52 protein-coding genes and 6 tRNA genes are annotated in these 56339 nt (G+C 72.3%); 42 read left to right on the forward strand and 16 right to left on the reverse strand.

Going from position 1 to position 56339, the window contains the following annotated elements; genetic code table 11:
• Positions 1-26: 26 nt before the first annotated feature.
• The 4 genes from ACIOJE_RS15425 to ACIOJE_RS15440 all read right to left on the reverse strand — a co-directional run bounded on the left by ACIOJE_RS15425 (position 27) and on the right by ACIOJE_RS15440 (position 432).
• Positions 27-98, reverse strand: a tRNA-Val gene (locus ACIOJE_RS15425).
• A 41-nt stretch (positions 99-139) separates the two neighbouring features.
• A tRNA-Val gene (locus ACIOJE_RS15430) sits at positions 140-211 on the reverse strand.
• A gap of 34 nt (positions 212-245) precedes the next feature.
• A tRNA-Cys gene (locus ACIOJE_RS15435) sits at positions 246-319 on the reverse strand.
• Positions 320-359: 40 nt separating this feature from the next.
• Positions 360-432: transfer RNA gene (locus ACIOJE_RS15440), tRNA-Gly, on the reverse strand.
• Between the two features lie 307 nt (positions 433-739).
• Between ACIOJE_RS15440 and ACIOJE_RS15445 the strand changes: the two genes are divergently transcribed.
• The 3 genes from ACIOJE_RS15445 to ACIOJE_RS15455 all read left to right on the forward strand — a co-directional run bounded on the left by ACIOJE_RS15445 (position 740) and on the right by ACIOJE_RS15455 (position 3612).
• Positions 740-1801, forward strand: a complete 1062-nt coding sequence (locus ACIOJE_RS15445; RefSeq protein ID WP_280683015.1) for a chorismate-binding protein — start codon at positions 740-742, stop codon at positions 1799-1801.
• Positions 1802-1844: 43 nt separating this feature from the next.
• On the forward strand, positions 1845-2675 hold the full coding sequence (locus tag ACIOJE_RS15450) for an aminotransferase class IV (protein WP_400776553.1): 831 nt from the start codon (positions 1845-1847) through the stop codon (positions 2673-2675).
• Positions 2676-2769: 94 nt separating this feature from the next.
• Positions 2770-3612: a GNAT family N-acetyltransferase gene (locus tag ACIOJE_RS15455; protein ID WP_400776556.1), complete on the forward strand. Its 843-nt coding sequence runs from the start codon at positions 2770-2772 to the stop codon at positions 3610-3612.
• 12 nt (positions 3613-3624) lie between these two features.
• Here the strand turns inward: ACIOJE_RS15455 and ACIOJE_RS15460 are convergent, their stop codons facing one another.
• A complete protein-coding gene (locus ACIOJE_RS15460; protein ID WP_400776558.1) occupies positions 3625-4125 on the reverse strand; it encodes a DsbA family protein in 501 nt (166 codons plus the stop codon).
• Positions 4126-4235: 110 nt separating this feature from the next.
• On the opposite strand from ACIOJE_RS15460, the gene ACIOJE_RS15465 reads away from it, so the two are divergent.
• On the forward strand, positions 4236-4679 hold the full coding sequence (locus tag ACIOJE_RS15465; protein ID WP_280683008.1) for a hypothetical protein: 444 nt from the start codon (positions 4236-4238) through the stop codon (positions 4677-4679).
• Positions 4680-4705: 26 nt separating this feature from the next.
• On the opposite strand, the gene ACIOJE_RS15470 is transcribed toward ACIOJE_RS15465, so the two are convergent.
• Positions 4706-5275 (reverse strand): CGNR zinc finger domain-containing protein, encoded by a 570-nt coding sequence (locus ACIOJE_RS15470; RefSeq protein WP_280683006.1) that lies wholly within the window; start codon positions 5273-5275, stop codon positions 4706-4708.
• Between the two features lie 416 nt (positions 5276-5691).
• On the reverse strand, positions 5692-6105 hold the full coding sequence (locus tag ACIOJE_RS15475) for an SsgA family sporulation/cell division regulator (protein ID WP_030056266.1): 414 nt from the start codon (positions 6103-6105) through the stop codon (positions 5692-5694).
• 195 nt (positions 6106-6300) lie between these two features.
• Here ACIOJE_RS15475 and ACIOJE_RS15480 point away from each other — a divergent pair, with 195 nt between their 5' ends.
• The 3 genes from ACIOJE_RS15480 to ACIOJE_RS15490 all read left to right on the forward strand — a co-directional run bounded on the left by ACIOJE_RS15480 (position 6301) and on the right by ACIOJE_RS15490 (position 7204).
• Positions 6301-6771 carry a TIGR02611 family protein gene (locus ACIOJE_RS15480; protein ID WP_280683005.1) on the forward strand — a complete coding sequence of 157 codons (471 nt, stop codon included), beginning with the start codon at positions 6301-6303 and terminating at the stop codon, positions 6769-6771.
• 79 nt (positions 6772-6850) lie between these two features.
• Positions 6851-6922: transfer RNA gene (locus ACIOJE_RS15485), tRNA-Val, on the forward strand.
• 210 nt (positions 6923-7132) lie between these two features.
• Positions 7133-7204, forward strand: a tRNA-Val gene (locus tag ACIOJE_RS15490).
• A 79-nt stretch (positions 7205-7283) separates the two neighbouring features.
• Here ACIOJE_RS15490 and ACIOJE_RS15495 read toward each other — a convergent pair.
• Positions 7284-8051 carry a 3'-5' exonuclease gene (locus ACIOJE_RS15495; protein WP_280683004.1) on the reverse strand — a complete coding sequence of 256 codons (768 nt, stop codon included), beginning with the start codon at positions 8049-8051 and terminating at the stop codon, positions 7284-7286.
• A 157-nt stretch (positions 8052-8208) separates the two neighbouring features.
• Here ACIOJE_RS15495 and ACIOJE_RS15500 point away from each other — a divergent pair, with 157 nt between their 5' ends.
• The 4 genes from ACIOJE_RS15500 (at position 8209) to ACIOJE_RS15515 (ending at position 12709) form a co-directional block, all read left to right on the forward strand.
• The gene (locus ACIOJE_RS15500; protein WP_280683003.1) at positions 8209-8763 is read left to right on the forward strand and encodes a DUF4365 domain-containing protein; all 555 of its coding nucleotides are present in this window, start codon (positions 8209-8211) and stop codon (positions 8761-8763) included.
• A gap of 44 nt (positions 8764-8807) precedes the next feature.
• On the forward strand, positions 8808-9995 hold the full coding sequence (locus tag ACIOJE_RS15505) for a hypothetical protein (RefSeq protein WP_280683001.1): 1188 nt from the start codon (positions 8808-8810) through the stop codon (positions 9993-9995).
• Between the two features lie 87 nt (positions 9996-10082).
• Entirely contained in the window at positions 10083-12062 is a 1980-nt protein-coding gene (gene thrS, locus ACIOJE_RS15510; protein ID WP_280682999.1) for a threonine--tRNA ligase, read from the forward strand.
• 86 nt (positions 12063-12148) lie between these two features.
• Positions 12149-12709, forward strand: a complete 561-nt coding sequence (locus ACIOJE_RS15515) for an HIT domain-containing protein (protein ID WP_280682997.1) — start codon at positions 12149-12151, stop codon at positions 12707-12709.
• A gap of 66 nt (positions 12710-12775) precedes the next feature.
• Here ACIOJE_RS15515 and ACIOJE_RS15520 read toward each other — a convergent pair whose 3' ends face one another.
• Entirely contained in the window at positions 12776-14416 is a 1641-nt protein-coding gene (locus ACIOJE_RS15520) for a hypothetical protein (protein WP_280682994.1), read from the reverse strand.
• Positions 14417-14622: 206 nt separating this feature from the next.
• Between ACIOJE_RS15520 and ACIOJE_RS15525 the strand changes: the two genes are divergently transcribed.
• The gene (locus ACIOJE_RS15525) at positions 14623-15051 is read left to right on the forward strand and encodes a thiol-disulfide oxidoreductase DCC family protein (protein WP_400776566.1); all 429 of its coding nucleotides are present in this window, start codon (positions 14623-14625) and stop codon (positions 15049-15051) included.
• Between the two features lie 39 nt (positions 15052-15090).
• On the opposite strand, the gene ACIOJE_RS15530 is transcribed toward ACIOJE_RS15525, so the two are convergent.
• Complete coding sequence (locus ACIOJE_RS15530; protein WP_400776568.1) at positions 15091-17139, reverse strand: elongation factor G-like protein EF-G2; 2049 nt, start codon at positions 17137-17139, stop codon at positions 15091-15093.
• A gap of 256 nt (positions 17140-17395) precedes the next feature.
• Between ACIOJE_RS15530 and pgsA the strand changes: the two genes are divergently transcribed.
• The 16 genes from pgsA (at position 17396) to ACIOJE_RS15610 (ending at position 33422) form a co-directional block, all read left to right on the forward strand.
• Positions 17396-18043: a phosphatidylinositol phosphate synthase gene (gene pgsA, locus ACIOJE_RS15535; protein WP_280682988.1), complete on the forward strand. Its 648-nt coding sequence runs from the start codon at positions 17396-17398 to the stop codon at positions 18041-18043.
• Between the two features lie 16 nt (positions 18044-18059).
• On the forward strand, positions 18060-19046 hold the full coding sequence (locus ACIOJE_RS15540; protein ID WP_400776571.1) for a phosphatidylinositol mannoside acyltransferase: 987 nt from the start codon (positions 18060-18062) through the stop codon (positions 19044-19046).
• Positions 19047-19154: 108 nt separating this feature from the next.
• On the forward strand, positions 19155-20339 hold the full coding sequence (locus ACIOJE_RS15545; protein ID WP_400776573.1) for a glycosyltransferase family 4 protein: 1185 nt from the start codon (positions 19155-19157) through the stop codon (positions 20337-20339).
• Positions 20340-20420: 81 nt separating this feature from the next.
• Positions 20421-20786 carry a 5-carboxymethyl-2-hydroxymuconate Delta-isomerase gene (locus ACIOJE_RS15550; protein ID WP_400776575.1) on the forward strand — a complete coding sequence of 122 codons (366 nt, stop codon included), beginning with the start codon at positions 20421-20423 and terminating at the stop codon, positions 20784-20786.
• Positions 20787-20860: 74 nt separating this feature from the next.
• The gene (locus ACIOJE_RS15555) at positions 20861-21361 is read left to right on the forward strand and encodes a hypothetical protein (RefSeq protein WP_280683028.1); all 501 of its coding nucleotides are present in this window, start codon (positions 20861-20863) and stop codon (positions 21359-21361) included.
• A 128-nt stretch (positions 21362-21489) separates the two neighbouring features.
• Positions 21490-22401 carry a pyridoxal 5'-phosphate synthase lyase subunit PdxS gene (pdxS, locus tag ACIOJE_RS15560; RefSeq protein ID WP_063346811.1) on the forward strand — a complete coding sequence of 304 codons (912 nt, stop codon included), beginning with the start codon at positions 21490-21492 and terminating at the stop codon, positions 22399-22401.
• Positions 22402-22497: 96 nt separating this feature from the next.
• Positions 22498-23115, forward strand: coding sequence for a pyridoxal 5'-phosphate synthase glutaminase subunit PdxT (gene pdxT, locus ACIOJE_RS15565; protein ID WP_280682978.1), 618 nt, complete (start codon positions 22498-22500; stop codon positions 23113-23115).
• 89 nt (positions 23116-23204) lie between these two features.
• Positions 23205-23963 (forward strand): YebC/PmpR family DNA-binding transcriptional regulator, encoded by a 759-nt coding sequence (locus ACIOJE_RS15570; protein WP_280682976.1) that lies wholly within the window; start codon positions 23205-23207, stop codon positions 23961-23963.
• 166 nt (positions 23964-24129) lie between these two features.
• Positions 24130-24672: a crossover junction endodeoxyribonuclease RuvC gene (gene ruvC / locus ACIOJE_RS15575; protein WP_280682974.1), complete on the forward strand. Its 543-nt coding sequence runs from the start codon at positions 24130-24132 to the stop codon at positions 24670-24672.
• Positions 24669-25280 (forward strand): Holliday junction branch migration protein RuvA, encoded by a 612-nt coding sequence (ruvA, locus tag ACIOJE_RS15580; protein ID WP_400666729.1) that lies wholly within the window; start codon positions 24669-24671, stop codon positions 25278-25280. Before ruvC ends, ruvA begins: the two co-directional genes overlap by 4 nt.
• Positions 25281-25440: 160 nt before the next feature.
• Positions 25441-26517 carry a Holliday junction branch migration DNA helicase RuvB gene (ruvB, locus tag ACIOJE_RS15585; RefSeq protein ID WP_280682971.1) on the forward strand — a complete coding sequence of 359 codons (1077 nt, stop codon included), beginning with the start codon at positions 25441-25443 and terminating at the stop codon, positions 26515-26517.
• 258 nt (positions 26518-26775) lie between these two features.
• Positions 26776-27177, forward strand: coding sequence for a preprotein translocase subunit YajC (yajC, locus tag ACIOJE_RS15590; RefSeq protein WP_280682970.1), 402 nt, complete (start codon positions 26776-26778; stop codon positions 27175-27177).
• 146 nt (positions 27178-27323) lie between these two features.
• Positions 27324-29132 carry a protein translocase subunit SecD gene (secD, locus tag ACIOJE_RS15595; RefSeq protein ID WP_400776577.1) on the forward strand — a complete coding sequence of 603 codons (1809 nt, stop codon included), beginning with the start codon at positions 27324-27326 and terminating at the stop codon, positions 29130-29132.
• Positions 29133-29136: 4 nt separating this feature from the next.
• A complete protein-coding gene (secF, locus tag ACIOJE_RS15600) occupies positions 29137-30237 on the forward strand; it encodes a protein translocase subunit SecF (protein WP_280682966.1) in 1101 nt (366 codons plus the stop codon).
• Positions 30238-30262: 25 nt separating this feature from the next.
• Positions 30263-30814 (forward strand): adenine phosphoribosyltransferase, encoded by a 552-nt coding sequence (locus tag ACIOJE_RS15605; RefSeq protein ID WP_400776580.1) that lies wholly within the window; start codon positions 30263-30265, stop codon positions 30812-30814.
• 175 nt (positions 30815-30989) lie between these two features.
• Positions 30990-33422 (forward strand): RelA/SpoT family protein, encoded by a 2433-nt coding sequence (locus ACIOJE_RS15610; RefSeq protein WP_400776583.1) that lies wholly within the window; start codon positions 30990-30992, stop codon positions 33420-33422.
• 63 nt (positions 33423-33485) lie between these two features.
• On the opposite strand, the gene ACIOJE_RS15615 is transcribed toward ACIOJE_RS15610, so the two are convergent.
• Positions 33486-34715, reverse strand: coding sequence for a DUF349 domain-containing protein (locus ACIOJE_RS15615; RefSeq protein WP_280682962.1), 1230 nt, complete (start codon positions 34713-34715; stop codon positions 33486-33488).
• A gap of 263 nt (positions 34716-34978) precedes the next feature.
• Entirely contained in the window at positions 34979-35803 is an 825-nt protein-coding gene (locus ACIOJE_RS15620; protein WP_280682956.1) for a peptidylprolyl isomerase, read from the reverse strand.
• 272 nt (positions 35804-36075) lie between these two features.
• Here ACIOJE_RS15620 and ACIOJE_RS15625 point away from each other — a divergent pair, with 272 nt between their 5' ends.
• The 4 genes from ACIOJE_RS15625 to ACIOJE_RS15640 all read left to right on the forward strand — a co-directional run bounded on the left by ACIOJE_RS15625 (position 36076) and on the right by ACIOJE_RS15640 (position 40437).
• The gene (locus ACIOJE_RS15625; protein WP_280682954.1) at positions 36076-36783 is read left to right on the forward strand and encodes an MBL fold metallo-hydrolase; all 708 of its coding nucleotides are present in this window, start codon (positions 36076-36078) and stop codon (positions 36781-36783) included.
• An 11-nt stretch (positions 36784-36794) separates the two neighbouring features.
• Positions 36795-38057, forward strand: coding sequence for a histidine--tRNA ligase (gene hisS / locus ACIOJE_RS15630; RefSeq protein ID WP_400776586.1), 1263 nt, complete (start codon positions 36795-36797; stop codon positions 38055-38057).
• Entirely contained in the window at positions 38054-39835 is a 1782-nt protein-coding gene (gene aspS / locus ACIOJE_RS15635) for an aspartate--tRNA ligase (protein ID WP_280682947.1), read from the forward strand. The genes hisS and aspS overlap by 4 nt, the downstream gene beginning before the upstream one ends.
• A gap of 92 nt (positions 39836-39927) precedes the next feature.
• Positions 39928-40437, forward strand: coding sequence for an N-acetyltransferase (locus ACIOJE_RS15640; RefSeq protein ID WP_280682945.1), 510 nt, complete (start codon positions 39928-39930; stop codon positions 40435-40437).
• A 52-nt stretch (positions 40438-40489) separates the two neighbouring features.
• Here the strand turns inward: ACIOJE_RS15640 and ACIOJE_RS15645 are convergent, their stop codons facing one another.
• Positions 40490-41407, reverse strand: a complete 918-nt coding sequence (locus ACIOJE_RS15645) for a LysR family transcriptional regulator (RefSeq protein WP_280682944.1) — start codon at positions 41405-41407, stop codon at positions 40490-40492.
• 229 nt (positions 41408-41636) lie between these two features.
• On the opposite strand from ACIOJE_RS15645, the gene ppk2 reads away from it, so the two are divergent.
• The 3 genes from ppk2 (at position 41637) to rpsD (ending at position 44842) form a co-directional block, all read left to right on the forward strand.
• Entirely contained in the window at positions 41637-42455 is an 819-nt protein-coding gene (gene ppk2 / locus ACIOJE_RS15650; protein WP_280682943.1) for a polyphosphate kinase 2, read from the forward strand.
• Between the two features lie 64 nt (positions 42456-42519).
• On the forward strand, positions 42520-43917 hold the full coding sequence (locus ACIOJE_RS15655; RefSeq protein WP_400776591.1) for a replication-associated recombination protein A: 1398 nt from the start codon (positions 42520-42522) through the stop codon (positions 43915-43917).
• 310 nt (positions 43918-44227) lie between these two features.
• On the forward strand, positions 44228-44842 hold the full coding sequence (rpsD, locus tag ACIOJE_RS15660; RefSeq protein ID WP_218200264.1) for a 30S ribosomal protein S4: 615 nt from the start codon (positions 44228-44230) through the stop codon (positions 44840-44842).
• A gap of 88 nt (positions 44843-44930) precedes the next feature.
• Here rpsD and ACIOJE_RS15665 read toward each other — a convergent pair whose 3' ends face one another.
• Positions 44931-45251 carry a tetratricopeptide repeat protein gene (locus tag ACIOJE_RS15665; protein ID WP_400667079.1) on the reverse strand — a complete coding sequence of 107 codons (321 nt, stop codon included), beginning with the start codon at positions 45249-45251 and terminating at the stop codon, positions 44931-44933.
• Positions 45252-45307: 56 nt separating this feature from the next.
• Complete coding sequence (locus ACIOJE_RS15670; protein WP_400776594.1) at positions 45308-47536, reverse strand: ATP-binding protein; 2229 nt, start codon at positions 47534-47536, stop codon at positions 45308-45310.
• Positions 47537-47766: 230 nt separating this feature from the next.
• On the opposite strand from ACIOJE_RS15670, the gene ACIOJE_RS15675 reads away from it, so the two are divergent.
• The 5 genes from ACIOJE_RS15675 to mltG (ACIOJE_RS15695) all read left to right on the forward strand — a co-directional run bounded on the left by ACIOJE_RS15675 (position 47767) and on the right by mltG (ACIOJE_RS15695) (position 53253).
• On the forward strand, positions 47767-48246 hold the full coding sequence (locus ACIOJE_RS15675; protein ID WP_280682930.1) for a DUF948 domain-containing protein: 480 nt from the start codon (positions 47767-47769) through the stop codon (positions 48244-48246).
• 4 nt (positions 48247-48250) lie between these two features.
• Positions 48251-48673, forward strand: a complete 423-nt coding sequence (locus ACIOJE_RS15680; RefSeq protein ID WP_280682927.1) for a DUF6167 family protein — start codon at positions 48251-48253, stop codon at positions 48671-48673.
• Complete coding sequence (gene alaS, locus ACIOJE_RS15685; RefSeq protein ID WP_280682924.1) at positions 48673-51342, forward strand: alanine--tRNA ligase; 2670 nt, start codon at positions 48673-48675, stop codon at positions 51340-51342. The genes ACIOJE_RS15680 and alaS overlap by 1 nt, the downstream gene beginning before the upstream one ends.
• On the forward strand, positions 51342-51821 hold the full coding sequence (gene ruvX / locus ACIOJE_RS15690) for a Holliday junction resolvase RuvX (RefSeq protein ID WP_280682922.1): 480 nt from the start codon (positions 51342-51344) through the stop codon (positions 51819-51821). The genes alaS and ruvX overlap by 1 nt, the downstream gene beginning before the upstream one ends.
• A gap of 94 nt (positions 51822-51915) precedes the next feature.
• On the forward strand, positions 51916-53253 hold the full coding sequence (gene mltG, locus ACIOJE_RS15695; protein WP_400776598.1) for an endolytic transglycosylase MltG: 1338 nt from the start codon (positions 51916-51918) through the stop codon (positions 53251-53253).
• A 160-nt stretch (positions 53254-53413) separates the two neighbouring features.
• Here the strand turns inward: mltG (ACIOJE_RS15695) and ACIOJE_RS15700 are convergent, their stop codons facing one another.
• Positions 53414-53947 (reverse strand): hypothetical protein, encoded by a 534-nt coding sequence (locus ACIOJE_RS15700; RefSeq protein ID WP_400776600.1) that lies wholly within the window; start codon positions 53945-53947, stop codon positions 53414-53416.
• A gap of 63 nt (positions 53948-54010) precedes the next feature.
• On the opposite strand from ACIOJE_RS15700, the gene mltG (ACIOJE_RS15705) reads away from it, so the two are divergent.
• Both mltG (ACIOJE_RS15705) and ACIOJE_RS15710 read left to right on the forward strand, forming a co-directional pair.
• Positions 54011-55363, forward strand: coding sequence for an endolytic transglycosylase MltG (gene mltG / locus ACIOJE_RS15705; protein ID WP_280682912.1), 1353 nt, complete (start codon positions 54011-54013; stop codon positions 55361-55363).
• Positions 55364-55397: 34 nt separating this feature from the next.
• A complete protein-coding gene (locus tag ACIOJE_RS15710; protein ID WP_400776603.1) occupies positions 55398-56228 on the forward strand; it encodes a shikimate dehydrogenase in 831 nt (276 codons plus the stop codon).
• The last annotated feature ends 111 nt before the right edge of the window (positions 56229-56339 follow it).

Consider the following 56339-nt stretch of genomic DNA (forward strand, 5'->3'; position numbering starts at 1 on the left):
TGCAGCAGACCCCGAAGGATCCGACGTGCGCGATACTGGGATTGAACCAGTGACCCCTACCGTGTCAAGGTAGTGCTCTCCCGCTGAGCTAATCGCGCCTGGTGTGGCGGTCCTGCAGCAGACCCCGAAGGATCCGACGTGCGCGATACTGGGATTGAACCAGTGACCCCTACCGTGTCAAGGTAGTGCTCTCCCGCTGAGCTAATCGCGCGGGGAGGTCTTCCGGTGGAACCGGTCGAACCTCTTGGAGGTGGAGACGGGATTTGAACCCGTGTACACGGCTTTGCAGGCCGTTGCCTCGCCTCTCGGCCACTCCACCAGGCAACACACGAGGAACGATCTTACACTGTTCCTCATCGAGCGGACGACGAGATTCGAACTCGCGACCCTCACCTTGGCAAGGTGATGCTCTACCAACTGAGCCACGTCCGCCTGTCTCCCGGGATCTTCACCGCTTTTCTTCGGCTGCGCTCCCTGGCGACGTGTTGAACTCTAGCGGATTCCCGGGCCAGCTAAAAATCCGTTCCCGCAGCGTGCCGAGGGGATGCCCGTCGAGCACCTCCCCGTCGACCCCCGGAGCCGGTCACCGGCCGCCACCTGCGGCGCTTCCGGACGATCATCCGCCGGTCACCCGGCGCACACCCGTGCGACGCCCGCCGGTGCTCACGCCCCGGGCCGGGCCCGCACCTCCGACCTACACTTCAGGCACCGCCGCCCAGCACGACCGCGCAGGAGAACCGTGTCCGGCCCCATCGACCCCCGCACCCCGCTCGCCCGATTCGGCGGCCGCCTGGCCACCGGTCTGCGCGACGTCACCTCGGACCCGGCCGCCCTGGACTCCACCGGCTACTGGGCCGTCGCCTACGACTTCGAGGGCCGGCTGACCTGCGCCCGCTTCGACGACGTCCGCCCCGCCCCCGCGCCGCCCTCAGGGGCAGGCTGGCGCGGACCGGAGGCCGGCGGCTGGCACAGCTCCCTGGACCGGGCCGCCTACACCGCGGGCGTACGCCGCATCCGCGAGCACATAGCCGCCGGCGAGGTCTACCAGGCGAACCTCTGCCGCGTACTGTCCGCGCCGCTGCCCGACCCGGCCCGCAGCGACGTGGACGCCCTCACCGGCCTCCTCGCCCGCGGCAACCCCGCCCCCTACGCCGGCACCATCCGCTTGCCCGAGCACGGGGTCGAGATCGCCACCGCCTCGCCCGAGCTGTACCTGCGCCGCACCGGCCGCACCGTCTCCTCCGGCCCGATCAAGGGCACCGGCCGCACCGAGGACGACCTCCTCGACAAGGACCACGCCGAGAACGTGATGATCGTGGACCTGGTCCGCAACGACCTCGGTCAGGTCTGCGCGACCGGCAGCGTCACCGTCCCCGACCTCTGTGCCGTCGAGAAGCACCCCGGCCTGGTCCACCTGGTCTCCACCGTCGAGGGCACCCTGCGCGAGGGCGCCGGCTGGCCCGAACTGCTCGCCGCCACCTTCCCGCCCGGCTCCGTCACCGGCGCCCCCAAGTCCAGTGCGCTGCGGATCATCGACGCCCTGGAGACCGCCCCGCGCGGCCCCTACTGCGGCGCCGTCGGCTGGGTCGACGCCGACCGCGGCGAGGGCGAACTCGCCGTCGGCATCCGCACCTTCTGGCTCGACCGGGCCGACCCCGAGGTCCCCGTCCTGCGCTTCGGCACCGGCGCCGGCATCACCTGGGGCTCCGACCCCGACCGCGAGTGGGCGGAAACCGAACTGAAGGCCGCCCGCCTGGTCGCGATAGCGTCGGGCAGCGAATCCGACCCCACCGGGGCATAGGCCGCACGCACCGCCCCCACCCTCGCCCTAGGAGCAGCCCTCGATGCCGAACCCGACCACCAGCTGGGTCAACGGGACGCTCGTCGACTCCACCGACCCCGCAATCTCGGTCCTCGACCACGGACTCACCACCGGCGACGGGGTGTTCGAGACCATGAAGGCCACCGACGGCCGGGCCTTCGCGGTCACCCGCCACCTCGACCGGCTCACCCGCTCCGCCCGCGGCCTCGGCCTGCCCGACCCCGACCACGACCTGGTCCGCGAGGCCTGCGCCCAGGTGCTCGCCGCCAACCCGGCGCCGCTCGGCCGCCTGCGCGTCACGTACACCGGCGGCAACGCCCCGCTCGGCTCCGAGCGCGGCACCACCGGCCCCACCCTCGTCGTCGCCCTCGGCGCGATCAACCGCCGCCCCGACGAGACCGCCGCCGCCGTCGTCCCGTGGCGCCGCAACGAGCACAGCGCCGTCGCGGGCCTCAAGACCACCTCGTACGCCGAGAACGTCGTCGCCCTGGCCGCCGCCCACCGGGCCGGCGCCTCGGAGGCCCTGTTCGCCAACACCGCCGGCCTGCTCTGCGAGGGCACCGGCTCCAACGTCTTCGTCGTCCTCGGCGGCCGCCTGCTCACCCCCGCCCTCGCCTCCGGCTGCCTGGCCGGCATCACCCGGCAGCTCGTCATCGACTGGTGCGGCGCCGAGGAGGCTGACCTGCCGCTGAGCGCCCTCCAGGACGCCGAGGAGGTCTTCCTGACCTCCACCACCCGCGACGTCCAGGCCGTCACCCGGGTGGACGACCGCGAACTGCCCGGCGTTGGCCCCGTCACCACCAAGGCCATGGCCGTCTTCGCCGAGCGCAGCGGCGACGACCTCGACCCGTGACCCCCGCCCGGCGCCGGAAGAACCGGCCGCCGCACCGGCGGCGCGCAGCGGCGACACGGGCATAGGGCTCCGGGCGCGGGGAAGGGACCACCACATGACCACGACGCTGCGCCCCGAAGGCCCCGAGACACCCACCGCCGCCGGTGGCCGCACCAGGCGCTGGCAGATCTGCGCCAACGGCCGCCAGGTCGGCGCGCTGCGCACCACCGCTGTCCCGCACGGCAGCCAACTCTGGGGCGAGATAGCAGAGTTGGAAGTCAGAGAAGGCCGCGGCCGGGGCCGCGGCACGTTCGGCGCGCTGGCCGCGGAGGAGGTGCTGCGCGGCTGGGGCTGCACCCGGGTGGATGCCAACATCCCCGAACCGGCACGGATCGCCCGGGCGCTCGCCGCCACCCTCGGCTACACCGAGCGGATGCGGAACCTGGCCAAGCGGCTGACCGCCGCCCCCGCCCTGCCCACCGGCGTCACCGCCGACCGGATCGGGCCCGCGGAGTTCCCGGCCTGGCTCGACGGGACCGCCGAGGGCTACATCCGCTCGCTCGTCGAGTCCGGCCTCAGCGAGGAGCAGGCCCGCGCCAAGTCGCACCTCGACCACCTGCGCCAGCTCCCGCAGGGCGCCGACAGCCCCGGTGTCGTCCTGCGCCGCCTGCGCGCGGCCGGCGGGTCCGAGCCGCTCGGCTCGCTCTGGGTGGACCTCCACCTGCGCGACCTGCCGGGCGGCGAGCCGCTGGCCTGGGTGATGGTCGTCGAGGTGTCCCCGGCCCACCGGGGCCGGGGACACGGCCGGACGCTGATGCTGCTCGCCGAACGCGAGTGCCTGGCCGCCGGGGTGCACAACCTCGGGCTCAACGTCTTCTCCGACAACGAGGTCGCGATCCGGCTGTACGCCTCGCTCGGCTACCGGGTCACCAATCGCATCTACGGAAAGTCGCTGTGACCCGACATGTCGTCAGGAAGCCTTCGCCGCCTCGATGACGGCCACGATCCGGTCCCGCAGGCCGTCCTGGCTCTGCCCGCCGTCCAACCGCGTCCCGCCGATCACGTACGTCGGCGTGCCCGTGACACCGATCGCCCGGCCCTCGGCCTGGTCGGCGTCCACGGTGAGCATGTGCCGCCCGTCGATCAGCGCGGTGTCGACCTCCTCGGCGTCCACCCCGACCGCCCGGGCCACCTCCAGCAGCACCTGCTGCCCCCGTGCGTCCAGTTCCTCGACCCGGGCCAGCAGCGCCTCCACGAACGGCCAGCCCAACCCCTGCGCGAACGCCTCCTCGGCGGCCTCCGCGGCCGCGTAGGCGTGCTTGTGCTTCTCCAGGGGGAAGTGTCGGACCTCGACGGGCAGCGCGTCGCCGTACTGCACGCGCAGCGCCCGTACGTCGTCCAGCGCGGTGCGGCAGTCCGGGCACTGGAGGTCGCACCAGAACTCGAGCCGGGGGAGGGAACCATCGATCATTCCCCCAGTGTTTCACTAGTGGGCGCCCGCTCCGGCCGACGGTGCGCCCCTGCGAAGGCCGACAGGGAGGCAGTGATGACCAGGACGACCGGACACGAAGGGGTGCAGCCGTGCTGACCGCGGCGATCAGCTTCGCCCTCACGGCGGGCGGGGTGGCCGTCGCCGGTCTGCGGGCCTACCGGCGGCGCTTCCTGTCCGCGACCCGCTGGCTGGCGGTGGCCCTCATACCGGTGGGGCTCTACCTGACCGGCCTGTTCCCGGTGGCCCGGACGATCGGCAGCGAGTTCGCCGCCTGGGCCACGAAGCTGGTGTTCGACCCCCGGGTCTGGACCGGCATCGTGCTGCTCGGCGTCTCCGCGGTCCTGCTGGTCACCACCCGCTGGGTGGGCCGCCGGGGCGCCGTGGACTCCGCGCCGGAGCGCCCGGCTGCCGCGGCGCCCGAGCGCCCGGCGGTGGCCTCCGCGCCGCCGAAGAAGCCGGCGGCGGGCAAGCGGGACGACGGCCTCGGCGACTTCACCGACATCGAGGAGATCCTCCGCAAGCGCGGCATCTGAACCCCGCGGGGGAGGGCGGGGCGGCGTCAGACGGAGGGCACGGCCTCCGCCGAGCGCTGTCGCGCCCGGTAGGCGGCGACGTGCAGCCGGTTGCCGCAGGTGCGGCTGTCGCAGTAGCGCCGGGAGCGGTTGCGGGAGAGGTCCACGAAGACCCGCGCGCAGTCCGGTGCCTCGCACCGGCGCAGCCGCTCCCGCTCGCCCGCCATGAGGATGAAGGCCAGCGCCATGCCCAGCTCGGCGGCGAGGTGGTCACCCAGCGCGGCGTGCGGAGCGAAGTAGTGGATGTGCCAGTCGTGGTGGTCGTGGTTGGTCAGCCGCGGCGTCGTACCGGCGGCCGCGACGATCCCGTTGACCAGCTCGGCGGCCTCCGCGGTGGACTCGGTCCGGAACACCTCGCGCAGCCGGGTGCGCAGCTGCTGCACCTTGCGCAGGTCGTCCTCGGTCAGCGAGTCGATCTCGCTGATCTCCTGGCGGACCACGAAGGCGTCCAGCGCGGCCACGTCCGGCAGCTTCTCGGTGCCGCACACCTCGGGTGCGGTGTTGAGCAGCTCGACGAGGATGCTCAGCGCGCACTCGGTGTCATGGGTGATCAGCACGTTGGGGACTCCTCGCGCAGGGGACTCCGGTACCCCGGTCCACGGTTACCCCAGACCATACCGGGCCGTGCGGCGGAAGGGCGGTGGGTTCTTTCGAAGACCTGTACGGATTCCGTCAGGGCCTCTCCGTCGGGCCCCGCCGTCGGGCCTCGTCCGGCCGGACGGGCTCGCGCAGAAGCATCCGGAAAGGCGACGGCGCCCGGCACCGAGGCCGGCCACCCGTATGGATGGCCGGCCTCGGTGCCGGGCGCCTGCGGTGTCGCGGACCCGCACCGGTGGGAGCGGGCCGTTCACCGGCCCCGAGACCGCGTCGTGCGCGGCTGAGTCTGCTGCCGTGCCCCCGAGTAGGACGGCTGCGGTGACGGCAGGAGGTAGCGACCCCGCTGACGGCGGGGCGTGACTGCCTCCGGACGGGGTCAGCTTTCAGCGAGGATGTGGGACAGCTCCCGGTCGAGGTCGAAGTGGCGGTGTTCGGTGCCGGGGGGCACCGCGGCGTCCGTCCGCTTGAGGAACGACTCAAGCGCCCGGGCCGGGGCCTCCAGCAGGGCTTCTCCTTCCGGAGAGCTCAGCGCGATGCAGACCACCCCTTGCCCGTGGCTGCGCGACGGCCAGACCCGGACGTCGCCGGTGCCCGTGGGTCGGTGCAGCCCCTCCGCAAGGAGATCTCGGGCGAACACCCACTCCACGGTCTCGTCCGCGCCCGTGTGGAACGTGGCGTGCACGGCGTAGGGGTCGGCGGTGTCGTAGCGCAGGCCCGCGGGGACGGGCAGTGAGGACTCGCTGGACACGATGAGGCGCAGGTGCAGCTCGCAGCTGACCGTGGTGTTCATAAGCGCCATGGCCTTTCGCTCAGTGTGCGCTCGGGGAATCGCACGTCGGCGAACGGACCATCCCACCCCCAAGACCGATGTAAACCCCTCTGTCCCGATTCGGGCGCGAGTCGTACCCCTTACGGCGCATTGCGGAATCGTCCCGGAGCCGAGGGGTCGGGCATTACCGGGCCGCTTCTCGGTTAGTTTCCTGGCATGACTGTGCGAAACGACAAGACCGGCAAGAACACGGGAACGGGTGAAGCGGTCACGGCGGATGACGCAGCCGGCTCCGCGGCCGTCGACGGCGGCCGGGCGGTCGGCTCCCGCGCCCCGGCGTTCGTCCGCCGCTCACGGCCGCTGCACCTCACCTGGCAGGTGGTGATCTTCCTGGCCGGCCTCGCCGTGGTCGTGCTCGGCGTGATCATGCTGCCGCTGCCCGGCCCCGGCTGGGTGGTGATCTTCCTGGGCATGGGGATCTGGGCCACCGAGTTCGTCTGGGCCCAGCTGGCACTGCGCTGGACCCGCCGCAAGGTCGCCGAGGCTGCCCAGCGCGCCATGGACCCGCGGGTGCGCCGCCGCAACCTCACCGTCACCGCGATCGGCCTCGTCGCGCTCGTCGGGATCGGCGGCTGGTACGTCGCCCGCTACGGCCTGGTCGTCCCCTGGCAGGCGGGCGAGAGCTGAGCGACCCGGGAGCGGGGGCGGCCGCCGACCGGGGTGTTCGGACCACCCTCCGGGATGCGGTAATGTTTTCCCTGCACCCGGGCGATTAGCTCAGCGGGAGAGCACTTCGTTCACACCGAAGGGGTCACTGGTTCGATCCCAGTATCGCCCACCGGAATGCATGGTGATACGTGAGGCCCAGCCGATTATCGGCTGGGCCTCACGTGTATTTCCGGAATCCCCCGGAGAACCACCCGGAATGCGGCTGAGGCTCAGTCATCTTCCGTGCGGAGCGCGAGTTCTGCGGGTGCGCCAGCGGTACCCCGGAAGGGACGAGTTGTACGACGACCGCCAAATGGTGCTACAGTTCTTCTCGTTGCCCGGGCGATTAGCTCAGCGGGAGAGCACTTCGTTCACACCGAAGGGGTCACTGGTTCGATCCCAGTATCGCCCACCGGACAGCACGCAGGCCCTGACCAGGAAACCGGTCAGGGCCTGCGGCACGTTCGGGAGCCGGTGCCCGGCGGCCACCGCTACGCCGCCGCCTCGCAGCCGTGTTCGGGCTCCAGCCGGCGGCCGCAACCGCACCGGGCGGGCCGCAGCGGCCAGGACAGGTCCACCCGCTCCGGCGTCCCCGACCGGTCGAACCAGTTCTGCAGCCCCCGCGCCTGCGCCGCGTGCCAGACCTCCTGGCGCAGATGCAGCTCCGCCGCCGTCAGCCCGCCCAGCGCCGCCGGGTAGCGGGCGCCTATCCGCCGGGTCAGCGTCAGTGCCGCCGTCGCGTCCACCGCCGCGTCGTGCGCCCCGGCCAGCTCCACGCCGTAGTGCGCGCACAGGTCGGTCAGCGTCCGGCGGCCCTTGCGGTAGCGGTCCACGTGCTTGTCCAGCACCCGCGGATCCAGCACCACCAGCCCGTCCGGGCCCAGCCCGCCGGCCAGCGCCAGCCCGTGGTGGCGGCGCAGCTCCCGGTCGAGCAGCGTCAGGTCGTAGGGCGCGTTCATCACCACCACCGGGTGCCCGGCCCGCGCCTGGTCCGCCAGCGCGCGGGTGACCTCGGCCACCACCACGCCGATCGGGCGGCCGTGCGTCCGGGCGTGCTCGTCGGTGATGCCGTGCACCGCCCGCGCGCCGTCCGGGATCGGGACACCCGGATCGGCGAGCCAGGTGGTGGTCCGCACCGGTCCGTCCGGCGCGAGTTGGACGACCAGGGCGGCCGAGACGATCCGGTCGGTCTCGACGTCCACGCCGGTGGTCTCAGTGTCGAAGGAGGCGAGTGGGCCGGTGTACCAGTGCTGCTGCATGACTGCCCCTCAGGCGAAACGTTCCGCGCCCGATTGATACCCGGTTCTGACGCCTGTTCAACCGTTTGGCGCAGGCCCGGCCGGGGATCCTGCCTTTGGGTCCGGGACGTCCCGTTCGAACCCGGACGGGCCCGGAGCCGGGGGAGGCCACGGGGCGATGGCACTGACGCAGCCGCAGCCCGAGGAGGCGGCGGCCGTTCTTCGGGGGAACCTGGCGGTCACCGCGTGCATGGAGACGCTGCAGGTCGGCTACCTGCACGCGGTCGCCGCCGCGGCCGGCTGCTCGCTCTCCCAGCCGTTTCCGGACAACGGCATCGACTGGCAGGTCAGCCACGGCTCCCGGGCCCACGAGGTGGACGACGAGGTCACCATCAAGATCCAGCTCAAGGCCACCCAGCAGATCGCAGCCGACCCGGCCGGGCCGTTCTTCAGCTTCACCCTCGACAACGACCACCTGCGCAAGCTCGCCCGGGCGAGGGTCGCCGTGCCCCGCATCCTGGTCGTGATGCTGCTGCCGCGCCGGGTCGACCGCTGGCTGCACGCCCGCCCGGACGCGCTGGAACTGCGGCACTGCTGCTACTGGGTCAACCTGGCCGGCCACCCGGTCACCGGGCAACGGCGCACCAACGTCCGGGTGCCCACCGGCAAGGTCTTCGACGACCGCGCGCTCTGCGACATCATGGCCCGGGTCGGCGCCGGCGGCAGCCCGTGACCGCCCGGCCCGGCCCCGGCCCCCGGCAGCGAGGAGCAGCACCCATGACACCGCCGCACGCACCCGGCGAGCCGGTCCAGGCCCTGCCCGACCCCGCCGCCGTCGACCCGGCGGTGCTCGCCACCCTGCTCGCCCGGCACGGCTGGGTCCGGCGTGGCGGCCCCGCCGCCCGCTACGGCCGCTGGACGCCCCCCGACGACGAGTCCGGCACCAGCCTGCTCGTCCCCGCGGGGGACGGCTTCGACGACGCCGTCGACCTCCTCGCCGACGCCGTCACCGCGCTGTCCCGCTCGTCCACCCCCTCCGCCGGCGCCATCCTGCTCGCGCTCGCCGTCCCCGGCGACGAACTGCGCTGGCACCGGGAGCCGACCGGACCGGCCGAGGCCACCTCCTGGGACGACGCCGAGCGGCTCCAGCGGGCGGCCCGCGCGATGCTCGCCGCCGGGGCCAAGGCCGGCCGGGCCACGGCCGCCTACTTCGGGGCCCGGCTGGACGCCTACGCCGGGGACTTCCTGGACCGCGTCCTGGTCGTCGAGCAGGGCGCCGCCCTCACCGCCTACACCCCCGCCCCCGACGGCCGGGCCGCCGTCACCACCCTGGTCCGCGCCCTGGAGGCGCTGCGCGACGCCGTCGACTACCGCCGGGTCAGCGGCGGGCCCGAGGCCTTCGAGAACGCCGTCCAGGCCGGGGTCAGCCGGGAACTCGTCCAGTCCGTCGAGGACCTGGTCCGCGGCGCGACGGCGGCCCGACTGGCGGTCGCCTGGTCGGCCGCCGCCGGGACCCCGGGCGGCTTCGGGGACCGCCGGGTCGTCCTCGACTTCTCTCCCGGCGACCTGCCCGCCCTGGCCGAGGCCGCCGAACTGCTGGAACGGATCGAGCCCGCCGTCGCCGTCACCGTCGTCGGCGTGGTCGTCCGGCTCAAGCGCGCCGACCCGGCCGGACCGGGCGCGGTACGGCTGCGCGTGCTCGGCGGCGCCGAGGTCCGCGAACTCAAGCTCCGGCTGCCCGACCCCGACTACCGGCTCGCCGCCGAGGCCCACCTCGCGGGCCTGCCGGTCCGGGTCTCCGGCCGGCTGGAAAGCCGCGGCGGCTTCCGCCGGCTCACCCGCCCGCAGGGCCTGGAACTGTGCGGCTGGGAGGACGCCGAGCGCGAGCGGCTGCTGAAGTCCCTCGGTGAAGGGCTGGGCGAAGGGCTCGGGGACGGCCTTGCGGAAGGGGCAGCGGGGGCGTAGGTGCACGGCCGGGGTGACGCGCTCGGTACCATCGTCACGCGCAGCGCAGTGTTGCGTCCTCTGAATCCAGCACGTCAGGAGAGACCGGTGACGGACGTCCGGGTAATCATCAGCCGCGAACCCGATCGGGAAGAGCGCGTGGTGACGACGGGCACTACGGCCGCCGAGCTCTTCGCCGACGACCGCTCGATCATCGCCGCCCGCGTCGGCGGCCAGCTCAAGGACCTCGCCTACGTCCTCCAGGACGGCGAGGAGGTCGAGCCGGTCGCGATCGGCAGCAAGGACGGCCTGGACATCCTGCGCCACTCCACCGCGCACGTCATGGCCCAGGCCGTGCAGCAGCTCTTCCCCGAGGCCAAGCTCGGCATCGGCCCGCCGGTCAAGGACGGCTTCTACTACGACTTCGACGTCGAGAAGCCGTTCCACCCCGATGACCTCAAGGCCATCGAGAAGAAGATGCAGGAGATCATCAAGCGCGGGCAGAAGTTCTCCCGCCGCGTGGTCACCGACGAGTCCGCCCGCGAGGAGCTGGCCGCCGAGCCGTACAAGCTGGAGCTGATCGGCCTCAAGGGCTCCGCCGCCACCGCCGGCGAGGGCGCCGACGTCGAGGTCGGCGCCGGCGAGCTCACCATCTACGACAACCTGGACGCCAAGACCGGCGAGCAGTGCTGGGGCGACCTCTGCCGCGGCCCGCACCTGCCCAGCACCCGGAACATCCCGGCGTTCAAGCTGATGCGCAACGCGGCCGCCTACTGGCGCGGCAGCGAGAAGAACCCGATGCTGCAGCGGATCTACGGGACCGCCTGGCCGACCAAGGACGAGCTGAAGGCCCACCTCGACTTCCTGGTCGAGGCCGAGAAGCGCGACCACCGCAAGCTCGGCAACGAGCTCGACCTCTTCTCCATCCCCGAGGAGATCGGCTCCGGCCTCGCCGTCTTCCACCCCAGGGGCGGCATCATCCGTCGCGCCATGGAGGACTACTCGCGCAAGCGGCACGAGGAAGAGGGCTACGAGTTCGTCTACACCCCGCACGCCACCAAGGGGAAGCTCTTCGAGAAGAGCGGCCACCTCGACTGGTACGCGGACGGTATGTACCCGCCCATGCAGCTCGACGAGGGAGTGGACTACTACCTCAAGCCGATGAACTGCCCGATGCACAACCTGATCTTCGACGCGCGCGGCCGCTCGTACCGTGAACTGCCGCTGCGCCTCTTCGAGTTCGGGACGGTGTACCGCTACGAGAAGTCCGGCGTCGTGCACGGCCTGACCCGGGCCCGCGGCTTCACGCAGGACGACGCGCACATCTACTGCACCCGCGAGCAGATGGCGGACGAGCTCGACTCGACGCTCACCTTCGTGCTGAACCTGCTCCGCGACTACGGTCTGACCGACTTCTACCTGGAGCTGTCGACCAAGGACCCGGAGAAGTACGTCGGCTCGGACGAGACGTGGGAGGAGGCCACCGCCGTCCTCGCGAGCGTGGCCGAGAAGCAGGGGCTGCCGCTGGTTCCGGACCCGGGCGGCGCGGCCTTCTACGGCCCGAAGATCTCGGTGCAGGCGCGGGACGCGATCGGCCGTACCTGGCAGATGAGCACCATCCAGCTCGACTTCAACCTCCCCGAGCGTTTCGATCTCGAGTACACGGCGGCGGACGGCTCGCGTCAGCGGCCGGTCATGATCCACCGGGCGCTGTTCGGCAGCATCGAGCGGTTCTTCGCGGTGCTGCTGGAGCACTACGCCGGCGCCATGCCGCCGTGGCTGGCCCCGGTCACCGTCACCGGCATCCCGATCACCGACGAGCACGTCCCGTACCTGCTGGAGGTCGCGGCCGAGCTGAAGAAGCACGGGATCCGGGTCGAGGTGGACACCTCGGACGACCGCATGCAGAAGAAGATCAGGAACGCGCAGAAGGCCAAGACCCCCTACATGCTCATCGCCGGCAACGACGACGTCGAGGCGGGCGCGGTGTCGTTCCGCTACCGCAACGGCGAGCAGAAGAACGGCGTGCCGGTGGCGGATGCCGTCGCCGAGATCGTGGACGCCGTGAAGAACCGCGTCCAGGTGTGACACCGTTCCCCGCCTGAGCGGGGGTGCGCGGGGCGGGCTCTCGATGAGTCCGCCCCGCGCGGCTTTGCAAGCAGCGCCGGGCGAATATGCTGATCAGCATGACGACTGAGCCGGAACTGCAGCGGGGCGTCGGCGAGCCGGACGGCTTCCGCCGCCTGTGGACCCCCCATCGGATGGCGTACATCCAGGGTGAGAACAAGCCCACCGGCCCGGCTCCGGACGACGGTTGTCCGTTCTGCTCGATCCCCGCGCTGAGCGACGAGGACGGGCTGGTCGTCGCCCGCGGCGGTGCCGTGTTCGCGGTGCTGAACCTGTACCCGTACAACGGCGGCCACCTGATGGTGGTCCCGTACCGGCACGTGGCGGACTACACCGACCTGGACGAGGCGGAGACGGCCGAGCTGGCCGACTTCACCAAGCGGGCGATGACCGCGCTGCGGGCGGCCTCGGGGGCGCACGGGTTCAACATCGGGATGAACCAGGGCGCGGCGGCCGGTGCCGGGATCGCAGCGCACCTGCACCAGCACGTGGTGCCGCGCTGGGGCGGGGACACCAACTTCATGCCGGTGGTCGGCCACACCAAGGTGCTGCCGCAACTGCTGGCGGACACCCGGAAGATGCTGGCCGAGGCCTGGCCGCAGGACTGACCGGGAACGCCGAAGGGGCCCGTCACCGCTGAGTCGGTGACGGGCCCCTTCGGCATCGGTGCGGGGTTACTCGAACTGGTCGACCTTGTACGGGCGGGTGCCCTGGGCCTCGGACTTGATGATCGAGGCGCGGTTCTTGAAGCGGTCGGTGTCCAGGTCGTGCTCCTCCAGGAACTCCAGCGTGGCGGCGTGCACCGCGCCGAGGACCGGGACGGAGGCGTTGAGCGCGTTGTCCGTCATGAAGCGGCTGCCCCACGGCGGACTCGCCCAGGCGTGCCGGAAGCCGAACGGCTCGGGCAGGCCCAGGCCGCCGCCGAGCCAGGAGAGCAGCCCGGGGGCGCGGGTGAACGGGGCGCGCAGGGCCTGGCGGATCACCTCGTCGTTGTCGATCAGGGGGAGCTGGACGGTGCGCTCCTCCCAGAACTTGCCCGTCTTCTGGACGGTCTTCTCCTTGGGCGAGGGCTTGTCGCCGAAGACGCCGTTGACCGGGCCGAGCGCGTAGCCGGCGACGGTGACGGTGAGGGTGTTCGCGAGCAGGGTGACGGTGACGGTGAAGGTGATGATCAGCTTGCCGTCGAAGGTGATGAACTGGGTGGCGAGGTAGTGCCGGGGGCCGCCGCCGGCGAAGGTCTGCTTGTCGGCGATGGTCTGGAGGGCGAAGTCGCGCATCCGGTCGCCGTCCATGTCGGCGTTGCCGGGGCGGGAGATCTCGTCGGCGTTCTCGCCGATTTCGAGGACCGCCCACTGCTTGACCGTGATGTTGGTCATCCCGCTGTTGGCGACCTCGCTGACGGCGAGCCCCTTGAGGTGCGAGGAGATCTTCCGGACCAGGTCCCAGGGGTGGAAGGCGCGAAAGTCGGAGTGCCCGGCGGCCGGCCGCATCACGTCGACCAGGCGCCATTCGCCCCAGCGCTTGCCGACGCCGAGGATGCCCTTGGGGCCGGCGTAGTGCTGGACGTTGGTCTCCTGCTCGGCCTCCATGCGGGCGAGCTTGTCACGCAGGTCGACGGCCTTCTTGTCGAGGTCGTCGCGGGGGACGGCCTTGGCGACGGTGGCGGCGACGGAGTTGCCCTCGACGAGGGCCAGCCAGCGTTCGCGGAACTCCTTGGTGGAGCGCAGCACGATGCGTCGGGCCAGGATCCAGCCGATGATCGGCGGGACCATGGAGACGCGCAGGTAGACGCCGAGCGGGCCGTGGACGGGGGGCTTGACCAGGAACAGGACGGAGACCACGGCCGCGGCCAGGAGGGCGAGGCTGCCGTAGAGCTCGTCCTGGAGGGTCTTGCCCTTCATGAGGTAGATGCGCAGGTAGAACGCGCCGATCCAGATCAGGGTACCGGGCAGCGCGAGCAGGCCGAAGAGCAGGGTGACCACGGTGAGCTTGCGGTCGCGTGCGGCCCGCAACTCCTGGGCGGCGAGGCAGTGTTCGACGATCTGGCGGGTGTCGGTGCCGAACGAGGGCACGATCGGCTTGCGCCCGGCGCCGATGGTGCGGGAGATGACGGCGGCGCTGAACGCCTCACCGAGGTTGGCCTCGAAGAGTTTGAACCTGGGCTTCTTGTGGGTCGCGGCGGTGACCTTGCCGACGAAGTCCTCGATCTTGCCGTCGCGGTACGCGGCCGAGGAGAGAGCCGGGGTGACTCCGGTCTGCGGTCCGGCGTCGGTCCGGGGTATCTGCGCACCCGGGGTCATGTCCAGTGTGGTCACGGTGGCGTCCCCTCCTCCCCTTGTCAGCGGCAGGTTATCGTGCCGTGGTGCCGCCGCGCGCATGATCGTCTGAAGTGCCGTCACGATCGGGCCGCGTTCGGCTTGAGAGGCATGATGCCCAGCTTCGGGCGGGTCGATACCCGTCGGGGACGACGGGCGGGGGATGGGGCACGATGGTGACGACGGCGAGGAAGGGAGCCCAGGCGATGGACCCGGTGCTGGTGTTCGACGGGGACTGCTCGTTCTGCTCGTCCTGCGTGCGGTGGGGGGAGCGCCATCTGCGGCAGACGCTGGCCTCGGGGGGCTGGGAGGCGGTGCCGTTCCAGTTCGCGGACCTGGCGGCGCTGGACGCGCGCGCGGGCGGGCGGGGTGAGGTCACCGCGGAGCGGGCGGAGCGCGAGGTGCTGTGGGTGACGCCGGCGGGCCGGGTGTACGGGGGCGCGCAGGCGGTGGCGCGGCTGCTGATGCGCTCGGGCGGTGCGTGGGCGTACCTGGGGGCGGTGCTGGCGCTGGCGCCGGTGCGGCCGGTGGCGGGCCTGGCGTACCGCTGGGTGGCGCGCAACCGGCACCGGATGCCGGGTGGCACGGCGGCGTGCGCGCTGCCGCACCGTCCGGGCGCCGCTTCGTCGGTGTAGGGCCGGTCCGGCAGGATCGGCCGGACAGGCCCGGGGCGCTCAGTCGTCGTAGCGGTCGGCGAGGGCGGCGGGCATGGGTTCGTGACGCAGGTAGGCGCGGGAGAACTCGGCGGTGCCGTGGGTGAGAGAGCGCAGGTCGATCGGGTAGCGGACGAGTTCGAGCTCGGGGACCTCGGCGCGCAGCAGGGTCAGGCCCGGGCCGCCGGTCTCGGTGCCGAGGACGCGGCCGCGGCGCGCGGAGAGGTCGCCGAGGACGGCGCCGAGGTAGTCGTCGGGCAGCAGGACGGTGACGGCGGCGACGGGTTCGAGCAGGCGGATGACCGCGTGTTCGGCGGCGTCGCGCAGGGCCAGGGCGGCGGCGGTCTGGAAGGCCGCGTCGGAGGAGTCCACGGAGTGGGCCTTGCCGTCGGTGAGGGTGACCCGGACGTCGACGAGCGGGTGGCCGGTGACGACGCCCTTGGCGAGTTGGGCGCGCAGGCCCTTCTCGACGGAGGGGATGAAGTGCTTGGGGACGGCGCCGCCGACGACGTGTTCCTGGAACTCGAAGCCCGAGCCGGCCGGGAGGGGTTCGACCTCCAGGTCGCAGATGGCGTACTGGCCGTGGCCGCCGGACTGCTTGACGAGCCGGCCGTGGCCGGCGGCGGCGGTGCCGAAGGTCTCGCGGAGGGCGACTTTGGGTTCGACGGTGTCGACGTGGACGCCGTGCCGGGTGCGCAGGCGGTCGAGGACGACCTCGGCGTGGGCCTCGCCGGTGCACCAGAGGACGAGCTGGTGGGTGTCGGGGTTCTGTTCGAGGCGCAGTGCCGGGTCCTCGGCGGTGAGGCGTGCGAGGGCCTGGGAGAGCCGGTCGTCGTCGGCCTTGCCGTGGGCCTCGACGGCGATCGGGAGCAGGGGCTCGGGCAGGCGCCAGCCGTCGAGGACCACGGGGTGGCCGGGGTCGTGGACGGTGTCGCCGGCGCGGGCGGTGGTGAGCTTGGCGACGCAGACGAGGTCGCCGGCGACGGCGTGCGGGACGGGCCGCTGGAGCTTGCCGAACGGGCTGGTGAGGGCGGTGACGCGTTCGTCGCCGTTCTGGTCGCCGGTGTGGGCGGGGCCGGACAGGTGGATCCGGGTGTCGGGTCGCAGGGTGCCGGCGTACACGCGCAGCAGGCTGATCCGGCCGACGTAGGTGTCGCCGGTGACGCGGACGACCTGGGCGGCGAGCGGGGCGTCGGGGTCGCAGGCGGGGGCGGGGCGGGTGCGTTCGGTGGGGTCGGGGAAGGTGTGGACGACGAGGTCGAGGAGTTCCGCGGCGCCGAGGCCGTTCTCGCTGGTGGGGACGGCGGGGTGGAGGGTGCAGCTGAGGACTTCGCGGCGCAGGCCGGCTTCGAGGGCGTCGGTGTCGAGGGTGTCGCCGTCGAGGTAGCGCTCCATGAGGGTGTCGTCCTGGCCGGAGATCGCTTCGACGAGGCTGTCGTGGGCGGGGCCGGTGTCGGGCGGCGGGGTGGCCTGGCCGTAGGTGTCGCCGGTGAGCAGGTCGATGCTGCCGTCGGGGTGGCCGTCGTGCAGGACGGGCAGGAAGAGCGGGCGGAGGGTGTCGGGGCCCAGGTCGAAGGCGTCGTGGCAGGCGCTGAGGATGTCGTCGAAGCCGGTGCGGGCGAGGTCGAGCTTGGCGACGGCGACGGCGCGCGGGATGCCTTCGGCGGCGCATTCGCGCCACAGTGCGCGGGTGTGGGCGGTGACCGGGTCGGTGGCGGAGACGACGAAGACGGCGGCGTCGGCGGCGTGCAGGGCGGCGCGCAGGTCCGCGGTGAAGTCGGGGTGGCCGGGCGGGTCGATCAGGTTGATCTTGACGCCCTTCCATTCGAGTGGGAGCAGCGAGAGCTGGACGGAGCGCTGTTGCTGGTGCTCGATGTCCTCGTGGTCGGAGACGGTGGTGCCGTCGGTGACGCGCCCGGCCCGGCCGGTGGCGCCGGCGGCGAGGGCGAGGGATTCGGCGAGGGTGGTCTTGCCCACACCGCTGGAGCCGATGAGGACGACGTTGCGCAGGTCCCGGGGGCCGGTGACGGCGGGTGCCTGGGCGGCTCGTGCCGTGCTGCGGTCGGGCATCGGGGTCTCCTCCCCTCGCGCCGGGGCTGTCTTTCGAAAGTGTAGGTGCGGGTCTCGGGACGGCGCGTGTCGTGCGGCCACCCGGTGACCGTCCGTGTGTGCGGGTGCGGCTGGTGTGTCGTCGGGCGGTGCGTGCGACGGAGCGTGTCCCCGGCCTGGCTACGATGGGTGCGCCGGGCGGGCTGATCCGTCCGGCCGTCTGCCGCGCGAGTTGCGCCAGGCGGGTACCAGGAGATTCGGAGCGGTCGGGAAGGCCATGCTCAACAAATACGCGCGTGCCTTCTTCACACGTGTTCTGACCCCGTTCGCCGCGTTCCTGATCCGGCTGGGCGTGAGCCCGGACGCCGTGACGCTGATCGGTACCGCCGGTTCGGTGGCCGGTGCGCTGGTGTTCTTCCCGCGTGGGGAGTTCTTCTGGGGCACCATCACGATCACGCTGTTCATCTTCTCGGACCTGGTGGACGGGAACATGGCCCGCCAGCTGGGCCGGAGCACCAGGTGGGGGGCGTTCCTGGACTCCACGCTGGACCGGGTCGCGGATGCGGCGATCTTCGGTGGACTGGCGATGTGGTACGCGGGCAAGGGGGACGACAACCTGCTGTGCGCGGTGGCGATCTTCTGCCTGGCGAGCGGTCTGGTGGTGTCCTACACCAAGGCGCGGGCGGAGAGCCAGGGGCTGCCGTGCGACGTGTCGGGGCTGGTGGAGCGGGCCGAGCGGCTGGTGGCCAGCCTGGTGGCGGCCGGGGTCGCGGGTCTGCACAAGTTCGGGGTGCCGTACGTGGAGTGGCTGCTGCCGGTGGCGCTGTGGCTGGTGGCCGCGGGCAGCCTGGTGACGGTGTTCCAGCGGATGCTGACCGTGCGCCGGGAGGCGTTCGAGGCCGACCGAGCGGCGGCCGGGAGCTGATGGGGGGCGTCCTGCGGTGACGGACCGACTGGTGTACTGGGCGTACGCGCTGGGCTGGGCGGTGCTGAAGCACCTGCCGGAGCGGGTGGCGCGGAGCCTGTTCGACGGGCTGGCGGACTACGCCTGGCGGCGGCGCGGCAAGCGGGTGCTCCAGCTGGAGGCGAACCTGCGGCGGGTCCGTCCCGGACTGGACGAGGCGGGGATGCGGGCGCTGTCCCGGGCCGGGATGCGCTCGTACCTGCGGTACTGGATGGAGTCGTTCCGGCTGCCGGTCTGGAGCCCGGACCGGGTGGCCCGGGACGTCCAGTCGGAGGGCCTGGAGAACCTGCGGGCACCGATCGAGGCCGGGCGGGGTGCGATCATCGCGCTGCCGCACATGGGCAACTGGGACCTGGCGGGCACCTGGGTGGCGCAGCAGGGCTTCCCGTTCACCACGGTCGCGGAGCGGTTGAAGCCGGAGCGGCTGTTCGACCGGTTCGTGGAGTTCCGGGAGGGCCAGGGCATGGAGGTCCTGGCGCTGACCGGTGGTGGGGTGAACGTGATCGGCACCCTGGCGCGACGGCTGCGCGAGGGTCGGCTGGTCTGCCTGGTGGGGGACCGGGACCTCTCGGAGGCGGGCGTCGAGGTGTCGTTCTTCGGGGAGGCGACCCGGATGCCGGCCGGTCCGGCGGCGCTGTGCCAGCGGACCGGGGCGGCGCTGCTGCCGGTGACGCTCTGGTACGACGGCCCGGTGCTGCGGGCGTGGATCCACCCCGAGGTGCCGGTGCCGCAGGAGGGCGACCGCAAGGAGCGGACGCAGGCGATGACGCAGGCGCTGGCGCAGGTGTGGGAGCAGGGGATCCGCGAGCACCCCGAGGACTGGCACATGCTGCAGCGGTTCTGGCTGGCCGACCTCCCGGTCCGTGAGACGGTGGGGGAGGCGGCCGGACCGCGTCCCGAGGCGGCCCGGGCGGCCGTGCCGGAGCCGGCCGGCGAGCCGGCGGCGGAGGCCTCCGGGTCCTGAGCCCGGGCCTCGGGGCCGGGAGCTGAAGTCCGGGCGCCGAGCCCTGGCCGCCCCGCCGGTGTCTGCCGGTGTCTGCGCAGGAGCATTCCGAAGGAGCATGAGGAACCCGTGAAGATCGGCATCGTCTGCCCGTACGACTGGGACGTCCCCGGCGGGGTGCAGTTCCACATCCGGGACCTGGCCGAGCACCTGATCAGCCTGGGCCACGAGGTGTCGGTGCTGTCGCCGGCCGAGGACGAGGAGGCGCTGCCGCCGTACGTGGTCTCGGCCGGGCGGGCGGTGGCGGTGCCGTACAACGGGTCGGTGGCGCGGCTGAGCTTCGGCGTCCTGTCGGCGGCGCGGACGCGGCGGTGGCTGCACGAGGGGCGGTTCGACATCCTGCACGTGCACGAGCCGGCCGCGCCGAGCGTGTCGATGCTGGCCGCCTGGTCGGCGTCCGGGCCGATGGTAGGGACGTTCCACACCTCCAACCCGCGCTCGCGGGCGATGATCGCGGCCTCGCCGATCCTGCAGCCGGGTCTGGAGAAGATGCGGGCCCGGATCGCGGTGTCGGAGTACGCCCGGCGGACGCTGGTGGAGCACCTGGGCGGGGACGCGGTGGTGATCCCGAACGGCGTGGACGTCGGCTTCTTCGCGGAGGCCGAGCCGGACCAGCGCTGGAGCGGCGGCGCGAGGGACGGCGAGCCGGGCACGATCGGCTTCGTCGGCCGGATCAACGAGCCGCGCAAGGGCCTGCCGACGCTGCTGGCGGCGCTGCCGACGATCCTGGCGGAGCGGCCGGGCGTGCGGCTGCTGGTGGCGGGCAAGGGCGACGAGGAGGAGGCCGTCGCGGGCCTGGCGCCGGAGGTCCGCCGGCAGGTGGAGTTCCTCGGCATGGTCAGCGACCGGGACAAGGCCCGGCTGCTGCGCAGCGTGGACCTGTACGTGGCGCCGAACACCGGCGGCGAGAGCTTCGGGATCATCCTGGTCGAGGCGATGTCGGCGGGCGCCCCGGTGTTGGCCAGCGACCTCGACGCGTTCAAGCAGGTGCTGGACGGCGGGGAAGCGGGCGAGCTGTTCCCGGTGGAGGACGCGGACGCGCTGGCCCGGACGGCGCTGCGGCTGCTGGGTGACCCGGCGCGGCTGGAGGAACTGCGGAAGGCGGCCTCCCGGCACGTGCGGCGGTTCGACTGGTCGACGGTCGGCGCGGACATCCTGTCGGTGTACGAGACGGTGGTGTCGGGGGCCGCGGCGGTGGTCGAGGAGGACGTGCGCAGCGGTCGGCGCGGCCGGTTCGGGCTGGCCCGGGACTGAAACCGGTCGGCCGGGACTTTCCGGGGCGTCGGCGGGGTTAGGGTCGGTCGACCGTAACGGGCGTGACGCATGGGGGCACCGATGCCGCAGATATCCGTCGACTACTCGCCGAGCCTTGCCGGCTCCTTCGACCGCCGGGCGCTGGGCGTGGCGATCAACCGGCTCGCGGTGCGGACGATCGACGCGAAGCCGGAGGCGTGCAAGACGCTGTTCCGGCAGAACGACGACGTCGTGGTGGGGGAGGGCGAGGGGGTCGACGCGCAGCTGTACGTCGAGTTCCAGATCTTCCCCGGCCGTACACCGGAGGCCAAGGCGGCGCTCAGCGAGGGCGTGCTGGCGCTGCTGGCCGAGCACGTCGCGCCGGCGCCGGGCACCCGGCTGTACACCGCGGTCTACGTCGCCGACATCGACCGTGACGCTTACCGCAGCACGAGCGCGCAGGGGTGAACCGGTGACACCCGGTAGCGTTGCGCCCCGTGACTACCTGGATCTGGGCCGGCGTGGCCGTGGTGCTCTTCGGCATGTACCTGAGTTGGACGGCCGGTCGGTTGGACCGGCTGCACGCCAGGATCGACGCCGCACGGGCGGCGCTGGACGCGCAGCTGGTCCGTCGCGCCTCGGTGGCGATGGAGCTGGCCACCTCCTCGCTGCTGGACCCGGCGGCCTCGCTGCTGCTGCTGGACGCGGCGCACGCGGCCCGGCAGGCGGAGGACGAGCAGCGTGAGGTGGCGGAGAGCCAGCTGAGCCTGGCGCTGCGGGCGGTGCTCGCCGAGCCGGAGCAGGTGGCGGCGCTGGTGGCCGAGCCGGGCGGCGAGGACGCGGTGCGGGACCTGACGGCGGCGGTGCGCCGGGTGCCGATGGCCCGCCGGTTCCACAACGACGCGGTGCGGGCGGCCCGGGCGGTGCGCGAGCACCGTCTGGTGCGGTACTTCCGGCTTGCCGGGAAGGCGCCGTTCCCGCTGGCGTTCGAGATGGACGATGCCGCGCCGCCCGCTCTCACGCCCGAGGGGGCGCCCGCCTAGGCTGTGCTCGGATACGGCCCGTTTGTCGCATCCCGTCGTCCGGGCTGGACTTGGTGGCGCATGGTCGGGTCACCCGTTCCGCCTACCATAGGGCGATAGCACTGGTTCATCTTCGAGTGAGGTCTCACGTGTCCACCACCCCCACCACCGCAGACCAGCCGCAGATCGGCACCGCCCGGGTGAAGCGCGGCATGGCCGAGCAGCTCAAGGGCGGTGTGATCATGGACGTGGTCAACGCCGAGCAGGCCAAGATCGCCGAGGACGCCGGCGCGGTGGCCGTCATGGCTCTGGAGCGGGTTCCGGCCGACATCCGCAAGGACGGCGGCGTGGCCCGCATGTCCGACCCCAACATGATCGAGGAGATCATCGAGGCGGTCTCCATCCCGGTGATGGCCAAGTCGCGGATCGGCCACTTCGTCGAAGCCCAGGTCCTCCAGTCGCTCGGTGTCGACTACATCGACGAGTCCGAGGTGCTGACCCCGGCCGACGAGGTCAACCACTCCGACAAGTGGGCCTTCACCACCCCCTTCGTCTGCGGCGCCACCAACCTGGGCGAGGCCCTGCGCCGCATCGCCGAGGGCGCGGCCATGATCCGCTCGAAGGGCGAGGCCGGTACCGGCAACGTCGTCGAGGCCGTCCGCCACCTGCGCCAGATCAAGAACGAGATCGCCAAGCTGCGCGGCTTCGACAACAACGAGCTGTACGCCGCCGCCAAGGAGCTGCGCGCCCCGTACGAGCTGGTCAAGGAGGTCGCCGAGCTCGGCAAGCTGCCGGTCGTGCTGTTCTCCGCCGGTGGTGTGGCCACCCCGGCCGACGCCGCGCTGATGCGCCAGCTCGGCGCCGAGGGCGTCTTCGTGGGCTCCGGCATCTTCAAGTCGGGCGACCCGGCCAAGCGCGCCGCCGCCATCGTGAAGGCCACCACCTTCTTCGACGACCCGAAGATCATCGCGGACGCCTCCCGCAACCTCGGCGAGGCCATGGTCGGCATCAACTGCGACACCCTGCCGGAGACCGAGCGCTACGCCAACCGCGGCTGGTAATCGCCCGCGACCGCTGTGCCGGCCCGCCGCAGCGCCCTCGGCGCGCGGCGGGCCGCGCCACGTACTTCCGTAGAACGATCGAAGAGGTTGAAGACCGTGAGCACTCCAGTCATCGGCGTTCTCGCCCTGCAGGGTGACGTCCGCGAGCACCTGGTCGCGCTGGCCGAGGCCGACGCGCTCGCCCGTCCGGTGCGCCGTGCCGAGGAGCTGGCCGAGGTCGACGCGCTGGTCATCCCCGGTGGGGAGTCCACCACCATGTCCAAGCTGGCGCTGCTGTTCGGCGTGATGGACCCGCTGCGCGAGCGGGTCGCCGCCGGGATGCCGGTGTACGGCACCTGCGCGGGCATGATCATGCTGGCCGACAAGATCCTGGGCGGCCGGGACGACCAGGAGACCGTCGGCGGCATCGACATGACGGTGCGCCGCAACGCCTTCGGCCGCCAGAACGAGTCCTTCGAGTCCGGGATCGCCTTCCAGGGCCTGGACGACGCGCCGGTGCACGGCGTCTTCATCCGCGCCCCCTGGGTCGAGGGGGTCGGCGCGGGCGTCGAGGTGCTGGCGGAGCTGCCCGCCGCGGACGGTCCGGAGAGCCGGATCGTGGCCGTGCGCCAGGGCAACCTGCTGGCCACCTCCTTCCACCCGGAGCTCACCGGCGACCACCGCGTGCACGCCTACTTCGTCGCGATGGTCGAGGAGCACCTGGCGGGCAAGTAGGCCGTGTTGACCGTGTGCGCCTCACCGGTGACGACACCGGTAAGATCTCATCTGTTTCATTTCCCTTTGGCGACGTAAAGGAGCTGGCGATGTCCGGCCACTCTAAGTGGGCTACCACCAAGCACAAGAAGGCCGTGATCGACGCCAAGCGCGGCAAGCTCTTCGCCAAGATGATCAAGAACATCGAGGTGGCGGCGCGCACCGGCGGTCCCGACCCGGCCGGCAACCCGACCCTCTACGACGCCATCCAGAAGGCGAAGAAGAGCTCGGTCCCGATCGACAACATCAACCGCGCCGTCAAGCGCGGTGGCGGCCTGGAGGCCGGCGGCGCCGACTACCAGACCATCATGTACGAGGGCTACGGCCCGAACGGCGTCGCGGTCCTGATCGAGTGCCTCACCGACAACCGCAACCGCGCCGCCTCCGACGTGCGCGTCGCGATGACCCGCAACGGCGGCTCGATGGCCGACCCGGGTTCGGTGTCGTACCTGTTCACCCGCAAGGGCGTCGTGATCGTCCCCAAGGCTGACGGCGTGGACGAGGACAAGCTCTTCGAGGTCGTCCTCGACCAGGAGCCGGAGGAGATCAACGACCTCGGCGACTCGTTCGAGATCGTCTCCGAGGCCTCCAAGATGGTCGCCGTGCGCACCGCGCTGGTGGACTCCGGCGTCGACTACGACTCGGCCGAGGCCAACTTCCTCCCGAGCATGCAGGTCGAGCTGGACGTCGACGGCGCCCGCAAGATCCTCAAGCTGATCGACGCGCTGGAGGACAGCGACGACGTGCAGAACGTCTTCGCCAACTTCGACATCTCCGACGAGGTCGGTGCGCAGCTCGACGCCGAGTGATCCTCGCTGACCGCTCCTGGTAGCGCGGTCGCGCGGGAGTGATCGTCGGTGAGTGATCGTTCTCACCGTCCGGCCCGGTGGTCCCAGGACCGCCGGGCCGGTGTCGTCGGTCGGGTTGTCGGACCCGGACGGTAGCCTTCGCAGGTCGGAGACGAGAGGCGGGGCTGTGGTACGGGTACTGGGCGTGGACCCGGGGCTGACCAGGTGCGGGATCGGCGTGGTCGAGGGTGCGCCGGGCCGGCCGCTGCGGATGGCCGGGGTCGGCGTGGTGCGCACCCCCGCCGAGGCCGAGATCGGGCCGCGGCTGCTGCTCGTGGAGCAGGGCATCGAGGGCTGGCTCGACGAGCACCGGCCGGACCTGGTCGCCGTCGAGCGGGTGTTCGCCCAGCACAACGTCCGGACGGTGATGGGCACCGCCCAGGCCAGCGCGGTCGCGATGCTCTGTGCGACCCGGCGCGGCATCCCGGTCACCCTGCACACTCCGAGCGAGGTCAAGGCGGCCGTCACCGGCTCCGGCCGGGCCGACAAGGCACAGGTCACGGCCATGGTGCAGCGCCTGCTGCGGCTGGACGCCCCGCCCAAGCCGGCCGACGCCGCCGACGCGCTGGCGCTGGCCATCTGCCACATCTGGCGCGGCGGGGCGACGAACCGCCTGGAGGCCGCGGTACGGGCGGCCCGCGCCACCCCCCTGAAAGGAAGCAGCCGGTGATCGCCTTCGTGCAAGGGCCCGTGGCGGCCATCTCCTCCGGGCTCGCCGTGGTCGAGGTCGGCGGGGTCGGCATGGCCGTGCAGTGCACGCCGAACACGCTGGCCGGGCTGCGGCTGGGTGAGCCGGCCCGGCTCGCGACCTCGCTGGTGGTCCGGGAGGACTCGCTGACCCTGTTCGGCTTCGCGGACGACGACGAGCGCGCCGTCTTCGAGATCCTGCAGGCCGCTCCGGGCGTCGGCCCGAAGCTGGCGCAGGCGATCCTCGGTGTGCACAGCCCCGACGCGCTTCGGGCCGCGGTGGCCGGCGGCGACGAGAAGGCGCTGGTGGCCGTCCCCGGCATCGGGAAGGCGAAGGCGGCCAAACTGCTGCTGGAGTACAAGGACAAGCTCGGCGCCCCGCACGGCGCGGTGCCGGCGCAGAAGCCGATCGCGGCCGGCCCCGCCCCCTGGAGCGAGCAGTTGCACTCGGCGCTGACCGGTCTCGGCTACGCTCCGCGCGAGGCGGACGAGGCGGTCGTGGCCGTCACACCCGAGGCGGAATCCCAGCAGACGCCGGACGTCGGCGCGCTGCTCCGGCTCGCCCTGCGCGGCCTCAACCGGTCCCGCTGAAGCCCGCCAAAGCCATCTGACGATCTGTCCTCTTGTCGACATTGGAGCCTGCAGCACGTGAGCGAGCGAAGCGAGGAGGGCGGATGAGCGAGCGGAGCGAGCTCACGATCGAGAGGTGCGCGTGGGCGAATGCCCCTGCCGAGCGAAGCGAGGAGGGCGCATGAGTCCGTACGACGCAGACCCGGTCGACCGGCTGGTGACGGCCGCCGCCGACGGTGAGGACCAGGCGGTCGAGGCGGCGCTGCGCCCCAAGCAGCTGGACGAGTTCATCGGGCAGGAGCGGGTGCGCGAGCAGCTGTCCCTGGTGCTCCAGGCGGCCCGCAAGCGCGGCAGCGCGCCCGACCACGTGCTGCTCAGCGGGCCGCCCGGGCTCGGCAAGACCACCCTCTCCATGATCATCGCCGCCGAGCTGGGCGCCCCGATCCGGATCACCTCCGGCCCGGCCATCCAGCACGCGGGGGACCTCGCGGCGATCCTCTCCTCGCTCACCGAGGGTGAGGTGCTCTTCCTCGACGAGATCCACCGGATGTCCCGGCCGGCCGAGGAGATGCTCTACATGGCGATGGAGGACTTCCGGGTCGACGTGATCGTCGGCAAGGGCCCGGGCGCCACCGCCATCCCGCTGGAGCTGCCGCCCTTCACCCTGGTCGGCGCCACCACCCGGGCCGGCCTCCTGCCGCCCCCGCTGCGCGACCGCTTCGGCTTCACTGGGCACATGGAGTTCTACGCCCCGGTCGAGCTCGAACGCGTGGTGCGCCGCTCGGCCGCGCTGCTGGACGTGGAGATAGACCCGGTCGGCGCCGCCGAGATCGCCGGCCGCTCGCGGGGGACCCCGCGCATTGCCAACCGGCTGCTGCGCCGGGTCCGCGACTTCGCGCAGGTGCGGCACGACGGCCTGGTCACCGCCGAGATCGCCGCCCGGGCGCTGGACGTCTACGAGGTGGACGCCCGCGGTCTGGACCGGCTGGACCGCGCGGTGCTGGACGCCCTGCTGCGGCTGTTCGGCGGCGGTCCGGTCGGTTTGTCGACACTCGCGGTCGCGGTGGGGGAGGAGTCCGAGACGGTCGAGGAGGTCGCCGAGCCCTTCCTGGTCCGGGAGGGCCTGCTCGCCCGGACCCCGCGTGGGCGGATCGCCACCGCGGCCGCCTGGCAGCACCTCGGGCTGACGCCTCCGGTCCAGACCACCCGGGGCGCCGTGCCGGCCCAGTCCGAGCTTTTCCCGGCCGACGAGGGCTGAACGGGTGATCGGCGTCCACCGGTTCCCGCCGGGCGCCGACACCCCGCGCCGGTGAGCGGTCCGCGCGCGAGCCGGGGGAGAAGTCCGGGGAATCCGTGCAGGCGGAGGGTCGCCACTTTCGGCGGCAGGATGCGATGCTTGGCGTTGTCCGATCAGTTCGGGGTCGCCTAGACTCCGCCGGACCGCCCCGCTCACCTGACGGGCCGACCATTACCACACAGGCCGCCGGTCGGCGGCCCGTAAAGGACCCTGGCTGCAGTGAACTTCATCATCCTTCTCCTCCCGATCATCGCGATCGTGCTCATGTTCCGGTCGCAGAAGAAGCGCCAGCAGCAGATGCAGCAGATGCAGACGGCGCTGGAGCCAGGGGCGGGGGTGCGCACCATCGGCGGCCTGTATGCCCAGGTGAAGGCGGTCAACGAGGAGACCATCGAGCTGGAGATCGCGCCCGGCGTGGTCACCCACTTCACCAAGAGCGCGATCGCGGCCGTCCTGGACCCCCAGGAGTACGACGCGATCATCAACGGTCGCCCCGCCGATGACGAGCTGCCCGAGCCGGAGGCCGAGGACGCCGAGCCGGTCGAGGACAAGCCGCTGACGCTCACCAAGGACGTTGCCGAGAAGGGCGATGTCGAGGGCGGGGCTCCCGCGAGCAAGTAGTACGGTCGGGCAGCAGCCCGGCCGCGCGGCGCAGTGCCGCGAGCCCACAGGACCTCAGGGCCGCAGAACCGCCATGCCCCCGTCCCGCCACAAGCCGGACGGGGGTCCGGTCGGGGAGGTGGCATGGACAGGGAGAAACGAGCAAGGTGGCAACACCCAAGTCGCGCCCGCGCGACGGCTACCCAGGGCGGGCGCTGGCCCTCATCCTGGTCGTCACCGTCGGACTGGTCGCCCTCATGTTCGGGACGGGCCACACCAAGCCCCGGCTCGGGATCGACCTCGCCGGCGGCACCAGCATCACGCTGACCGCGAAGTCGACCGACCCCAAGGCGATCAACAAGTCCAGCATGGACATCGCCACCGGGATCATCGAGCGTCGCGTCAACGGCATGGGTGTCTCCGAGGCGGAGGTCCAGACCCAGGGTGACAACACGATCATCGTGAACATCCCCAAGGGCGGCGACCGGCAGAACGCGGCGGACCAGGTGGGTACCACCGCCAAGCTGTTCTTCCGCCCGGTCCTCGCGGTGGCGCCCAGCGGCTTCACGCCGCCCGCGCCCACCGCCTCCCCCTCGACCGGTGCCACCGGCACCCCGGGTGCGACCCCGTCCGCGGGCGCCACCGCCTCGCCCTCGGCCGGCGCGAGCGCCGCCGCCGGTACGCCGAGCGCCACCAAGCAGGGCCGCGCGGCCGGTGAGGCGCTGGCCGCCGAGGGCAGCAGCCCGAGCGCCGCCGCCACGGGCGCGAGCACCGCCCCGAGCGCCGCCGCCACCGGCACGCCGTCGGCCGCCGCCACGCCGCCCAGCGCCGCCGACGTCAGCGCCGCGATGACCCAGGGCACCGTGCCGCCGGAGCTGTCCGCGGCCTTCGCCGCCCTGGACTGCACCAAGCCCGAGGTCCGCGCCGCCCAGACCGGCGCCGAGGACAAGGCCGTCCTCGCCTGCTCCCAGAAGCCGGAGAACGGCTACTACGAGAAGCTGGCCCTCGGCCCCGTCGCCGTGAAGGGCTCGGACGTCTCCAAGGCCCAGCCCAGCCTGGACACCCAGACGGGTGCCGGCTGGCAGGTCCAGCTGCAGTTCAACGGCACCGGCACCGACGCCTTCACCAAGGTCACCGGCCAGCTGGCCACCCAGGCGCCGCCGAACAACCAGTTCGCGATCGTGCTGGACAACCAGGTCGTCTCGCACCCGGAGGTCAAGAACGCGATCCCCGGCGGCAGCGCCGTGATCACCGGCCGCTTCACCCAGACCGAGGCGCAGGACCTGTCCAACGTGCTGGGCTACGGCGCCCTGCCGCTGGAGTTCGCCAAGGGCGACATCACCACCGTCTCCCCGGCGCTCGGCAGCGACCAGCTGGAGGCCGGCCTGATCGCCGGCGCGATCGGCATGCTGCTGGTGGTCCTCTACTCGCTGGTCTACTACCGCGGCCTCGGCCTGGTCTCGATCGCCGGTCTGCTCGTCTCGGCGGCCCTGACCTACTCGGTCATGAGCCTGCTCGGCGCCGGGATCGGCTTCGCGCTGAACCTGCCGGCGGTCTGCGGCGCGATCGTCGCGATCGGTATCACCGCCGACTCCTTCATCGTCTACTTCGAGCGCATCCGCGACGAGGTCCGCGAGGGCGCCCCGCTGCGCCCGGCGGTCCAGCGGGCCTGGCCGCGCGCCCGGCGCACCATCCTGGTCTCGGACTTCGTGTCCTTCCTCTGTGCCGCCGTGCTCTACGTGGTCTCGGTCGGCAAGGTCCAGGGCTTCGCGTTCACCCTCGGTCTGACCACCTTGCTCGACGTCGTGGTGATCTTCCTCTTCACCAAGCCGATGATCACGCTGCTGGCCCGGCGCAAGTTCTTCTCCGACGGCCACCCGTGGTCGGGCCTGGACCCGAAGCGGCTGGGCGCCCGCCCGCCGCTGCGCAGCAGCCGTCGCCGTAGCCCCTCCTCTGCCGCCGTGAAGGAGGCCTGACACCGTGTCACGCTTCTCCAATCTGGGTCACCGGCTCTACCAGGGCGAGGTCAGCTTCGACTTCGTCGGCCGCCGCAAGGTCTGGTACTCCATCTCCGGCGTGATCGTGCTGATCGCGGCGATCGGTCTGGCCATGGGCCTGCACCTGGGCATCGAGTTCAAGGGCGGCTCGGTCTACACCGTGAGCAAGCCCGGGCTGACCGTCTCGCAGGCGCAGGAGACGGCGGACAACGTCGTCTCCTCGCACCCGCTGGTGCAGTCGACCGACAACGGCAAGATCCGCATCCAGGTCAGCGTCGAGGAGCAGAAGAGCTCGGACGAGATCCGCGCCCAGCTCTCCGAGAAGCTCGCGGTGCCGCTGGACACCGTCGAGGCCCAGGTGATCGGCCCCAGCTGGGGCAAGCAGATCTCCCAGAAGGCGCTCACCGGCCTGATCGTCTTCATGGTCCTGGTGACGATCTACCTGGCGATCGCCTTCGAGTGGCGGATGGCGGTGGCCGCCCTGGTCGCGCTCATCCACGACCTCCTGATCACCATCGGCGTGTACGCCCTGGTGGGCTTCGAGGTCACCCCCGGTACGGTGATCGGCTTCCTGACCATCCTCGGGTACTCGCTCTACGACACGGTCGTCGTCTTCGACACCGTGAAGGAGAACACCAAGGGGCTCACCAAGCAGAACCGGCTCACGTACAGCGAGGCGGCCAACGCGGGCCTCAACCAGACCCTGGTGCGTTCGCTCAACACCACCGTGGTCGCCCTGCTCCCGGTCGCCGCGCTGCTGTTCATCGGTGGCGGCATCCTGGGCGCCGGCACGCTGAACGACATCTCGCTCGCGCTGTTCATCGGCCTCGCGGCCGGTGCCTACTCCTCGATCTGCGTCGCCACCCCGCTGCTGGCGCAGCTCAAGGAGGAGCAGCCGGAGATGAAGGCGCTGCGCAAGCGGGTCCTGCAGCACCGGGCCGCGGCCGCCGCCAAGGCCGCGGGGGACGCGGCGCCGGAGGGCGAGGAGATCGCGGACGAGGATCTGCCTGCGGGTATGGTCGGTCAGCGCGGCCGGGCGGCCGGCACCACGCGTGCCAAGGGCCGTCCGTCCACCAAGCGCTGAACCGACCCGACCGTAAGGACAAGCCGTGACCACCGCCGACACCACCCTGGCCGACCTGCTGAACAGCAGGATCCGGGACGTCCCGGACTACCCGAAGCCGGGTGTGCTGTTCAAGGACATCGCGCCGCTGCTCGCCGACGCCGACGCCTTCAGTGCCCTCACCAGGGCACTGGCGGACCGGGCGCAGACGCTCGGGGCGACCAAGGTGGTGGGCCTGGAGGCGCGCGGCTTCGTGCTGGCGGCTCCGGCGGCCTTCGCGGCCGGACTCGGCTTCGTGCCGATCCGCAAGCAGGGCAAGCTCCCCGGCGAGGTGTTCCGGCGCTCGTACGAGCTGGAGTACGGCTCGGCGACGCTGGAGGTGCAGTGCGACGCCTTCGCCCCCGGTGAGCGGGTGCTGGTGGTGGACGACGTGCTGGCCACCGGTGGCACCATAGGCGCCTCGCTGGACCTGGTGAAGGAGGCCGGCGCCGAGCTGGTGGGCGTCGTGGTGCTGATGGAGCTGGGCTTCCTGGACGGCCGGGAGCGGCTGGCCGGGCACCTGAACGGCGCCCCGCTGGAGACGCTGGTCACGGTCTGAGGGACCTGAGCGCAGGGCGGTGGTCGGATCATCCGACCACCGCCCTTCCGTTTCCGGGCCGGGCGGATGAACACCGGGGCGCCCGGCTCGGTACCATGAAGATTCATCCCCTCCCGGTTGCGTCGCACCGTACGGGCCGCGGCAGGGGTCGGCCCCGGTGCCCCGAGGAGAGTCCTTGCCCGACGAGGTTGTGCCCACGGCCGAAGCGGCCGCCCCCGACGACCGTCCCACGCCCTCGGGGGCCACCCCGGCACGCCCGGCGCCGACCTCCTCGCGACCGATCGGCCCCACCGGCCGCGGCTCCTCCTCGGGCGGCATGCGCGCCCGCCTGGCCCGCCTCGGCGGTCAGCGCACCAGCGTGCTCAACCCCGTCCTGGAACCGCTGTTCCGGTCGATCCGGGCGAACGACCCGAAGGCCGACCCGGCGCTGCTGCGGGACATCGAGCGGGCCTACGCCGTCGCCGAGAAGTGGCACCGTGGGCAGAAGCGCAAGAGCGGCGACCCGTACATCACCCACCCGCTGGCGGTGGCCACCATCCTGGCCGAGCTGGGCATGGACGCCCCGACCCTGATGGCCGGGCTGCTGCACGACACCGTCGAGGACACCGACTACGGCCTGGAGACCCTGCGCAAGGACTTCGGCGACTCGGTGGCCCTGCTGGTGGACGGCGTCACCAAGCTCGACCGGGTCAAGTTCGGCGAGGCCGCGCAGGCCGAGACCGTCCGCAAGATGGTCGTCGCGATGGCCAAGGACCCGCGGGTCCTGGTGATCAAGCTGGCCGACCGCCTGCACAACATGCGCACGATGCGCTACCTCAAGCGGGAGAAGCAGGAGAAGAAGGCCCGCGAGACGCTGGAGATCTACGCCCCGCTGGCGCACCGGCTGGGCATGAACACCATCAAGTGGGAGCTGGAGGACCTCGCCTTCGCGATCCTCTACCCCAAGATGTACGACGAGATCGTCCGGCTGGTCGCCGAGCGCGCCCCCAAGCGGGACGAGTACCTGGCGACCGTCATCGACCAGGTCCAGGGCGACCTGCGCGGCGCCCGGATCACCGCCTCCGTCACCGGGCGGCCGAAGCACTACTACTCGGTCTACCAGAAGATGATCGTCCGGGGCCGGGACTTCGCCGAGATCTACGACCTGGTGGGCATCCGGGTCCTGGTCGACACCGTCCGCGACTGCTACGCGGCGCTGGGCACCATCCACGCGCGGTGGAACCCGGTGCCGGGGCGGTTCAAGGACTACATCGCGATGCCCAAGTTCAACATGTACCAGTCGCTGCACACGACGGTGATCGGCCCCGGCGGCAAGCCCGTCGAGCTCCAGATCCGCACCTTCGACATGCACCGCCGGGCCGAGTACGGCATCGCCGCGCACTGGAAGTACAAGCAGCGCGCGGTGGCCGGCGCGTCCAAGGTCCGCACCGACACCCCGACCCAGGTCCGCAAGGACGACAAGGCCGGCGCCGTCAACGAGATGGCCTGGCTGCGGCAGCTGCTGGACTGGCAGAAGGAGACCGCCGACCCGGGCGAGTTCCTGGAGTCGCTCCGCTTCGACCTGGCCAGCAACGAGGTCTTCGTCTTCACGCCCAAGGGCGACGTGATAGCCCTGCCGGCCGGTGCGACCCCGGTCGACTTCGCCTTCGCGGTGCACACCGAGGTCGGCTACCGGACGATAGGGGCCCGGGTCAACGGGCGGCTGGTGCCGCTGGAGTCGACGCTGGAGAACGGCGACACCGTCGAGGTGTTCACCTCCAAGGCGGAGAATGCCGGCCCGTCCCGGGACTGGCTGGGCTTCGTCAAGTCGCCGCGCGCCCGCAACAAGATCCGCGCCTGGTTCTCCAAGGAGCGCCGCGAGGAGGCGATCGAGCACGGCAAGGAGGCGATCGTCCGGGCGATGCGCAAGCAGGGCCTGCCGATCCAGCGGATCCTGACCGGCGACTCGCTGGTCACCCTGGCCCACGAGATGCGCTACCCCGACATCTCCTCGCTCTACGCCGCGATCGGCGAGGGCCACGTCGCCGCGCAGAACATCGTCCAGAAGCTGGTCCAGGCACTCGGCGGCGAGGAGGGCGCCACCGAGGACCTCGCCGAGACCGCGACCCCGACGCACGACAACCGCCGGGCGGTGCGCCGCCGGGCCAAGGGCGATCCGGGCGTGATCGTCAAGGGCGTCGAGGACGTCTGGGTCAAGCTGTCCCGCTGCTGCACCCCGGTGCCGGGCGACCCGATCGTCGGCTTCGTGACCCGCGGCAACGGCGTCTCGGTGCACCGCGCCGACTGCGTCAACGTCGAGTCGCTGAGCCAGCAGCCGGAGCGGATGATCGACGTCGAGTGGGCGGCCACCCAGTCCTCGGTCTTCCTGGTGGCCATCCAGGTCGAGGCGCTGGACCGCTCCCGGCTGCTCTCGGACGTCACCCGGGTGCTCTCGGACCAGCACGTCAACATCCTGTCGGCGGCGGTGCAGACCTCCCGCGACCGGGTCGCGATGAGCCGCTTCACCTTCGAGATGGGCGACCCGAAGCACCTCGGCCACGTGCTCAAGGCCGTGCGCGGCGTCGAGGGCGTGTACGACGTCTACCGCGTGACCTCGGCCCGCAAGTAGCACCGCACGCGAAAGGCCCCCGGGGAGCCCCGGGGGCCTTTCGCGTTCAACGGGCCCGGACGGTCAGCCGCTGAACTCCTCCTGGCTCTTGTGCGCCTGCTCCAGCAGGGTCTGCACGCCGGCCAGCTCGTTCTCCAGCTTGGCGATCCGGCCGGCGTTCCCGGCGGCGCGGGCCTTGGCCAGGTCGGCCTGGATCTTGTCGGCCTTCGCCTGGAACAGGCCGACCATGCCGGCGGCACGGGCCTTGGCCTCCGGGTTGGAGCGCTTCCACTCGGCGTCCTCGGCCTCGCGGATGGCCCGCTCGACCGTGTTCAGCCGGCCGTCCAGCTTCGGACGGGCGTCGCGCGGCACGTGCCCGATCGCCTCCCAGCGCTCGTTGACCTCGCGCAGCGCGGCCTTGGCGGCCTTCAGGTCGGTGATCGGCAGGATCGCCTCGGCCTCGACGGCCAGCGCCTCCTTGAGCTTCTGGTTGGCCACCTGCTCGGCGTCCCGCTCGCTGAACACGGCGGAACGGGCCTGGAAGAAGACGTCCTGCGCGCCGCGGAACCGCGCCCACAGCTCGTCCTCGACGTCCCGCTGGGCCCGGCCGGCGGCCTTCCAGCGCGCCATCAGGTCGCGGTAGCCGGCCGCGGTGTCGCCCCACTCGGTGGACGAGGACAGCGCCTCGGCCTCGGCGACCAGCGCCTCCTTGGTCTGCCGGGCCTGCTCGCGCTCGGCGTCCAGGGTCGCGAAGTGCGCCTTGCGGTGCTTGGAGAAGACCGAGCGGGCGTGCGAGAAGCGGTGCCACAGCTCGTCGTCGCTCTTGCGGTCCAGCCGGGGCAGGCCCTTCCAGGTCTCCACCAGGGCGCGCAGCCGGTCGCCGGCCTCCCGCCACTGGGTGGACTCGGCGAGCTGCTCGGCCTCGGAGACCAGGGCCTCCTTGGCGGTGCGGGTCTCGTCCTGGGCCTTGGCGCGGGCGGCCTTGCGCTCCTCGCGCCGGCTCTCGATCTCGCCGGCGAGCGTGTCCAGCCGCTTGGCCAGGGCGTCCAGGTCGCCGACCGCGTGCCCCTCGGTCACCTGCGCGCGCAGGTGGTCCAGCGCGGCCTGGGCGTCCTTCGCGGCCAGGTCGGTGGTGCGCACCCGCTTCTCCAGCAGGCCGATCTCCACCTCGATGCCCTGGTACTTGCGCTCGAAGTAGGCGAGGGCCTCCTCGGGCGAGCCGGCCTGCCAGGAACCCACGACGCGTTCGCCGTCGGCCGTCCTGACGTAGACCGTGCCCTGCTCGTCGACACGGCCCCACGGGTCGCTGCTCATAGCGCGTCCTCCACATGACGTCGCGCCCGCGCCGGGGCGGCGCGCGTCCGTCGTCCACAGTTGATGTGCGGCGGACCGATGAGTCCGCCGTCCCCGTCCGCCGTGTCTTGCTGCCGAGGGTGACGGCTAGGCGGGTCCGGGCACCCTATACAACGCCAACATAGGCGACCAGCCCCGGTGCTGTCCGCATCCGGGCCGGGCGATTTCGGGCCGGGGCCGCGCGAAGGCGCCGCGGGCGCCTTCGCGGGCGGCCCCGGGATCGGTCAACCCTTCGTGGTGGTCACCGAGTTGAAGGTGACGTCGGCCATCGGGTGGCCGTCCGGGGCGCCCTCCAGGGTGCCCGCGGCGGCGATCTTCTGGACCACGTCCAGGCCGCCGGTGATCTTGCCGAAGGGGGTGTAGCTCGGGGGCAGACCGGTGTCCTTGTAGACCAGGAAGAACTGGCTTCCGTTGGTCCCCGGACCGGAGTTGGCCATCGCCACGGTGCCCGCCGGGTAGGTCGCGCCGGTCAGGTTCTCGTCCGCGAACTTGTAGCCGGGGCCACCGGTGCCGCCCGGGACGGTCGCGCTGGCGGTCGGGTCGCCGCACTGCAGCACGAAGATGCCGTCGGTGGTGAGACGGTGGCACTTGGTGTGATCGAAGTACTTCTCGCCGGACAGGAAGGCGAAGGAGTTCACCGTGTGCGGGGCCTTGGCCGCGTCGAGCGCGATCGTCACCTTGCCGCAGTTGGTCTCCAGCGTCGCGGTGTACGAGGCGCCCGGGTCGACCGACATCGCCGGCTCGGCCTGCCACTGCTTGCCGTTCGGCGCGCCCGGCGCCGGGTCGGCGCAGCCCGCCACCGGCTTGCGGGTCGGGGTGGTCGGCTCGGTGCTCTGGGACGCGGCCTGGGCGGACTTGTCCTTGCCGTCCGAGCTGAACGCACCGGTGCCGACCAGCGCGCCGCCGCCGGCCAGCACCACGACGGCGAGCGAGGCGCCCAGGATCGTGTTGCGGCGCCTGCGCGCGGTCCGCGCCGCGTTCCGGCGCTCCATCTGGCGCTCGTACTTCTCGCGGGCGAGCTGCCGCCGCCGCTGTTCGCTGCTGACCACCGGCCGTGTCTCCTACGGATGTGCTGGAAAAGTGGATGGATACCGAAGCGGATCATCGCATCCATCGGCGGCCAAGTGTAGGGACCGGGCCTGTAAGAACGCGGTGAACCTGCCGGTGCGAACCGCGCCCGCCACCGGCATCTGGTTCGCAACCGGACCCGCACCGCCGGTAGGCTGCCCCTACATCACTGGTAGCCGCACCACCGGCCGGCCGCATCGCCGGCAGTCACACCCCGTAGCCGCCACTGCCGACCGCATCACGAAGGACGCGCGTGTTCATCGCCGGATTCCCCGCTGGAGCCTGGGGTACCAACTGCTACCTGGTCGCTCCGGCGGCGGGCGAGGAGTGCGTCATCGTCGACCCCGGCCACCAGGCGGCGCGCGGCGTCGAGGAGATGGTCCGCGAGCACCGGCTCAAGCCGGTCGCCGTGCTGCTCACGCACGGCCACATCGACCACGTGGCCTCGGTGGTCCCGGTCTGCGGCGCCCGCGGTGTCCCGGCCTGGATCCACCCCGAGGACCGGTACATGATGTCCGACCCGGAGAAGGCCCTCGGCCGCTCGCTGGGCACCCAGCTGATGGGCGAACTCACCGTCGGCGAGCCCGACGACGTGCGCGAGCTCACCGACGGCGGCGTGCTGGAGCTCGCCGGCCTGCAGCTCACCGTGGACCACGCCCCGGGCCATACCGGGGGGTCGGTGACCTTCCGGACGCCCGGTGCCGAGGACCTCCCCCCGGTGCTGTTCTCGGGCGACCTGCTGTTCGCCGGCTCCATCGGGCGTACCGACCTCCCGGGCGGGGACAGCGAGGCGATCATGCGGTCGCTGGCCCGGGTGTGCCTGCCCCTCGACGACACCACCGTGGTCCTCTCCGGCCACGGCGGACAGACCACCATCGGCCGCGAGCGCGCCACCAACCCCTACCTCCGACAGGCAGCGGGGGCGGCCGGCGCCCCGGCTTTCCCGCGACGAGGAATGTGACGGAAGAGAAGTTGAGCACCTTCACCGCCCCCAAGGGCACCTACGATCTGCTGCCCCCCAGCTCCGCGACCTTCCTGGCGATCCGCGAGCGCATCGCCGCGCCCGCCCGCCGGGCCGGGTACGGCTACATCGAGACCCCGGTCTTCGAGGACGTGAAGCTCTTCTCCCGCGGCGTCGGCGAGTCCACCGACATCGTCAGCAAGGAGATGTACAACCTCACCACCCGCGGCGGCGACGAGCTCGCGCTGCGTCCGGAGGGCACCGCCTCGGTGCTGCGCGCCGCCCTCCAGGCCAACCTGCACAAGCAGGGCAACCTGCCGGTGAAGCTCTGGTACTCCGGCTCGTACTACCGCTACGAGCGGGCCCAGAAGGGCCGCTACCGCCAGTTCTCCCAGGTCGGCGCCGAGGCGATCGGGGCCGAGGACCCGGCGCTGGACGCCGAGCTGATCATCCTCGCCGACGACGCCTTCCGCTCGCTCGGCCTGAGCGACTACTCGCTGCTGCTCAACAGCCTCGGCGACAAGCAGTGCCGTCCGGTCTACCGCGCCGCCCTGGTCGAGTTCCTGGCCGGACTGGACCTGGACGAGGACACCCGCCGCCGCGCCGAGATCAACCCGCTGCGCGTCCTGGACGACAAGCGCGAGTCGGTGCAGGCCCAGCTCGTCGAGGCGCCCAGGCTGCGCGACTACCTGTGCGAGGAGTGCAAGGCGTACGACGAGAAGGTGCGCGAGCTGCTCACCGCGAACGGCGTCGCCTTCGTCGACGACCCGAAGCTGGTCCGCGGCCTGGACTACTACACCCGCACCACCTTCGAGTTCGTGCACAACGGCCTCGGCGCCCAGTCCGCGATCGGCGGCGGCGGCCGCTACGACGGCCTGTCCGAGATGATCGGCGGCCCGGCGCTGCCGTCCGTCGGCTGGGCCCTCGGCGTGGACCGCACCTTCCTGGCGATGGAGGCCGAGGACGCCGCCCTCGACCTGCCCGCCGCCACCTCCGTGTACGCCGTCGCGCTCGGCGAGGAGGCCAAGAACGTCCTGTTCGCCAAGGTCGTCGAGCTGCGCCGGGCCGGCGTCGCCACCGACCTGGCCTTCGGCGTCAAGAGCATCAAGAACGCCATGAAGTCCGCCGACCGATCCGGCGCCCGCTTCGCCCTCGTCGCCGGGGAGCGGGACCTCGCCGACGGCGTCGTCCAGCTCAAGGACCTGACCACCGGCGAGCAGAACCCCGTCGCCCTCGACGCGCTCGTCACCACCCTGAAGGAGAAGCAGCTGTGATCCGCACGCACGACGCGGGCACGCTCCGCCCGGAGCACGCAGACACCACCGTCACCCTGGCCGGCTGGGTCGCCCGCCGCCGCGACCACGGCGGTGTCGCCTTCATCGACCTGCGCGACGCCTCCGGCACCGTGCAGATCGTGGTCCGCGACCTGGACTCGGTGCACGGCCTGCGCGCCGAGTACTGCGTCAAGGTCGTCGGCGACGTCCGGGTGCGCCCCGAGGGCAACGAGAACCCCGACATCCCGACCGGTGCGGTCGAGGTCGTCGTCAGCGAGATCGAGGTCCTCTCCGAGGCCGCCCCGCTGCCGTTCCCGGTCGCCGAGTACGAGCCCGGCACGGTCAACGAGGAGGTCCGGCTGCGCTACCGCTACCTGGACCTGCGCCGCGAGGGCCCGGCCAAGGGCCTGCGGCTGCGCTCCAAGGTCAACAACATCATCCGCCGGGTGATGGAGGAGAACGACTACCTCGACATCGAGACGCCGTACCTCACCCGCTCCACCCCCGAGGGCGCCCGCGACTTCCTCGTCCCGGTCCGCCTGCAGCCCGGTCACTGGTACGCGCTGCCGCAGTCGCCCCAGCTGTTCAAGCAGCTGCTGATGGTGGCCGGCATGGAGCGCTACTACCAGATCGCCCGCTGCTTCCGCGACGAGGACTTCCGTGCCGACCGGCAGCCGGAGTTCACCCAGCTCGACATCGAGGCCTCGTTCGTCGACCAGGAGGACATCCTGGCCCTCGGCGAGAAGATCGTCGGCTCGATCTGGCGCGAGGTGCACGGCTACGAGCTCCCCAACCCGCTGCCCCGGATGACCTACGCGGACGCCATGGCCCGCTACGGCTCCGACAAGCCGGACGTCCGCTTCGGCCAGGAACTCACCGACCTCACCGAGTACTTCACGGGCACCGAGTTCCGCGTCTTCCAGGCCCCGTACGTCGGCGCCGTGGTGATGCCCGGCGGCGCCTCGCAGCCCCGCAAGGCGCTCGACGCCTGGCAGGACTGGGCCAAGGCGCGCGGCGCCCGCGGCCTGGCCTACGTCGTCATCGACGCCGAGACCGGCGAGCTGCGCGGCCCGGTCGCCAAGAACCTCTCCGCGGAGCACCTGGCCGGCCTGGCCGCCGCCGCGGGTGCCAAGAACGGCGACGCGATCTTCTTCGCGGCCGGCAAGCAGCGCCCCTCGCAGGAGCTGCTGGGCGCCGCCCGCCTGGAGATCGGCCGCCGCTGCGAGCTGATCGACGAGTCGCAGTGGGCCTTCCTCTGGGTCGTCGACTTCCCGATGTTCGAGCCGATCGAGGACGACAAGGGCGAGTTCCAGGGCTGGCACGCGGTGCACCACCCGTTCACCGCCCCGACCGCCGAGTCGCTGGCCACCTTCGACACCGACCCGGGCTCGGCCCTGTCCAACGCCTACGACCTGGTCCTCAACGGCTCGGAGCTGGGCGGCGGTTCGATCCGTATCCACCAGCGCGAGGTGCAGAAGCGGGCGTTCGACGCGATCGGCCTCTCCGAGGAGGAGGCGGCCTCGCAGTTCGGCTTCCTGCTGGACGCCTTCAACTACGGCCCGCCGCCGCACGGTGGCGTCGCCTTCGGCCTCGACCGGATCGTCACGCTGCTCGGCGGGTACGACACCATCCGCGACGTCATCGCCTTCCCGAAGACGTCCACCGGCGGTGACCCGCTGACCGGCGCCCCGACCCCGATCACCCCGGCGCAGCGCCGGGAGGCCGGCGTGGACGCCAAGCCCAAGGTGCGCGAGGACGCCGCCAAGTCCGAGTCCTGACACCGGATCCGCTAACCTTCAACGGCCCCGGACGGTCCACCCACCGTCCGGGGCCGGTCCACGACGACGTGTGACACAGGGAGGGTTGACTCATGCAGGTGACGACAAGGGTCGAATGTCCGGACGACGCCCCGGCGACCAGACGCGTTCACATGGCCGCGTTCCCCGGCCCGGACGAGGCGGACCTGGTGGACGCGCTGCGCCGCGATCCGGCCTGGCTGCCCGCGCTGTCGCTGGTCGCGGTCGACGAGGCCGGGCTGGTGATCGGGCACGCGCTGCTGACCCGGCTGCGGGTCGGCGAGGACGGCGAGGGCCTCGCGCTCGCGCCGGTCGCCGTCGCGCCCGAGTGGCAGCGCAAGGGCGTCGGCGAACTCGTCGTCCGGGCCGCGCTGTCGGCGGCCGAGGAAGCGGGCGAGCGGCTCGTGGTCGTCCTCGGTGACCCGGACTACTACGGACGGTTCGGCTTCAGCGCGGCCGGGCGGCACGAGGTCAGCGGCCCGTTCGAGGTGCCGGACGCCTACTTCCAGGCGCTGCCGCTGCCCGCGTACGACGGCGCTCCACGCGGGCTCTGCCGCTATCCCGAGCCCTTCGTGGCGGTCTAGTTCCCCCGGTTCGGTTCTCCCGGCCTGGTTCCCCCGGTCCAGGCCGCCCGGTCTACACCGACTCCGCGCCGACCCGACCGAACGGCACCGTGCTCCGGCAGCTGCGCACGAACGCGGCCATCGCCGGCGTGAGTTCACGGTCCTTCGGCCAGTACAGCCCGACCTGGCTCGGGCTGAGCCCCCGCACCGGCCGGTACGCGACGTCATCCCGTACGGCCAGCCGGCTCATCGCCTCCGGTGCGAAGCCGACGCCCTGACCGCACACCACCGCGGCCAGCCACTCGTCGGTGTTGTGCGCCACCGCGCCGATCCGCACCGGACGCCCGCCCCGCTCCCGGGCCGCCAGCCAGTACTCGCGCCAGTGCCCGGCCTCGTGCGGTATGGCCACGAACGGTTCGTCCACCAGGTCCTCGACGCACAGCTCGGCCCGGGCCGCCAGCCGGTGCCCGGCCGGCAGCGCCGCGACCCGCGCCTCCTGGCCGAGCACAGCGACGTTGTAGTGCTCGGACAGCCACGGCGGGCCGTGCCAGAGCGTCAGGTCGATCTCGCCGGTGGCCAGGCCCGAGGTCGGATCGAACCAGTTGTTCTGCCGCAGCTCCACCTGCCAGCCGGGCATCCGCCGGGCGAAGTCGGAGACGGTGCTCCGGGTCATCAGATTGATGATCCCGCCCTCGAATCCCACCCGCAGCACCGAGCCCTGCGCGGCGGCCGCCGCCCGGGTGGCGCGCAGCGCGTCCTCCCAGCCGGCCAGCATCGGCCCGGCGTACTCCGCCAGCGCCCGCCCGGCCGGGGTGGGCGCCATGCCGCGCCGCGAGCGCTCGAACAGCTCCACCCCGAGCAGCGCCTCCAGCTGGCGGATCTGCTTGGTGAGCGTCGGCTGGGAGACGAACAGCCGGGCCGCCGCGGCGGTCAGCTGTCCCTCGTCGCAGACCGCGGCGAAGCTGCGCAGCAGGCGGGTGTCGACATCCATGCCCCAAGGTTATGGAACGGGATATTGGACCCGGTTGGCAGGTGTGGGCCAAGGTTGATCGTTCGGCGTCAGCGCCGAGCCGACGGGGGAGCGTGGCAGCGGCGGTTCAGGGGGCCGCCGCTGCCGCGCCGGGCCGGCCGGCCACCCCCGTCCCCGCTCCGACCTGCGCGACCGGCGCCCAGCGCCTACGGTGAGTGCTCATCAGCATCAGCCGGACGGAGGACCCCAGGTGGCCAAGGAGCAGCGGACCGCGGAGCCGGAGCGACTGGCGAGGAAGCCGTACGAGCGGGAACTGCTGCGGCTCCAGGAGGAACTGGTGAAGCTCCAGGAGTGGGTGCGGGTCGAGGGCGCCCGGCTGGTGGTGGTCTTCGAGGGGCGCGACGCGGCGGGCAAGGGCGGCGCGATCAAGCGGGTGACGGAGTACCTGAATCCGCGCATCGCCCGGGTCGCGGCGCTGCCGACCCCGACCGAGCGGCAGAAGACCCAGTGGTACTTCCAGCGGTACGTCGAGCAGCTGCCCGCCGCCGGGGAGATCGTGCTCTTCGACCGCAGCTGGTACAACCGGGCCGGCGTCGAGCGGGTCATGGGCTTCTGCACGGACGAGGAGTACTGGCAGTTCCTGCACCAGTGCCCGACCTTCGAGCGGATGCTGATCGAGGCGGGCATCCTGCTGCGCAAGTACTGGTTCTCGGTGAGCGACACCGAGCAGGAGCGGCGGTTCCGGGACCGGCTGGAGGACCCGATGAAGCGCTGGAAGCTCTCCCCGATGGACGTCGAGTCGATCACCCGCTGGGAGGACTACTCGCGGGCCAAGGACGAGATGTTCGTCTACACCGACACCCCGGACTCGCCGTGGCACGTGGTGGAGAGCGACGACAAGCGCCGGGCCCGGATCAACATGATCGCCCACCTGCTCTCCACCGTGCCGTACCACGAGATCACCGCCCCGCAGGTCGACCTGCCGCCCCGCCCGGCTCCGCGCGGCTACCAGCGGCCGCCGCGCGACCTGCAGAAGTACGTGCCGGACCACGCGGCCGGGCTCGACTAGGGCCTGTCCGGTGGGCCTGCCCCGGCCGGGCGGGTGTGTCGGCGGCCTCGCATAGGCTTCCGGTGTGGACGAACCGGACCTCTTCACCGCCGCCGCCGAGGAACGCCAGACCAGGGAGCCCGGCCGGGCGCCGCTGGCCGTACGGATGCGCCCGCGCACCCTGGACGAGGTGGCCGGGCAGCGGCAGTTGCTGAAGCCCGGGTCGCCGCTGCGGCGCCTCGTCGGGGGCTCGCGCGGGCCGGCGGCGACCAGCTCGGTGATCCTGTGGGGCCCGCCCGGCACCGGCAAGACCACCCTGGCGCACGTGATCAGCCAGGCCGTGGAGGGCCGCTTCGTCGAGCTGTCCGCGATCACCGCCGGGGTCAAGGAGGTCCGGGCGGTGATCGACGGTGCCCGGCGGGCGGTCGGCATGTCCGGCCGGGAGACGGTGCTGTTCCTGGACGAGATCCACCGCTTCTCCAAGGCCCAGCAGGACTCGCTGCTGCCGGCCGTGGAGAACCGCTGGGTCACCCTGATCGCCGCGACCACCGAGAACCCGTACTTCTCGGTGATCTCCCCGCTGCTGTCCCGCTCGCTGCTGCTCACCCTGGAGTCGCTGACCGACGAGGACATCCGCGCCCTGCTGCGCCGCGCGGTGGCCGACGAGCGCGGCCTGGACGGCGCGCTGGAGCTGACCGCGGAGGCCGAGGACCACTTGGTGCGGCTGGCCGGCGGGGACGCCCGGCGGGCGCTCACCACGCTGGAGGCGGCAGCCGGGGCGGCGCTGGAGAAGGACGAGGCGGCCATCACGCTGGCCACCACGGAGACGGCCGTCAACCAGGCGGCGGTGCGCTACGACAAGGACGGCGACCAGCACTACGACGTGGCGAGCGCGCTGATCAAGTCGATCCGGGGCAGCGACGTGGACGCCACCCTGCACTACCTGGCCCGGATGATCGAGGCGGGGGAGGACCCGCGGTTCATCGCCCGCCGGCTGATGATCTCGGCCAGTGAGGACGTCGGCCTGGCCGACCCGACGGCGCTGCAGACGGCGGTCTCGGCGGCCCAGGCGGTGGCCCTGATCGGCTTCCCGGAGGCGCGGATCATCCTGTCCCAGGCGGCGATCGCGCTGGCCCTGGCGCCCAAGTCCAACGCGGCCTACCTGGCGATCGACGCGGCGCTGGCGGACGTCCGGCAGGGCTTGGCGGGCGCGGTGCCGCCGCACCTGCGGGACGCGCACTACGGCGGTGCGGGCAAGCTCGGCCACGGCCAGGGCTACCGGTACCCGCACGACCTGCCGGAGGGCATCGCGGCGCAGCAGTACGCGCCGGACGCCGTGCACGGCAAGGACTACTACCAGCCGACCCGGCGCGGTGGCGAGGCCCGGTACGCGGACGTCGTGGAGTGGACGCGGGGCCGGCTCAGGGGGGAGCGCCGGAGCGAGCGGAAGCCTGAGCAGGAGCCCGAGCAAAAGGGCGAGTGATCCACCGGTATACTCAGTCGGAGTGCCATGTCCCGGGACGGCGGCGGGGGAGACCCCACCGACCGGCCGCACCAGCGGGGCATCGGCCGTAGGCCCCTTCCGAGGGGCCCGCACCAGGAGCGTCGCGCACCGTTATCGGTGTCGCGGGCGGCCCGGATTCCGGGTCGTCCGTGTGACCAGCACTTTCGTGCCCGGCTCCGGAGAGCGGCTGATTCCACTGCGCAAGCGGCGGGGTTTTCTCCGGGTCGCGACGTGCGACCTCCGTCAACACCTGGTGAAGCCGTATTCGTAAGCAAGGAAGGTTTGGTTCATGGCGAACCAGAAGCGTCCCAAGGTCAAGATCGCGCGTGCGCTCGGCGTGCCGCTGACCCCGAAGTCCGTCAAGTACTTCGAGGCCCGCCCGTACCCGCCCGGCCAGCACGGCCGTGGTCGCAAGCAGAACTCGGACTACAAGGTCCGTCTGCTCGAGAAGCAGCGTCTGCGCGCCCAGTACGACCTGAGCGAGAAGCAGATGGCGCGCGCGTTCGACCGCGCGAAGAAGGCCGAGGGCAAGACCGGTGAGGCGCTCGTCGCCGAGCTGGAGACCCGTCTGGACTCCCTGGTGCTGCGTTCGGGCATTGCCCGCACCATCTACCAGGCCCGCCAGATGGTCGTCCACGGCCACATCGAGGTCAACGGTGGCAAGGTCAACAAGCCGTCGTACCAGATGAAGCCGGGCTACGTGGTGACCGTCCGCGAGCGCAGCAAGGAGAAGGTCCCCTTCCAGGTCGCCCGTGAGGGTGGCTACGCGGGTGAGGGCCAGACCCCGAAGTACCTCGAGGTCAACCTGAAGGCCCTGGCCTTCCGCCTGGACCGTGCGCCGCAGCGCAAGGAGGTCCCGGTGATCTGTGACGAGCAGCTGGTCGTCGAGTACTACTCGCGCTGACCCGCGACGGTTCCGCACCTGCGGTACCTCAGCGAGCCCCCGTCGCCTTTCGAGGCGGCGGGGGCTCGCCGTTTCCGCTGCCCCCGGTCTACCAGTCCTCGCCGGTCATCGCGGCGGCCAGCCGCAGGTGCGGGCGGGCCTCCTCGTGGCGGCTCTGGCGCTCCAGGGTGCGGCCGAGCATCAGCCGGGCGTAGTCCTCGACCGGGTCGATGTCGAGGATCCGGCGCAACTCGGCCTCGGCGCGGTGGAGTTGGGCGGAGTGGTAGTAGCTGCGGGCCAGCAGCAGCCGGACGGAGAGGTTGGCCGGCTCCTCGGCCAGTACGCCCTCCAGCATGCGGGCGGCGTCGGTGTACGCCTTGGACTCGAAGTAGAAGGTCGCGAGGCGGTACTCGTCGGCGGCGGTGTTCACGGCCACGGGGTGCTCCTTCCGGGTGGTTCCTTGCCTCCTCAAGCAATGGACAAGTTTCAACTATTCCGGGCCGGCGAGGGCGCCGGCGCGGGCGGCACCGAGCACGGCCCGGCCCCCGGCTCCGGGCCGTCCGCCGACTCGCCGCCGCCGAGCGCCCGGGAGACCGCGGCGTCCAGGTCGAGCCGGGCCCCCGCCTCGTAGTGCTCCTCGTACTCCTGCTCGGTCAGCCCCGTCCGGGCCCGCTCCGCGCACTCCTGGTGCGGGCCGAAGAAGCACCGCGAGCCCAGGAAGGGCATGCCGACCGTGCGCCAGATCCGGTGTGAGGCGCCCTGCAGCACCCGGGCCTCGCACAGGTCGCCCGGCGCGTCGGGGCCGTTCGGCTCGGTCTCCAGCAGTGCCAGCAGGTCGATCGCCAGCACGATGCCCAGCAGGTCGTGGAACAGGTGGTTCAGCCGCAGGCTCTCCCGGGCCAGCGCGCGGGCCTGCCGGACGGCGCCGTCCAGCCAGTGCGCGTACGCCATCGCGTACAGCACGTACGCGTACGCCCACTGCTCGCCGTGCTCCTCGCACAGCTCGCGGGCCTGGCCGAACCAGAGCTCGCCGCTCTCCAGGTCGCCCTGGAACAGGCAGGCGAGGCCCAGCTCGAACATGGCCATCACGACGTTGCTGTTGAGCTCGCCGATGGTCCGGTAGTGCCAGAGCGCCTCCTCGAAGAGTTCGGCGGCGCGGTCCGGGTCGTCGCCGATCAGGGCCACGCAGCCCTGCCGGTGGACGGCGTAGGCGAGCGCCCGGTCGTCGCCGGTGGTCAGGGCCTGGCGGCGGCACTCCTCCAGCGCCGGGCGGGCCGTCTCCAGGTCGCCCTGCAGGGTGGCCGTGTAGCCGGTCACCCAGAGGGCCTTGGCGCGGGCCTGGGTCGGCTCACGGTCCAGGGCGAGCGCGCGCTCCAGCCAGTGCCGGCCCTCGCCGAGGTGGCCGCAGCCGACCCAGTAGAACCACAGCGTGCCCGCCAGCAGCAGGGCGATCTGCTCCTCGCCGGGCTCGGCCAGGCAGAACTCCAGCGCCGCGCGGAGGTTGGTGTGGGCGAGCCCGGTGCGCTCGGCGGTCTCCGCCTGTCGGGGACCGAACCACTCGACCTCGCCCCAGGTGGCCACGCCCAGGTACCAGTCGCGGTGGCGGTGCAGCAGCCGCCGCTCCTCGCCGGCGGCGCGCAGCCATCGGCCGCCGTACTCGCGCAGGGTGTCGAGCAGCCGGAAGCGGACGCCGAAGGCGCTGTCCTCGCGCAGCACCACGGACTTGCCGACCAGCTCGTCGAGCAGGTCGAGCACGTCCTCGGACTCCAGGCCCTCGCCGGCGCAGACGTACTCGGCGGCCTCCAGGTCGAAACTGCCGGCGAAGATCGACAGGCGGGCCCAGAGTAAACGTTCCTGCACGGTGCAGAGCTCATGGCTCCAACCGATCGTCGTGCGCAGCGTCTGGTGCCGTGGCAGGGCCGTCCGGGAGCCGCCGGTGAGCAGCCGGAACCGGTCGTCCAGCCGCGCGGTGATCTGCTCCACCGACAGCGCCCGCAGCCGCCCGGCCGCCAGTTCCACCGCCAGCGGGATTCCGTCCAGACGGCGGCAGAGCAGGCTCACCGCCTCGGCGTTGGCCTCGGTCACCGCGAAGGACGGCAGCACCGCCCTGGCTCGGTCGGCGAACAGCCGCACCGCGTCCGGCAGCGCGTCGGGCCCTACCGGGCGGTCCGGTAGTGGGCCGGCCGGCAGCGGGGCCAGGGTGAACAGGTGCTCGCCGGTGGCCCGCAGCACGGCGCGGCTGGTGGCCAGCACCCGCAGCCCGGGCAGTGCCCGCAGCAGCGCGTCCGCCAGCTCCGCGCAGGCCTCCACCAGGTGCTCGCAGCCGTCCAGCACCAGCAGCAGGCGCCGACCGGACAGCCGCTCGGTCAGGACGTCCAGCGGCGGGCGGGCGGTGCCGTCGGTCAGCCGCAGTGCCTCCAGCACCGCGTGGCCGAGCAGCAGCGGGTCCTGCACCGGGGCCACCTCCACCAGCCAGGTGCCGTCCGGGAAGGCGCCGGCCGCCCGGGCCGCCGCGCGCAGCGCCAGCCGGCTCTTGCCGACCCCGCCCGGGCCGGTCACCGTCACCAGCCGGGCGGCGGCCAGCAGGCCCGCCAGCTCGGCCAGCTCCCGCCGCCGTCCGACGAAGCACGTCACCTCGGCCGGCAGCCGGCCGGGCTCCGGCTCGCGCGGCCACGCCCCGGGCTCCCCGGGCGGTGTTGTCCAGTCGCCGGCCAACCGCTGCTCCCCGTGTTCCTGGCCCGGACCGACACGGCCCGGACGTGCGTCGGGCCGTACGGGCGACGGCCCGCCTGGCAGAACGAGGTGACCGGCCGGTAGGTTACGCGCGCGGTTCGCACACCCGACCGGATCCACCGGGCGGGCCCGCCGATAACCCGGTCCGGAAACCGGGCGTCGGCGCGATAGGGTTCCGTTTGGAGAACAGCAAGGCGAGGGAGCGCGCAAAGGTGTCCGTGGGAGAGCTGGCCGGGTTGCTCGTCGCCGTGTTCTGGGCGGTCCTGGTCACCCTGCTCGCCGTGGTGCTGGTCCGCCTCTCGCGGGTGCTGAAGGAGGCCACCGTCCTGGTCTCCGCCGTCACCGAGCAGGCCGTCCCGCTGTTGAGCGACGCGGGCGCCGCCGTGCGCAGCGCCAACGAGCAGCTGGAGCGGGTGGACGAGATCACCGCGAACGTGCAGGACGCCGCCGCCAACGCCAACGCGCTGTCCTCCACCGTCGCCGCGACCCTGGGCGGGCCGCTGGTGAAGGTCGCGGCCTTCAGCTACGGCGTCCGCAAGGCCGTCGCCAAGCAGCAGGGCGGCCAGCCGTCCGTGCCGTCGCAGAGCGGCGAGCGCGAGGAGCTGGCCCGGCTGATCCGGGCGGAGGTGCGCGCCGCGACCGCGCCCAGGAACGGCCTGCTCTCCCGGGTCCGGCGCGCGGTGAGGGGCTGACGGCATGGTGCGACGCGTCTTCTGGATGGCGGTCGGTGCCGGTGCCACCGTCTGGGCCATGAACAAGGCCAACGAGGCCGTGCACCGGCTCACCCCGGACAGCCTCTCCGGCACCGCCACGCGCGGTGCGCTGCACCTGGGCGACCTGGCCAAGCAGTTCGCCCAGGACGTGCGGGCGGGCATGACCGAGCGTGAGGAGCAGCTGCGCGACGACCTCGGACTGCACGGCACCGCCGTGGTCGAGCCCCGGCGCCGCCGGGTGGCCAGGGGCGAGCCGCAGTACCGAGCTATCTCGGCGGCGCCCGGCAGCCCGGCCGCCGCCCTGCCTTCGTCCAGCAGTGCCCGCACCACACCCCAAGCCACTGAAGAAACGCCCCGCCGCGCGCTGCCGCAGCGGGGCGGCACCCCGAACCGGAAGGACCAATAATGGAGTCGGCTGAGATCCGCCGCCGCTGGCTGCGCTTCTTCGAGGAGCGCGGCCACACCGTCGTTCCGTCGGCGTCCCTGGTCGCCGACGACCCCACCCTGCTGCTGGTCAACGCCGGCATGGTGCCGTTCAAGCCCTACTTCCTGGGCGAGGTCAAGCCGCAGTTCTCGCGCGCCACCAGCGTCCAGAAGTGCGTGCGCACCCTGGACATCGAGGAGGTCGGGAAGACCACCCGGCACGGCTCCTTCTTCCAGATGTGCGGCAACTTCTCCTTCGGCGACTACTTCAAGGAAGGCGCCATCACGTTCGCGTGGGAGCTGCTCACCAGCTCCGTCGCGGACGGCGGCTACGGCCTGGAGAAGGAGAAGCTCTGGATCACCGTCTACCAGGACGACGACGAGGCCGAGCAGATCTGGCGTGACGTCATCGGCGTCCCCTCCGAGCGCATCCAGCGCCTCGGCATGAAGGACAACTTCTGGTCGATGGGCGTCCCCGGCCCGTGCGGCCCGTGCTCGGAGATCAACTACGACCGCGGCCCCGCGTACGGCGAGGAGGGCGGCCCGGCCGTCAACGGCGAGCGCTACCTGGAGATCTGGAACCTGGTCTTCATGCAGTACGAGCGCGGCCACGGCGACGGCAAGGACGGTTTCGAGATCCTCGGCGACCTGCCGAGCAAGAACATCGACACCGGCCTCGGCCTGGAGCGCCTGGCCGCCATCCTGCAGGGCGTCGACAACCTCTTCGAGATCGACACCAGCCGGATGATCCTCGACCGCGCCGCCGAGCTGACCGGCCACACCTACGGCGCCGACCACAAGTCGGACGTCTCCCTGCGCGTGGTCACCGACCACATCCGCACCGCGCTGATGCTGATCGGCGACGGCGTCACCCCCGGCAACGAGGGCCGCGGCTACGTGCTGCGCCGCATCCTGCGCCGCGCCATCCGCAACATGCGCCTGCTGGGTGCCACCGGTCCGGTCGCCAAGGACCTCACCGACATCGCCATCAAGGCGATGGCCCCGCAGTACCCGGAGCTGGAGAGCGACCGCAAGCGCATCGAGACGGTCGTCGTCGGCGAGGAGGGGGCCTTCCTGCAGACCCTGAAGGCCGGCACCAGCCTGCTGGACGCCGCGGTCACCGAGACCAAGCAGGCCGGCGGCGCGGTGCTCTCCGGTGACCAGGCCTTCAAGCTGCACGACACCTACGGCTTCCCGATCGACCTCACCCTGGAGATGGCCGAGGAGCAGGGCCTCCAGGTGGACGAGGCCGGCTTCCGCCGCCTGATGCAGGAGCAGCGGGACCGCGCCAAGGCGGACGCCAAGGCCAAGAAGATGGGCCACGCCGACGTCGCCGCGTACCGCGAGGTCGCCGACAAGTCCGGCGCGAGCGTCTTCACCGGCTACAGCCTCACCGAGGGCGAGGCCACCGTGGTCGGCCTGCTGGTGGACGGCGTTCCGTCGCCGGCCGCCTCCGAGGGCGACGAGGTCGAGATCATCCTCGACCGCACCCCGTTCTACGCCGAGGGCGGCGGCCAGCTCGCCGACCACGGCCGGATCCGGCTGGAGTCCGGCGCGGTGGTGGAGATCCGCGATGTGCAGCAGCCCGTCCCGGGTGTCATCGTGCATTCCGGCGGGGTGCTGTTCGGCGAGGTCGTGCTCGGCGCCTCGGCGTACGCCACGATCGACGTCGACCGCCGCCGGGCGATCGCCCGCGCCCACTCGGCCACCCACCTGACCCACCAGGCGCTGCGCGACGCGCTCGGCCCGACGGCCGCCCAGGCCGGCTCCGAGAACGCGCCCGGCCGCTTCCGCTTCGACTTCGGCTCGCCCGCCGCCGTCCCGGGCAGCGTGCTGGTCGACGTCGAGCAGAAGATCAACGACGTGCTGGGTCGCGAACTCGACGTCACCGCCGAGGTCATGACGATGGATCAGGCCCGCAAGGCCGGCGCCATCGCGATGTTCGGCGAGAAGTACGGCGACGAGGTCCGGGTCGTCACCATCGGCGACTTCTCCAAGGAGCTGTGCGGTGGCACGCACGTCGGCAACACCGCCCAGCTGGGTCTGGTGAAGCTGCTCGGCGAGTCCTCGATCGGCTCCGGCGTGCGCCGCGTCGAGGCGCTGGTCGGCGTCGACGCGTACAAGTTCCTGGCCCGCGAGCACACCGTGGTCTCCCAGCTGACGGACCTGGTCAAGGGCCGCCCGGAGGAGCTGCCGGAGAAGATCTCGGGCATGCTCGCCAAGCTCAAGGACGCCGAGAAGGAGATCGAGCGCTTCCGCGCCGAGAAGGTGCTGGCCGCCGCGGCGGGCCTGGCCGACTCGGCCGAGGACGTGCACGGCATCTCCGTGGTCGCCGCCCAGGTCGCCGACGGCGTGGGCGCGGACGAGCTGCGCAAGCTGGTGCTGGACGTGCGCGGCCGGCTCGGCTCGCGCCCGGCCGTGGTCGCCGCCTTCACCGTGGCGAACGACCGTCCGCTGACCGTGATCGCCACCAACGAGGACGCCCGCGCCCGCGGCATCAAGGCCGGCGAGCTGGTCCGGGTCGCCGCCAAGACCCTCGGCGGCGGCGGTGGCGGCAAGGACGACGTCGCCCAGGGCGGCGGCTCCAACCCGGCCGCGGTCGGCGAGGCCGTCGCCGCGGTGCGCGGCCTGGTCGCGGAGCGCGCCAGCTGATGGAGCAGGTGGAAAGACCCTTCCGGCGCGGGCGGCGGATCGCCGTCGACGTCGGTGACGCCCGGATCGGGGTCGCGTCCTGCGACCCCGACGGGGTGCTCGCCACCCCCGTGGAGACCGTCCCGGCCGGAGCGAAGTCGCAGGCCAGGATCGCCGCCATCGTCGACGAGTACGAGGCGATGGAGGTGATCGTCGGGCTGCCGCGCTCGTTGAGCGGCAAGGAGGGCCCGGCGGCGGAGAAGGTCCGCGGGTACGCCGCCCGGCTGGCCAACCGGCTCTACCCGGTGCCGGTCCGGCTGGTCGACGAGCGGATGTCGACCGTCACCGCCACCCACGGGCTGCGCGCCTCGGGCGTCAAGGCGAAGAAGGGTCGCTCGGTGGTCGACCAGGCCGCCGCGGTGGTGATCCTGCAGACCGCCCTTGAGTCCGAACGGGTGAGCGGACGCCCGCCCGGTGAGAGCGTCGAGGCGGTCGGCTGACCGGCCTGATCTAACGTCCCGGTGAGGGGTCCGTGCGGACGCGTCCGCACGGACCCTTTTCGTTCGTTCCGGGACCGCCGAGGGGACGCGAGCCATGACCGACCAGGACTTCCACCCGGGGCTCACACCCGGGCACCTGGGTGCGCCGGTGCTGGAGCCGGAGGGTCGCCCGCCGGGCGCGCCCCGTACGCGCTCCGATGCACCGGATCCGCACCGACGGCGTAACGGGCTGGCCTGCGCGCTCACCGCGCTCTCCCTGATCGGGGTGTTCGGCGGGGTGGGCCTCACCGGCTACGCCTGGTGGCAGGAGCAGCGCAAACCCCCGGTCGCCGCCGACTACGCGGGGCAGGGCACCGGCAGCGTCCAGGTCTCGGTGCCGGAGGGGGCGGGGCTGTCCCAGATCGCGTACGCGCTGGTGCGCAACGGGGTGGTCGCCAGTTCGCTCGCCTTCACCCGGGAGGCCAAGGGCAGCGCCGCGGCGGCCGGGCGGATCCAGCCCGGCACGTACACGATGAAGCAGCGGATGTCGGCCGCGGCCGCGCTGGCCGTACTGATCGACCCGGCCAACGCCAACGGCCTGACCATCCCCGAGGGCTGGCGCGGTTACCAGATCTACGCGGCGATCGACCGGAAGCTGGGCCTGCCGGACGGCACCACCCAGCGCACCGCCCAGGAGCAGGGCGCCGAACTGGGCCTGCCGGACTTCACCAAGGGCAGCCCCGAGGGCTACCTGTTCCCCGCGACGTACAGCGTCACCGACGGGACCACCGCGATCGAGCTGCTGAAACAGATGGTGGACCGGGCCGGCAAGGAGTTCAGCCGGGATGACGCGAACGTCGTCGCGCAGAACCTCGGGCAGAGCCTGTACGGGCTGGTGACGGTGGCCAGCATGGTCCAGGGCGAGGCCGACAACACCGAGGACATGGGCCGGGTGGCGCGGGTGATCTACAACCGGCTGGCCAGGGCGATGCCGCTGCAGCTCGACTCCACGATCAACTACGCGCTCGGCCGGTCGACCCTGAACACCACGGTGACCGACACCAGGCTGGACTCCCCGTACAACACCTACCTGCACCCCGGGCTGCCGCCCACGCCGATCTCCAATCCGGGGCGGCAGGCGATCATGGCGGCACTGGACCCGGTGCCGGGGGACTGGCTCTACTTCGTCACCGTGAAACCGGGGGACACCCGCTTCACCGACAGCTTCGAGGTGCAGCAGCGCAACGTCGCGGAGTTCAACGCCAACCGGGCGTCGGCGAAGCCGAGCGACTCGGCCGCGCCGTCGGGGTCGCCCTCCGGGTCGCCGTCGGGCTCGCCGTCGGGGGTGCCCTCGGCGTCGCCTGCGGGTTCCGCCGCCGCGTCGGCGGCGGCCTCCGGGTCGGCCGCCGCCTCCGCTCCGGCGGCGCCGACGGACGGCGCCACCGGTGGGTGAGGTCGGACACCGGTGGCACATCCGCCCTGCCAGGGGCACGACTGCGGTACGGTAACGTCTCCTCCCAGGCGCTGCGCTAGCACGCCGGTTCGAGAATCAGCCGGGACCGCGTCCCGGACGGCCGGTCCGATCCTCCGGCCGTCTTCGTCGGTTAAGGGGATCAATGACCGATCTGGGTCGGGGCTACGGCCCCCAGGGCTCCGAGCCGTGGCACCCCGGTGACCCCGGGTACGGCGGCCAGCAGCCGGTCCCCGGCCAGCAGGACGGCCAGTGGCAGCAGCAGTATCCCCAGCAGGGCCAGCTGGTCCAACAGCCGTACGGGGACGGGCAGCAGCAGGGGTATCCGCAGCAACAGATGCCGCAGCAGATGGCGCAGCAGGGGTACCCACAGGGGTATCAGCAGCAAGGGTTCCCGGGCGAGCAGCAGCAGTATCCGCAGCAGCAGATGCCCCAGCAGATGCCGCAGCAGGGCTACCCGCAGCAGCAGGGGCAGCAGGGGTACCCGCAACAGCAGCAGATGCCGCAGCAGGGGTATCCGCAGCAGCAGATGCCCCAGCAGGTGCCGCAGCAGGGGTACCCGCAGGGGTATCAGGAGCAGGGGTTCCCGGGCGGACAGCCGCAGCCGGGCATGGGGCAGCAGCCGGGGATGTCCCCGCAGCAGCCCGGTGTGCAGCAGCAGCCGGGGATGCCGCAACAGGGCGCGCAGCCCGGGCAGCCGCGGGGCCGGCGGCGGGCGGCGCCGGAGCCGGAGCCGGTCGTGCCCGCGGGCCCCGGCCCGGACGGCATCGACTGGGAGGCCGAGGCCGCCGCGCTGGAGGCCGGCGCCGACCCGGTGGGCGGGCACGGGCCCGAGACCGACGAGTGGGACGGCCACGAGGAGGGCCCTCATGGGGATGGCCGGTACGAGGACGGTCGCCACGAGGACGCCGAGTACCGGGACGAGGACGGCGACCCCGAGCAGGCCGGCTTCCTCGGCGAGGAGGACGACTCCCGCGACGCGAAGAAGAAGCGCAAGGAGAAGGGCAAGAAGTCCGGCCGCCGCAACGGCGGGGCCTGCCTCCTGGTCGCGCTGGTGCTGATCGGCGCGCTGGGCGGCGCCGGCTGGTGGGGCTACGGCTTCTACCAGGACCACTTCGGCCCGGCGCCGGACTTCCAGGGCGAGGGCACCGATTCCGTCCAGGTCGAGGTCAAGTCCGGCGCGGTCGGCGGGCAGATCGGCCTCGCGCTGAAGACCGCCGGCGTGGTCAAGAGCGTCGACGCGTTCAGCAAGGCCTGCAGCGCCGAGCCCAAGTGCACCACCATCCAGCCGGGCTTCTACGCGCTGAAGAAGGAGATGCCGGCCGCGGCCGCGCTCCAGGGCCTCCTCCAACAGGCCGGTGGCGAGGGGCTGGTCATCCCCGAGGGCAAGACCGCCGCCGACATCTACACCATCATCGACGGGAAGCTGAAGCTGTCGCCGGGCACCACGGCGGGCGTCGCCAAGGCCCAGGTCGCCAACCTCGGCCTGCCCGCGTACGCGAACGGCAACATCGAGGGCTTCCTCTGGCCGACGCGTTACAACATCGCCGAGGGCATGAAGCCCGAGGACCTGCTCAAGCAGATGGTGAAGAACGCCACCGACAAGTACGCGAACCTGGACGCCGACGCCTCCAAGGCCGGTCTCAAGACCGCGTACGAGGTGGTCATCGAGGCGAGCATCCTGCAGCGCGAGGGCAACAACACGGACGACTTCGCCAAGATGGCGAGGACCATCCAGAACCGCCTCTCCAGCGACGCGACGCAGCACACCCTCGGCATGGACACCACGCTGCAGTACTCGCTCGGTCGCACGCAGCTCGACAAGAAGGAAATCGACGACGCGTCCAACAAGTACAACACCTACCGAAACCCGGGCCTGCCGCCCACACCGATCTCCAACCCGGGCGACGCGGCGATCAAGGCGGTGCTCAACCCGGCGGACGGCAAGTGGCTGTACTTCATCGCGATGGACCCGACCCATACCCTCTTCGCGGAGACGGACAAGGAGCACGCGGCCAACGTCGAGAAGTACTGCAAGGCGGCCGGCCAGGGCTTCGACAAGGTGCGCGTCCACTGCACCACCGCCAAGTAGCCTGCTCGGGCGAGTCGTTCAGGGAGAAGCAGCGTTGACCAGCAAGCACCGGGCGGCCGTTCTCGGCTCGCCGATCGCCCACTCGCTCTCGCCGGACCTGCACCGGGCCGCCTTCGCGGCGCTCCGGCTGGACGGCTGGCGCTACGACCGCTTCGAGGTGGACGAGGCCGGTCTGCCCGGCTTCCTCGCCGGGCTGGACGAGGCCGAGTGGGCGGGGCTGTCGCTGACCATGCCGCTGAAGCGGGCGATCATCCCGCTGCTGGACGAGGTGAGCGCGACGGCCCGCTCGGTGGACGCGGTCAACACCGTGGTGTTCACCGCCGACGGGCGGTGCACCGGGGACAACACCGACGTCCCCGGGCTGGTGAACGCGCTGCGCGAGCGCGGCATCACCGAGGTGCCGGGCGCGGCCGTGCTGGGCGCCGGGGCCACCGCCTCCTCGGCGCTGGCGGCGCTCGCCCAGGTCTGCACCGGTGAGGTGACCGTCTACGTGCGCAGCGCGGAGCGGGCCCGGGAGATGGCCGAGCTGGGCGAGCGGCTGGGCGTCGTCGTCCGCACCGCCGACTGGGAACGCGGGGCCGAGGCGCTGGCGCAGCCGCTGACCGTCTCCACCACGCCCGTCGGCGCGACCGACGCCTTCGCCGAGGCGGTGCCCGCCGTGCCGGGGGCGCTGTTCGACGTGCTCTACCACCCGTGGCCGACGGCGCTGGCCGCCGCGTGCGCGGAGCGCGGGGCGACCGTCCTGGGTGGGCTGGACCTGCTGGTGCACCAGGCGGTGCTGCAGAGCGAGGCCTTCACCGGGCGGGCGCCGGGGCCGCTGGCGGCGATGCGCGAGGCGGGCGAGCAGGCCCTCGCCGGGCGCTGAGGCCGCGCCGGTGACCGGATCTCGCCGACCACCGCCGCGCCGGGTGGCCGGAATCGCGCCGACCACCGCCGCGCCGGGTGGCCGGAATCGCGCCGACCGCCGTCCCGCCGG

Origin of the sequence: Kitasatospora sp. NPDC087861, from assembly GCF_044742585.1 — a bacterium.
Lineage (GTDB): Bacteria > Actinomycetota > Actinomycetes > Streptomycetales > Streptomycetaceae > Kitasatospora.

Coding starts and splice junctions, on each gene's coding strand:
- ACIOJE_RS15450 (WP_400776553.1), top strand. CDS start 1,845: ATGCCGAACCCGACCACCAGCTGGGTCAACGGGACGCTCGTCGACTCC.
- ACIOJE_RS15455 (WP_400776556.1), top strand. CDS start 2,770: ATGACCACGACGCTGCGCCCCGAAGGCCCCGAGACACCCACCGCCGCC.
- ACIOJE_RS15460 (WP_400776558.1), bottom strand. CDS start 4,125: ATGATCGATGGTTCCCTCCCCCGGCTCGAGTTCTGGTGCGACCTCCAG.
- ACIOJE_RS15475 (WP_030056266.1), bottom strand. CDS start 6,105: ATGAACACCACGGTCAGCTGCGAGCTGCACCTGCGCCTCATCGTGTCC.
- ACIOJE_RS15480 (WP_280683005.1), top strand. CDS start 6,301: ATGACTGTGCGAAACGACAAGACCGGCAAGAACACGGGAACGGGTGAA.
- ACIOJE_RS15495 (WP_280683004.1), bottom strand. CDS start 8,051: ATGCAGCAGCACTGGTACACCGGCCCACTCGCCTCCTTCGACACTGAG.
- ACIOJE_RS15500 (WP_280683003.1), top strand. CDS start 8,209: ATGGCACTGACGCAGCCGCAGCCCGAGGAGGCGGCGGCCGTTCTTCGG.
- ACIOJE_RS15505 (WP_280683001.1), top strand. CDS start 8,808: ATGACACCGCCGCACGCACCCGGCGAGCCGGTCCAGGCCCTGCCCGAC.
- ACIOJE_RS15515 (WP_280682997.1), top strand. CDS start 12,149: ATGCTGATCAGCATGACGACTGAGCCGGAACTGCAGCGGGGCGTCGGC.
- ACIOJE_RS15525 (WP_400776566.1), top strand. CDS start 14,623: ATGGACCCGGTGCTGGTGTTCGACGGGGACTGCTCGTTCTGCTCGTCC.
- ACIOJE_RS15530 (WP_400776568.1), bottom strand. CDS start 17,139: ATGCCCGACCGCAGCACGGCACGAGCCGCCCAGGCACCCGCCGTCACC.
- pgsA (WP_280682988.1), top strand. CDS start 17,396: ATGCTCAACAAATACGCGCGTGCCTTCTTCACACGTGTTCTGACCCCG.
- ACIOJE_RS15550 (WP_400776575.1), top strand. CDS start 20,421: ATGCCGCAGATATCCGTCGACTACTCGCCGAGCCTTGCCGGCTCCTTC.
- ACIOJE_RS15555 (WP_280683028.1), top strand. CDS start 20,861: ATGTACCTGAGTTGGACGGCCGGTCGGTTGGACCGGCTGCACGCCAGG.
- ACIOJE_RS15570 (WP_280682976.1), top strand. CDS start 23,205: ATGTCCGGCCACTCTAAGTGGGCTACCACCAAGCACAAGAAGGCCGTG.
- ruvB (WP_280682971.1), top strand. CDS start 25,441: ATGAGTCCGTACGACGCAGACCCGGTCGACCGGCTGGTGACGGCCGCC.
- ACIOJE_RS15615 (WP_280682962.1), bottom strand. CDS start 34,715: ATGAGCAGCGACCCGTGGGGCCGTGTCGACGAGCAGGGCACGGTCTAC.
- ACIOJE_RS15640 (WP_280682945.1), top strand. CDS start 39,928: ATGCAGGTGACGACAAGGGTCGAATGTCCGGACGACGCCCCGGCGACC.
- ACIOJE_RS15645 (WP_280682944.1), bottom strand. CDS start 41,407: ATGGATGTCGACACCCGCCTGCTGCGCAGCTTCGCCGCGGTCTGCGAC.
- rpsD (WP_218200264.1), top strand. CDS start 44,228: ATGGCGAACCAGAAGCGTCCCAAGGTCAAGATCGCGCGTGCGCTCGGC.
- ACIOJE_RS15680 (WP_280682927.1), top strand. CDS start 48,251: ATGGTGCGACGCGTCTTCTGGATGGCGGTCGGTGCCGGTGCCACCGTC.
- alaS (WP_280682924.1), top strand. CDS start 48,673: ATGGAGTCGGCTGAGATCCGCCGCCGCTGGCTGCGCTTCTTCGAGGAG.
- ruvX (WP_280682922.1), top strand. CDS start 51,342: ATGGAGCAGGTGGAAAGACCCTTCCGGCGCGGGCGGCGGATCGCCGTC.
- mltG (WP_400776598.1), top strand. CDS start 51,916: ATGACCGACCAGGACTTCCACCCGGGGCTCACACCCGGGCACCTGGGT.